We start from the raw sequence: 57,671 nt of genomic DNA on the forward strand, positions 1-57,671 counted from the left end.
TTGCCTTCTGCGGGCCGTCTTCAGCGCCCTTGTAGATGTAAAAATAGGTTCCTTCCGAAGAAATATCATCGGCAAGAGCCTCGCTGACATCAAAAAACAGCGTATCGCGATCACGATCTTCATCTTCCTGCAGACACATGACGCCTGTAAGGGCCGGGCCAACACGGTCTTCAATATGGACAGGGAGCTCAAAGGGGGTTCCGTCGTTATTGAAACTGATAGATCCCTCTCCAGAAGCGGCACCGTCAAAATCAACTTCATCAATGTGTATCCGAACACGGTAATCAGTACGTGAAATAGCAATGTTGTCCGCGGAAAGGGTTTCATCCGTGCCGTTTACGGAGTAATTGATTTCGGTGATATGACTTTCGGTGAAGGGGTCATCGCCGCCGCGAGCTATCTCAAAAAGATAGATGATACCGTCGCCGCGTCCGTCTCCCCGGGTATCCTCAAGATATGCTTCAACAAATTCCGGGTCATTATTTCCCCGTCGATCAAAGGCAACCCACTGGTTGTACTCTTCGGGAGAGTTTGGATCATCTGCACGGTCAATGAGGTCACTCTCACTGTTAATTTTAACATGGGTAAACTCATTGAGACGTTCTGCAGGGAAAAGAGCGGTGTAAATCCCTTCACTTTCGCTTATCTCAAGGGCTTCCAAGGTGGTGCTGTCACTGTCGTTTCCGCGAAAAACCAAGGTTGGTTCTCCAGCTGCAAAGCCCGTTATGGGTTCGGTGAAAGCCAATTGAAAGGTATCCACTTGATTCTCCTGTCGTGGATCGGGTATGCGGTAGAGGGGGAGATTATCTCCATCTTCCACGGCGGGGCCCGTGCGGTCATCCACGGCATCCGTAAGCTCAGTCTTTTCTCCGTCATTGTTGAAAAACACCGTGGCTGATCCCGTGGCATCACCGGAAATGGCATCGGTATCTACCACAATAAGTACTAGCCCCTCTTCTTCTTCAATGGTTATTCGTGCATCATCGTGCTGGATGGTGACATCTTGCCCATCTATTTCGTATGAAATATGGGTGATATGGGTGTGATCAAAGGGATCATTTCCCTCTGCAATTTCAAAAAGGTAGAAGAGCTGGTCTCCCACACCATCACCTTCACTATCGCGGTGATAGGCATAAACATATTCAGGGTCATTATTACCGACACTGCGTATGGGGCGCCAGAGGTTGTATTCTTCGGCGGCATTTGGCTCATCTGCCTGGTCGCGTACAGGGCCTGCGGGGTTTATACGCACAGAATCGTAGGGGAGAACAGTGTGATGATCAAAGATGAAGGTATACACCCCTTCGTTCTCTTCTACACTACTAGTAGTGAGATGTTCTATATTCCCCTCAGTATCTTTAAAAGAGAGATGGGCATGCCCTGCGCTGAGTTCTGCAATGGGTTCGGTAAATTCCAGAACCAAAGTATCCTCTTCGGCATCAGATTCCGGCATAAAATAGGTGGGAAGTACAGCGTCGTCAATGGCAGGCCCTACACGGTCGAGTATGGGCGCATCTAAGGTTATATCCTCACTCTCTACATTATCTCCACTTCCCCATTCGAGAATATAGGAAAACCAAAATGTTGCTCCATCATCATATCCTCCCGTGAGTTCATCGGGATTACTAATAACTATTTCATTTTCTGAGGGACGCACGTCAATGGTGCCACCGTCTAAACGTGGTGCATTTTCAGGCCATGCATATTCAAGATTTTCATAGGAAAGGTCTGTGTTTGAGCCGGGGGAAAATCGGGCGATAATCCGGTCTGCCATACCGTCACCTTCCGTGTCGCGGGCAATGACAGAATCTATGCGCAGGGGATTGCGGAATGCCAGGGGGCGGTGAATAACAACGGAATTGCCCGAAGCATCACTTCCCATAAGCCAAATACGCTCTGCATCCATGCTCTCTGCAAGATCCTTTGAAACGGAAAACTCAAAAACCATCTCATTATCAGATCTTTCTTCCACAGGATCATCTACCCGTTGCCATGTACGCCATGATTCATCAATGGACCAGCGAAGATGATCCACAAGGGTTTCATCTTCCACGGTAATGCGGTAGATCTGACTCTCATTTTCTTCGTCGTATTCTTCTTCGATATTGGTGATGTAAGGATAGATTTCATCTCGTTCAAAACCGTCACAGCTTGCATCTTTTTTGGAGTAATTTCTAACTTGATCTTGAGAATCTCCCGCTGCTCGAAAATCACGCGTAAAATCGAATTTTCCTTTTACGGTACGCAAAATAGAAAGAAAGTCATATCTATAACTGATATTATCATCGGAAACAGAGGGAGCTCGTCCTGCGAGTAAGTCAAAGGCTTCATTAACAGTATTCCAAATATCCTCGCGAGTTTCGATAAATTCTCCATCATCTTCATAAAAATATCTCAGCATACCTCCGTCACCTTGCGTCGATACTGTACCATCGTCTCCAAAGAAGACATCCAACATATGTCTTCTTGATATAGGAAAGTCCAAGATCTCAATGGGCTCCCCTTCAACTGATTTTCGTGATGCATCAATAAATTGCTGAAGAACAACGTATAGATCAGGAATATAGTTGTTATTTCCCATTCCAAATCTAAAACGATCATCATTAAGCATGTTTTCAGCATACGATTGATGGCCAAACACGTTTGCTACGTTACCGATAATACCATTCATTCCTTGGTTGTAGGCAACTATCATGGCTGACAAGCCGAGATATGGGTCAGCCTCTTCTTCTTCGTAGGTTATTTCAATACCTTCTTTCCAGCAAATATCAGTGGCATGAGCAAATACATCATAATTTGCAAATAGAAATAGGCTTGAATAGAGTGCTCCATTTACGGTAGTAGCACTGTTAATACGAGTCATTCCTGAATCAGCGCGGGTATAATACGACATGAATTCATCCATATCAATACCGCTACTGGTAACATCAAGGGCAGAAGAAAGTTGTTCTGTGTACTTAGGAAAGAAATTTGGATAATAGAGGGCCCTGTCTAACCCAGAAGGGGCCTCAACATGAAACGAGGTAAATTCTGTACCATTCAGATGCTCCTCTCTTAAACTTGTTGTTCCCGAAAAGCTTTCCTTAAGGCCAATACCGATCATAACTTGCATATCAATATTTAAATATTCCTGCGCTAGGGCAATTCCTTTCCAATACATATGCTGGGATTTATCTAATTCCAGTTCTGTATTGCTCATAAAAAAGCCTTCTTCTGGAATAGCAAGCTGGAGTTGGGTTTGTCCTAACCACGTATCCATCATACCTGCAGAATACCTACCGCCACGAACCCCTAGACTATCGTAAATCTCAGGACGGTAATCCGGGTCATAAAATTCTGGTAAGTTACTTATGCTATCAAGCTCATCAATGGTGATAGGGTCTTCTGATATCGGGTCATCTGGTGTACCAGGTGACCCCGTTCGTAGTAATAGTTCTTTACTGCCTGAAACAGGCTCCATGTCAGGGGTCGCATTGCCCCAAGGATGAACTAATGATCGTGTGGAATTAGGGGTTAAGCGAGACCCGCCGGTGGGTTGTGCGTTTGTCAAGTAGTATAGATTGACTTCGTTCATGCCATTGTTTTGAGGGTAATTAAGAATCTTGAATTCACCGGAATTTACCCCGTCTGGAGTTCGTTCCCACTCCCAGCCATTATTTAAAAAACGAACGCCCCCAAGAGTCCACGACGAAGGAGTATTATTCGTGATTGACACAGCTCTTCCCGATTGAGCAACTGAGGGTACTACCTCGGCACTACCAAATGATATATACATACACAGTACCACGGAAATACGCCAGAAATTTTCTCGTACAAACGAAGTTGTCTTCCCCACCATACAAACTCCTTATAGGTAGTATCTATTATAGAAAAGGAGGTAAAAGGCTCCTTTATCCCTACCTTTAATATAATGCAAAAAAAATATTTTTCTTGTCTGAGCAGGTAAATTATGATAAAGGGGGAAAAATGCAGGGAACATTTTAAATTTGCAAAGAGTGATATTGTTCTTTCTCGGTATTCTTTTGGAAATATCAGTGGGAGCTTACTTCTGGAGTGTGATGTCGTCCCGTTGTATACACCATGCCTTGCTTTTTTTTAATAAGTGGAATCCTTGTATCTCAGATTTTTGAAAAGCACGGGAAGGAAGAAAATGGAGTATATTGAGCTAATTATCATGGAGACAAAAATAAAGAACCCAAAAGCCCTAATGGGAGGAAAACTGGAGAATATAAGAATAAGGAATCCTGCTCCGACGACCATGGTATTAAAGAGAATAACAGAGCCCTTATTAAACACTGTTTTTCGTAGGGCTCGACGGTTTTCATTACCCCGTTCACGATAATACAGAAACCCAGAGGTGAAGTGTATGGCGTAATCAATACCAATACCCAAACAGGTGTTAATTACAATGACCGTCACCGTGTTTATGGATACCCCAAAAAGGCCCATGAGGGCGTACGTTGTTATTGTAGAGAGTAATATGGGAACGGTTGTAAAAAAACCAATTTTAATTGAACGAAAGAGAAGAATTAAAACAAGGCATACAAAGATAATTGCCAAGGTGAGGGAGGTTACTTGTGTTCGAATTAGAAGGTCCAGCATGGCATTGGTAATGAGTGCCGGTCCCGCAGAGTAGGTCTCCCAGTGGGAGTAGTTGTGGCTAATATGGGCTTCTATATCGTGTGCGAGATGACGATAGTCAAAGTCAGGGTCTTCCATATTGCGGGCAACCACATTCAGGCGGATACGAGTATTATCCGCGTTTATTTGTCCGGAAAGGGCGGTGCGCAGGGTGTCGGGAAGATTGTCTCTATTTTGGAAAAGGACTCGCACGGCAGTTGATGAGAGGGGGTTGTCCGTGAGTTCCCGTGAGGTTTGTTCTACGTAGGGAAGAAGAGAAACCACGGAACCAACGGCGTCTTGCTCATTGATATAGCGGTGTATCTGTTGGAGTTCTTCCCAGGCAGAAAGATCTGTTAAGTTTCCTTCGGTGCGGGAAAGAACCACCGAGAAAAACCGCGTGCCCGAGAAGTGTTCCGAAATAAGTTTGTCCGATTGAACAATAGGGCTCTCTGCGGAAAACATAGAGATTGGATTTGTTTCAAAATAGATTTGACGAAGACCGAAAAAGGCAACACCGACAATGCAGAAGAGGGCGGCTCCATGGAGCGGGCCACTGAATATATAGTGCGTCACTACAGCGTAGAGCTTGCTTGAGGGTTTCCGTATGCGTTCTTTGCGAAATCGAACGGGGTGTTCTTTTTCATAATAGAGAAAAATGGGCAGAAGCAAGAGAGAAAAAAGCAAGGCAAGCATTACGCCGAGCCCGGTGAATATACCGAAGGTTCGTGTCCATGATATTTCTGAGAATATGAAGGAGCTAAAGCCAATAAAGGTTGTTATAGAGGTGAGTATAATGGGACGCAACAGCTCATGATAGGTGTTTTCCAAGGCCCGGTCAAAGGGCAGTTTGAGACGCCATCTTAGACGGGAAAACGTTTTTAGAAGGTGGATGGAGTCTGCCACTCCGATGGGAAAGAGTATTACCGGTATGACCGAGGTAACTACCGAGAGAGGAACTCCCAGCCATCCCATACTGCCAAAGGTCCATACAACGGCAATACAGATAACAAGAAGGGAAATAAATACGTAGAGCTTTCGTTTAAATACCAAGTAGAGAAGAAGGGTTGATATTAAGAGAGAGAGTGGTAATAGTATCGTGAAATCAATTTCCGTACGTTCACTGATAAAAAATGACATGGCCGTACCGCCCGTAATAGATGCGGTGCGATCGGTGCGACCGTCTTCTTGACGAGTTACCTCCACAGCTTTTCTAACAATGGTAGAGCGATCCACTTCAGGGTTCATTTCTAGTACAAGGGAGAATGCTCGTCCATCCTCTGATATAAGAGACCCTGCAAGATCGGGATAGGAGTTAATTCTCTGTAAGAGTTCTTCCTCTGTTTGGGTTGTATCAACAAGGGGTTCTCCAGAAATACGGGGAACAATACCGCCAACCCGCTTAGGGATATGCAGACTGCCAATGTGGGCAACACTGGAAAAGGCAGGAGCATCCGTAATTGAGAGCGTACCGTACTGTTTTCCGAAATGTTCCACCATTTCAATACGTTCATGTAGCGAATAGGGGCTGTCTTCAGGAAAGGTAAGTAAGGCGAGTAAGGTGAACGGGCTGGTAAATTCCTCTTCGAGGCGAACCAGTTGCTGGTACTCTTCCAGGTCTCGGGGGACAGATTTCATGGTGTCATTATCAATCTCGAGACGGGTCAGGCCCACCCCAAAAAAGAGGGTGCCAAGGAAAACGGCACAGGCAATGATGAGGCGATATTTGATAAGATATGCTACAATTTTATGAGTAATAGGCATTCGGTGCTACCTCAATTTGGTCTACGCCATGAAATGAACTTCTAAAATAATTGATGTGCTGCAGGGCAAAAGTAATTATCGTAATTTCAGCAAAAAGGGAGAAAACATAATGTTTCCTCCCGTACGTCATAGATATTGCAGAGCATACACTTAGAATTGAGTAGCCCACAATCCGTGCTTGTTGCAAAATTCCCGTACTTCTTGAATTTCATCTTCAATGGTAAAGGTGGCAACGGCCCGGGGGGTTTCACCACTAACGTAGGCTTCAGTGAAATCATGTCGGTAGACCTTGTCACCCGCAAGAACTTCAATAAAAAGAATATAATGTTCAGCGGTCATGGGATGATCAACATCGCCAACTTTCACGGTTACCTGATTTCCTGAACGTTCTACTACGGGAACGTGTTTCTCATTTCCCGCATCAACGGTTTTGGGAGAAAGTTGTTCCATATCTTGTCCGCAACACACAATCGATGGTTTTCCGTCCCAGAGAGACTCTACGATATTGCCGCAGATAGAACAGTAGTAGATACCTTTTTTTACAATGCTCATACAAAACACTCCTGTTGGTTAAAACTGTGTATGTTACTTTTCCCCGAAAAAGTCTTTAAGACCATCAGAGTCCGGTTTCATGGCTGTGTCACCCTTGTTCCAGTTTGCCGGACACACTTCACCATACTTTTCTGTGTATTGGAGAGCATCAACAATGCGCAATGCCTCGTCAACACTTCTTCCCAAGGGGAGGTCGTTTACAACCTGGTGTCGTACCGTACCTTCTCTGTCAATAAGAAAAAGGCCACGATACGCAATGCCGGCATCTTCAACCAACACATCAAAATCACGGGCAATATCAGCGGTTTTATCCGCTATGATCGGATATTTCACACCGGAAATACCTCCTTCAGCAACAGGGGTATTTAACCACGCGAGGTGACTAAAATGAGAGTCTGTGCTGGCTCCAATAAGCTGAACATCACGTTGTGCAAACTCGTCCAGTTTTTCATTGAAGGCATGAAGTTCCGTGGGACACACAAAGGTAAAGTCAAGTGGGTAAAAGAACAATAGAATATATTTTCCCTGGTATTGGGAAAGGGAAAAATTCTCGATAATTCTATTTTCCTGTACCGCAGTTGTGGTAAACGATGGTGCTTTTTTTCCAACAAGTACACTCATAGAAAACTCCTTTTATAGGGTGTTACACTGGTTACATATTCCTTTTACAGATAATTCGTATTCGAAAACGGTAAAGCCATCAGCAAGATCTTGTTGCGGCCCTGCGTATGAAGGGGTAAAGTCAAAAACCTGTGCACATTTACGGCAGAGAAAATGGCCATGCGGGGATGTGTTGATATCAAAGCGAAGCGATGTTTCATCTACGCCAAGGCTCTGAACGATACCCGATTTTTGAAATTGCTGAATAGTATTGTATACGGTTGTTCGCGAAAGGGTGGGGATTTCCTTTTTGAGGGCAACATACACATCGTCTACTGTAGGGTGGATTCTGTTATGAGCTAAAAAATCATAAATGGCAATCCTTTGGAGAGATGGTTTTATTCCTTTTTCCTGTAGGATGGTTGCCGCAGAATTTTTTGTCATGTAAACACTCCAAATTTGTAATCGTTACAGATAATATATATAAAAAGAAGAGGGCGCGGGAAAAGAAAAAATTATTTACCTTTTTTAAGGTGTTTCTTCGAAGGAAGTTTCTGCGCTTCAGTTCCGATGGTTTCATATACATAGTTTGCTTCAATAATTGCCTTTGGATCTATGTCAGAAACCAGGGCGCAAACGCGGTTGTAGAGAACGCGGTTTGTGATACAGTAGATTATCTTACGATTTTCCTTAGTATATCCTCCTTGGCCGTAGAGGTAGGTAAGGCGGAGGTTCAACTCTTCGATTAAGGCGGAACTTACTTTTTCAGGAATACGTGAAATAATAAAGAGCGACCGTTCGTGGCGTGAACCGTCAATTACAAAGTCAATCGTCTTTGATGAGACATATAAAAGGGCCACGGAAAACATGGCTTTCTCTAAGGAGATCATCCAAACAAGAATAAGGAGGGTGATGCCATTTACGGTGAGAAGAAACGCGCTTATTCGTATGTTAAACCGCTTTGCAAAAACCATGGCCAGCATTTCTATTCCCAAGGCACCGCCTCCCTTAATAACCAAACCAATTCCAGTGCCCAGTATTACTCCGCCATATATAAGAATAAGCACGTCACTATCAGTAACAGCAGAAGCTCCTTGAAAATAAAACATCGCCCCTGTCATGCAGAGAATTCCAAAGGCCGTTTTCAGAATAAACTCTGGGTGAAAATAGAGGAGTGAGTAGGCAGCCATAAGGGTGTTGAGTAAGAGAATGGGGATCCATAGGGAAATATCGGTAATAAATGATATGATAATGGCTAAGGAAAAGACACCACCGCCTACCAGCTCATTTGGCGCAAGAATGAGCTCGATGCTTACTGCTACGGCACATGCACCAAAGGCGATAAAGAGATAGTCCCGAATTATTTTAAGGAGTAGGTCCATTGTTCCCCCGTGGTAAGGTTTCTTCAAATATATCTTGTGGAGCTGTGCGTGCTGATATCGGTTGTGTACTATGAATGAAAAATAAATTTTGACACGGAGAAAAACCTCATATATATTATGTGCGCTTCTTTGGACAGGGGCCCATAACTCAGTTGGTTAGAGTAGCGGACTCATAATCCGTTTGTCCCAGGTTCGAGTCCTGGTGGGCCCACCATCCGTCCGCAATATAAAGAATGCTGTTGCACTTGTTATCTGGAGGCCGTGTGGACACCCAAATTCTGATAGATCTTGAAAACCTTGATAGAGAGATCGCACGGTTACAGAAATCCAAAAAGACGATTCCCCGTGAGCTTACTGAAATGGAATCTGAGCTCAGCGCTCAGAAAAGCGCCTTAGAGGAAGCTGTGGCTCATAGGAAGAATCGTGAGCTTGAGTGCGACCATGTAATTCATAGTATTGATGCAAATATGGAAGCCCTTGCAAAGAGTAACGAAAAATTATCTCAGGTAACACGTGAGCGTGAGTATGATGCGGTGCTCAAGGAGTTGCGTGATCGTAAAAAAATGATCGAAAAAGATCGAAAGCGCCATTCTCGTATATTAAAGGAGTGTGATGCTGCTGTGACAGCCCTTGAGGAAGCACAGGCTACCTTCGATTCACTTTCTGCAGAACTTCAGCCTAAGATTGATGCACACCGTGAACAGCTCAGTTCTATTGACACGGATATCCGTGCCGTGGAAGAGAAGCGTCCAGCCCTTATTGCACAAATACCTGAAGTATTTCGTGTGGTATATGATCGTATTCAGGCAGGGCGAACGAATGGGCGTTCCCTTTCTCATATTACCGTAGATAGTACTTATTGTACCTATTGTTATCAAGTTATTACGCCAAAAGTTGCCCATGATGCGCAAAAATCAGATAGACCTGTGCTGTGTGAAAATTGTGGTTCAATTTTTGTTGTAAAATAATTTGCATTTTTGTGTGGCCCTATGTATATTATGACCGTTGTTTGAAAGAGATAAGTATGCACCCGTAGCTCAACTGGATAGAGTACCTGACTACGAATCAGGCGGTTTGGGGTTCGAATCCCTGCGGGTGTACCATTTATATAAGCCCTGGTTTTCCGGGGCTTTTTGTATATCATGAAAAATACTACATCATTTTTACCTACTACTGCTTCCGAACACCCTCAAGGTGCGGGTACTCCCTTTGATTTTGTTATTATTAGTGGAGATGCCTATGTTGATCACCCTTCGTTCGGCGCAGCTCTTATTGGGCGTGTGGTCCAGTCGTGTGGATATTCCGTTGGTATTATCCCACAGCCCGATTGGCATGACCCACAGTCGTTTCGTGTGTTGGGAAGACCACGGGTCGCCTTTCTCATAAGCGCCGGAAATATGGATTCCATGGTAAGTAATTATACCTCTGCGGGAAAACCGCGTCGTAGGGATAGTTTTTCTCCCGGGGGACGTGGAGGAAGGCGTCCGGATAGAGCCACCTTGGTCTATACTACCATGGCAAAACAGGCATACAAAGGGGTTGCTACAATTATCGGTGGGGTAGAAGCATCTCTTCGTCGTATGGGGCATTATGACTATTGGTCTAATCGGGTGCGTCACTCTATCTTACAGGATGCCAAGGCGGATATGTTGCTCTATGGTATGGCTGAGCCTGCTCTTTTAGAGCTCCTACGTCGCCTTCGTCATGGAGAAGAGTTACGCAGTATTGAGGATTTACGTGGTTCTGTGATAAACCGAGCTGTGGTTCCTGCCCATGCACGGTCCTATATCTCTCTTCCATCATTTTCTTCTATTCGACAGGATCGACACGCTTATGGACGTTCTTTTCTCGTTCAAGCTGAAGAGAATGACCCCTTTCGTGGGCGAGGGCTTATTGAAAAGGACGGTGCGCGGTTTATTATTCAAAACCCTCCTGCCCATCCGCTTACTACGAAAGAGCTTGATGATTTCGCCGAACTTCCGTACACCCGCCGATGGCATCCCATGTATACGCACGCGGGCGGAGTGCCTGCCTTGAAGGAAGTACAGTTTTCTCTCTTAAAAAGTCGTGGCTGCTTTGGGGCATGCAGTTTCTGTGCAATTACCTTTCACCAAGGGCGCTATATCCGCTCACGTTCTGAGGAGTCCCTAGTGCGTGAGGCGTGCCATCTTCGTGACGATCCAGATTTTAAAGGGATTATTCACGATGTGGGTGGTCCAACGGCGAACTTTACGCATCCCTCCTGTGATGGTCAGGAAGAGCGAGGGCTGTGCAAAAAACGACATTGCCTGTACCCCACGCCATGTAAAAAATTGCGTGTTGACCACCGCTCATACCTCTCTCTTCTTCGAAGATTACGCGCACTACCAGGCATAAAACGAGTCTTTATTAGATCGGGTATTCGGTACGATTATCTCTGTGCAGATCCTGACAAAAACTTCTTCTCAGACCTCGTAAAATACCATGTGAGCGGTCGTTTAAAAGTTGCTCCAGAACATTGTGATCCCGAAGTTCTTGCCTGCATGGGCAAACCATCCATCTCTGTTTTTGAAACCTTTCATCGGCAGTATCGTCAGTATACTGCTGCGGCGGGAAAAAAACAGTATCTTGTGCCGTATTTTATCTCCTCTCATCCGGGGGCGACCCTGCATCATGCCATTGCCCTTGCCGAATATATGCGGGATGCCCATCTTCGGGTTGATCAAGTGCAAGATTTTTTACCAACGCCGGCAACCCTTTCAACAACCATGTATTACACCGGGATAGATCCACGTACGGGAAAGTCGGTGTATGTTCCTCGGAACGCACGGGAAAAACGACTTCAACGGGCATTGTTACAGTATTATAAAAAAGAAAATGCACCGCTCGTTCGCGAGGCTCTCAGAAAAGCAGGTCGTCATGATCTCATTGGACGGGGTAAGCGGTGTCTTGTTGGGCGGGGGTAAGGGCTTATCGTCCCTGTTCGATTCGCTGTATTAAGAATTCTGGCATCTCAGCGTCATGCATTTTTTTCTTATAGGCATCAAGATCGTAGGAGAGACGTACATATTCGAGTGATCCAATATCTGTATCAAGGATCACATAACATGCTCTACTGTCTCCATCGCGGGGCTGTCCCACGCTTCCGACATTGACAATGTAGCGAAAATCTTCTTTTTGGTTATAAAAAAATTCTTGATCCTTGTAAATGCGGATATTGTGAGAGTCTCCATTGAGTTCAATAATTCCAGGGACATGGGTGTGGCCGTTAAAACAGAATTTTGTTTTAAAAAAATTGAAATTAAAAAGGGCGTCTTCCACGGAGGAAATATAAAACCACTGGTAGGGGTCGTAGGGGGTTGCATGGACTGCGGTGTAGTTTGCTTTTGTATATGTAAGGGGCAGGCTGTTTAGAAATTCAAGGGAGTCTTGACTGATAACAGTACTGGTCCAGACGATTGCATGGAGTGCATTGGCGTTGAAGTTGAGGTTTGCCGTGGGCGCAAAGACTGCAGAGTCGTGGTTGCCCATAAGAGTGACTTCGCATTGGGATCGTATGGCAGCAACACATTCATTGGGGCGTGGGCCATAGCCTATGACATCACCTAAACAGATGATTGAAGAGATGTTTCTCTGTGTAATGTCATCAAACACACACTGTAGGGCATCAATGTTTGCGTGGATGTCTGATATAAAAGCAGTTTTCATTCACGGTTATCCGGTTTTGAGCATAAAGCTGAACTTACTGTTTCCTATTTTTATTTTATCGCCGTGATGAAGAATTGCTTCTGATACTTTTTTGTCATTTATTTTGAATTTTCCTGTAAACTTGTTTGAGGCACGAAGGATATGTTCTCCCTCTGATGATACACGAAGGGTGGCAATCTTTCCTGCCGATAAAACCCCACCCTCTACGTAGATATCATCGTCATCCGTATTGCCAAGAGTCATGGGGGTTTTGTTTATTTTGTAAACGATCTGTCGTTCTACCTCAATAAGTATTCCCCGATTTTCTGTGGTGTACTGAGAGATATCCTTACTATTCTTTTCTTGCTTGGAATTCTTGTCCGAAGATGAAAAAATAAGTGATTCCTCCTCTTCAGCAGGGGGAGGCTCTTCTGATATGGTTACCACAGGGGCTTCCTCATCATGTGCAGGGGTGCCATCAAGGTGGGCAGGCTCCGGTGTTTCTGGAGCCGGGGAGCTACTGTGCGGGGGAATGAGTTCAATGGTGAAATCTCCCACGGTGAGAGCGAATACGTTCTCTACACGAAGCGTCTCAATTTTTTTTCCGTTCATGTACGTACCGTTTAAGGAGCCGAGGTCATGAACCAAGGGTGCTGAGCCATCTTCTGGAAATTCAAACTTAAGGTGTGTTCGTGATACAGCGAGGTCTTGTATGATAATATCGTTTGTTTTGAGTCGTCCAAGGGTTGCACCATCTTTTGCTGTCTGGTATGTTTTTATGGGGGTTGCTTTGTGTTTAATAATAATATTTAGCATAATATGTGCACCGGTTTCATATTTTTAGTTACGGAGTAGTATATTTAAGAATATAATTAAATTAAAAATCTAAAAGTAAAAACTTGCCATGATGAATAAAAAATGTTTTCTCCTTATGTGTGTCTGTGCGGTAGCAGCTCTTTCCTTTGAAGTACACATGGATATTCCTCCCCGTGAAGTTCTGCTGCGACGGATGGATTCTCTTGAAATATCAATTCAACGGAAGCGTCGCCAAGGCGAGTCTGTGTATGATACACAGCGGGAGATGGAGCGGGTTCGTTGGGCCTTGGATCAATATATTTCTCAAAGTTTACGTGCGGAAGAGGAGACTGCTGATACGGAGTCCTCTGGCAACAGCGCAGGAAGGCGCATTTTACTTTTTTTGCGCAGACAAGTGCTTTGGATATTCTAATCCTTATTACCGGTGGAGTTGCAGCCCTATCAATACTCTCTGTTCTTTTAGTATATGGCGGTAATCGCTTAGCCCGAAAAAAGCAGGGTGGAAAGCGGTCTGCGTCGTATAAGGCTCCTGCGAAAAAAACTCTTTCGAGATCTACCGCACCTTCTCCGCTGGAGAAAAAAAACATGGGGGAGGGAGTGGCCCCCGCTGCTTCTTCCTCACCGCCTCCGGTAGAGTCTTTTAGTGATATCTGCGCACGTATGGAGCAGGTGTTACGGAAAAACCAAGAGGATTCCTCCGAAAGCCAGCGGAGAGAGACTCCTCTTCCCAGGGCTTCCTCCACCTCTGAAGGCGTATCCCTGTCTTCGACAGAGCAAGAGAGCTGTGATACAAGGAGTGAACAGAAAGAAAAAGAGGATACCTTCGTAGAGGGGCCTTCCATTAATGCTGATTTATCCGTTGTTCGGGAGGAAGAGCAGAAAGAAAAGGAGCATGAAGATTCCCCTTATGTCGCAGATACGACGTTCTGGAAAGAGAAGCGTTCTCCCATGTCGCCCCTTTATGCGCGCATACTGAAGAAGCATGAAGCTGGAAGCAGCGAGCGTGAGATTGCTCGGGAGCTCTCTTTGAGTATCGACCAGGTTCGCTTAATTCTTTCTTTGGCGAAAAAGTAACCCATGGCTATACCGGATGTATCAGGGGTATTGCAGGGTGCTCCTCGGTATCACGGGGGGGTTACCTTGGCGGCGCGGGGAAATCGTGATGGTTATTTCTATGTGTCACTTCCCGCAGGGGGTGCAGCGCGTATTCCCGTTGCTCGGGGTAGCCTTACCGCAACGGGGGTGTTTATTGCGGAGGATAATCTTCCCTTTTTAGAGCGGGTGCCCGGGGAGTCAAACTCTGACTTGTCAGTATTGCAGTTACTTGGCCGTCATTTTGAGTCAGATACAGAACGCGTTGTTGCCATGAAAACCGTGATACACGATCTTTCTGTGATGTTAGAAGAGTCTGGAGAAGTACTTCCCCGTGAACTTCTTTCTGAGGCGGAGCAATTACGATCTGCTCTTTCGTACTCCCAGTCATCCTCTGAACTTACTCGACAGTTTGAGTTGTTTTTTCCACGCTTGATTTCCTATGCCGTGAGTATCGGTGGATTTGAAAAAACGGTTCTGAATGCCTTGTTGAAACAAGTTGGTCCACAGCAGGTATACGAAGGGGGACTGGAAAGTGATGTTTCCTTGGTAACGGCTATCGTTACCACTATCACAGCGCGGTTTCCCTCCTTGCGGGGGCATATTACCCGTAAACATATTGCTACATCGGGAGGGGCCTTTCTCTCACTTTCTAATCAATTTCCTCAGTTGCAGAGTCGGGGAGAGATGGCCGCACATATACAGGCGTATTTGGTGCAGTCTACGCCTGTACTACTTTCCTGTATACATCCGCACCACGTGGCTGACACGTTGATTCAACATGAAATACCCTTTTCTCCGTGTTTTTTTACACTTCTTGAAAAAGCCCTTGTTCCCTACGCTGGGGAGGAAAAACCACACTGTTGCGCTGAGGCCCTCTGTACTCTTTTTGAGTATTCCCGAAGTGATCTCGATGAGGCACGACTGGAACAGGTTCTACAGCGGGCGGTCTCATCCCTGTTTACCCATCGTAGCTTAGAAGAGGCCTTTCACGATTTACACAATTGTCCCCCCCTCACATCGACTGCTCGTGAGAGTATTGTTCTTTCACAGGGCTTGGAGTTTTTTCAACAATGTATCGATTCGTTTCTCCATGGTGCTCACGGGGTGTTTCCGCAGCAACTTCTCCATACCTTGGGGTATTATGATAGTGGGTTGTTGAAAAATGAGCCCAGTGAGGCCCCTCCGAGCATTGGAGTGTTTCTTCGAGCTCTGCAGCCTCCCATGGTGAGTGATACCTACGAGGAGTTTCATCGTGAGCGTGTCTTGTTTCAAGAGTGGCTCAGTGGTTTCTATCTCTTTACTCGTCGATATGAGCCGTGCACAGGAGAGTGCGCCTGGCGGTTTCTTTTGCCACCCTTGAAAAACAACGGATTTGGTATTACCCTGTTGCGTCGGCGTGAAAAGGGGGGAAGCGGGACATCCCGTGAGGGTGTGCTCTCCTTTGAAACAGAACATGTGCGTATGGGGCGTGTTGCTGGAGAGGTTTTTTATACCACGCGCTGTGTTACAGCGGTTGTCCTACGTACTGCTGAACTTGCAACATATCGACTCTTGAGACAGCGTATCGCATTGTTATCCCGAAAACTGGAACTCCTCTGCGGAGCAGTGGTGCCTGTGCACGTAAAAAACTGGGAAGAGTCGCACGAGGATGTATCCGGACATACGGAGTATTCGGTGCGGGTATGAGAGAGCAGAGAAAAAAGGCTGCAGCCATACAGTACACAGATGAGATGGAGGCTCCACGCCTTGTTGCACGTGGTGATGCTGAGGTGGCAGAACGTATTATTGCTCGTGCCCAAGAGGCTGGAGTTCCTGTGTATAAAGCCCCCCTTGTGGCAGAAGCTCTCGGATCTCTTGCCCTCCAAGAAGAGATTCCTGTTGAATTATATCAGGCTGTTGCTGAAGTATTGGCATATGTGTATACTGTTAAAAAGGAGAGTGGCGAATGAAGAGTGCCCTAGCTGTGTTTTGTGTAGCGATGCATTTGTATGCAACCCCGTTGTTACTGTTGGTGGGATCTTCCCGTCCCGGCGGAGATATTCATACAGCAGAGATCAATCGCGGTCTTCGCAATATCTTTGATATGAGTAGTGAGGTGACCCTCCTATCAGAACATTCTTCCTCTCTTTTGAAGCGTCAGTTTTATCACAATGGTAAATTTCGCATGGACGAAGGTCTTTTTTCCTTTACTCGCCAAGAGATTCAGAATGAAGGGTATATTCTCCTTGCCGTGGTAGAAGAGTTTTCCCTGGAGCCGACACGACGGATTGCCTTTTCGCCTGTGGTACGCCATGAGGGGGTCTATTCTATTCGCTATGTGTTGTACGATATTGCCGTGGGAAAACCGGTTTTTGCAACAACCGTGACAAGTTCAGTAAGTGAGGTGTCCCGTATTCTTCTTCCGTGGAAAGATGCCACATATCGTGCCCGACCATCGGCGCAGCAACGGCAACAGTACCACACAGAGATGGTACGAGAAAACCTGCATCAGGCAGAGCAACTTTTAGTGCCGCGTTTGGAGTTGTGAAGAAAACGATTTTTGTGCAGTATTGATTTTTTTGTATCATGAATATATAATAACGTATATTAGCGGGAGCAGTTTTTATGCAATTCCGTCTTGCTTCATGCGTTGGAGGTACTGCTTGGCAAAACACCGGACATACAAGAATGTCTTTGATGATCCTGCCGAATTCGGCAAGCTGAATGAACTTGTTCTTTCAGCCATACAGGATTTTACAGACTATCGGCAGGGGAATCTTACGTATGGTGAGATTATCTATGTACTGGAGTGCATCCTCGACTCCCTGCGCGAAACATCGGAAAAAGAGGCGTTGAAAACCAAAATTACAAAGCGCTTTGGTGAGGCACCTTCCTTTTCACTATTACTTGCCTCCCATGCCCGTCTTGTGGAAACCCTCCTCAAAAAAAGATTATTACTACAGAGGATGAGCTGTACGTGATGTACGGAGAGGAGTAGGTATGCTTGCAAAGGGTTCAAATGAAATAACCGCATCCTTTCCTTCAACTATGGAATATGTACCCATTGTCCGAGAATTTGTTGCTGATTCATTACGACAGTATGGATTTACGGATAAGTTTTCCTACCGAATGGAAATAATGGTTGATGAACTTGTGGTCAATGCGGTGCAGTATGGAAGTCTATCGCAGAAGTCACGGGTGGATTTGGCTGTTGCTGTGCTCACTGATCATGTTTCGCTGGTTGTGAAAGATGAGGGGGGTACCCCCGAGAGCATTAGTGAAATGCAGGAGAGCCTGCTTCATTCTGCCACGGGGTGTGAGACAAGATCTTCCCGCCTTGGTCTTGAGATTGTAAAAATGCTCGCTGAGTCTGTAGAAGTATCTTCTGAGGGTGAGACCGTTACGAAAGTTCGTGTGCAAAGGAAAGGGGGGAACTGTGAGTCTCCTGCGGTATGAATTAAGTGATGAATATGATGATATTAGCTTTCTCCATCTTCCCGGAGATTTTAATGCCGCTTCTATGGAAGAGTTGACCGGTGTGATGCAGTCCCTTTTTGCAGCAGGTCGCCCCTTTGTTGTGGTTGATTTGGCTGAAGCAGAGAGTTTACGCGGGGCAGTTATTGGCGAGCTTATGGAGTGGCGTCGAAAGTTTATTGCGGAAATCGACGGGGAATTCTGTTTTTGTGGCGCCTCTCAGAGTGTGGAGCGTGAAATTCGTGAACTTGATGTGGATAAACTATTTCGATTGTTTCCCGACCGCCGTTCTGCTGTGAACTACTTCTTCTGGGAGTTTAAAGGCCAGGTTGATACGGTTATTTTATCTATCCCCGGCTCCCTTGACTTAGTGCCCGCCACACGGAAATTTATTCGTAAGGTTTGTGAGGCAAAGGCATATTCTGGTCGTGAATCATTTCAAATAGAAACTATTGTGGACGAACTTTGCAATAACGCGATTGAACACGGCGCAAGCGGAGGTGGTAAAAGTATTGAGCTTGCTGTTGCGGTTGGACGTAAAAAGGTTGATATCAATATTTCCAATGGCGTTGATGTGGGCGAACGAAACTATTCTGATATTGTGTCTAATATGGAGCGATATGTAGAATCTCCTAATACGGATGTTTGCGAGTCACGGGGCAGAGGGCTTGCTCTTGTAAAGATGTTATCCAGTGAGTTTGACATAGATGGGTCTGAAAACGGGACCTGTGTACATGTTACTAAAATAAGAGAGGAACGATAAATGCAAAGCAAAATCGAATTGGTTTATGAGGATATTGATGGAGTTGATTCCAGTAAGCTTATTTTATTACAAGGCGATTTAGATGCAACCAATGTGGAGACAGTGGTAGAAAATGTTTTTGGCCTCATCGATGAAGGCTTTGTAAACATTATTGCTGATTTCAAGGAGCTGCGATACGTAAATAGTACAGGCTTAGGAATTCTCCTGCATTTTAGCAAAACAGCAAAGGAACGGGGTGGATCATTTAAGGTTTGTTCTGTGAATGAAAACGTGTACGAGATTATCGATATTATAGGTGCAACGACGCTGCTTGATATTTACAACACCCGCGAAGAAGCAATTAATTCTTATAAGGAGTAACCCCTATGATATTCCTAAGAAGGGTTTTACTGTTCTTACCGATTCTGATTATTATCTTTTTTATTCTGAAGGCCCTCGATGTAGAATTTCTTGATTTTGACCGTGGAGAGCCCTTTGTGACAATTGGGCGAAGTACCTACACAGAGCAAGATTTGGAAAGCGTGGCTCGTGTAAAGCGGTTGTTCCCCATAAAAAAAGAGTCCCTGCGCTTTCCCGGAGAACGGGATACGGTTACCTCTCTCATAGAAACGGTCTTGTTCTATGATGAGGCGCGGCAGTATCGTAACAGCTTAAAGGGTACGGCCCGATGGGATCTGTTTCAGACCTTTTGGAAAGGGCGAACTTTTTTCCTTGATATTCTGGTTCGAAATAATGGTTTTAGTGATGAAGAAATAGAGGCGCATTTTGAGGAGAATCGGGACTACTTTCTTGCCTTGGACGAGCGCTTGGGGGCTGATACCTTAGCAGCACTTCGTCCTGCCGTGGCAGACTCACTCTTTCTGAAACACCACAAACCAACCCAGGAGTTTATCGATCGGATAGAGGGCGATAAATCTGATTCTGAAATTCGTGATATCTGGTTAGAAAGTTTTCGGGTTAACCGGAACGGATTCTTCTTGAATCTTTTTTATGAAAAAGAGTTCGGTAGATCGGTTCCTTCTGATCTTAGCTCTATTGTTGGACCAAATGAAATTGTTACAGAACGTGAGATTGATGAGTTACTCACGTGGTTGCCGCAATATAGTTTTGACGAAGAAGAGCAGTATAATTATGCGCAGTTTATTCTCGCGTGGAAGCTCTTTGGCAACGAGGCTGAGCGACGTGGGTATACACGGAGTAGGGAGTATCGTCGATCCTTTGAATGGTTTAAAAAATATAGTGTCGTTCATCACTATATGAATGAAGTTCTCGATGAACGAGTGGAGCCCTTTGGGTCACTTTTAGATGAGCATTTTATCTTTGCCTATTGGGACCGTCATGGGCAACCCTTGAATGAGTACGATACTGTGGTATACGAGCAGTTACGTTCGCAATACCGCGAGAAAATGAATGACATATCTATCTCCCGTCATATTAACGAAAAGCGTGAAAACACGCGTATCGACTTTATGAATTCTTCAGATGGAGATGAGTGGAATCTTGATGCGGCTCAAATGTTTACCCGCGCTGACTCGCTTCTATCCCAGGGGAATGCCTCGAAGGCACGAGAGCTTTTTACAACCCTGCGTGATACCTATCTCTATACAGATCATGGGTTGATGGCCCTTACTAAACTTGCAGAAATAGAGAAAAAAGAGGGGCGTTTTCGAAGAGCCATAGATGCCTTCCGTGATTATATAATCTTTTCCGGTGATGAGGGTGATTTCTGTAGTGAATATTTTATGATCGCCATGATCTACGGTGATCATTTACATCGCTATGAACAAGCGGCTGCGAATTATGGATGGATTCTGGAAAACTCTGAGCGTTGTAATATGGCCGGAGATGCGGAATTTATGTATCTTCACCTTGGAGAGCCAATTCCGGGCATCCAGGAGTTGAAAGAGCGTGCCTTGCGTCAAGGACAGGATGTTCGATAAATCGAAGGCGACCGGATCTTCTTCCGGTCGCCTGTTTTATACCCTCCCTCTTTCTACATAAGGAGTCTCTATGCAGGTTTGTGGAACACCGTATCGAACCGTGTGGCTTGATCCGGAAGATCAGCGTTGTCTCAGGGTGATTAACCAAAGCCTACTTCCCCATCGTTTTGAAACACTCGCCTTGTATACTCCTCATGATGTTGCTCGTGTTATTTCAGAGATGCATATTCGCGGGGCCGGGTGTATTGGGGTAACGGCAGCCTACGGCATGTATCTTGGAGCATGTACCGCTCCTCAAGATTCGTATCACGATTATTTACATGAGGTTGGAGCATTGCTTACGGAAACGCGTCCGACAGCGGTAAATCTATCGTGGGCGGTACAGCGAATGTTGCGAGTCGCATTGTCGGCTCATTCCCTGCAGATGCTGCAGGATCGTACCCGTGATGAGGCCCAGAAGATTGCCGATGAAGATGTCGCTCACTGCCGTGCTATTGGAGAGTATGGCCTTCCCCTTATCGAAGAAATATATGCGCGTACTCAAAAGCCGGTGGAAATCTTGACTCACTGCAATGCCGGATGGCTTGCCTTTGTTGACCATGGCTCAGCCACAGCGCCCATCTATGCGGCACACCGCCGGGGAATTCCCGTGCATGTGTGGGTCGATGTGACGGGACCACGTAATCAAGGCAGCCGTTTAACTGCATGGGAGCTTCTTCAAGAAGGAGTACCCCATACGATTATTGCTGATAATACGGGGGGGTATCTATTTCAGCATAATGCTATTGATATGGTAATTACCGGAGCCGATTGTGTAACACGCCAAGGAGATGCTGCAAATAAGATCGGTACATATTTGAAAGCCCTGGCGGCTCGTGAACATTCTGTTCCCTTTTATGTCGCCCTTCCTTCATCTACCTTTGATTTTTCCCGCACCGATGGTCTTACGGAAATACCCATAGAAAAACGTGGATCCCATGAAGTAACCTATGCATATGGTGAGAATGATGAGGGTGTTTTTTCGCGAGTCCGTATTGCTCCTGCGGAGAGCCCCGCTGCCAATTGGGGCTTTGATGTTACCCCGGCCCGCTTTATTACCGAGCTTATAACAGAACGGGGACGTTGCGTTCCCACGTGGGAAAATATTCGTACCCTCTTTCCCGAGGCGTCCAGTGCGGGATGAAGGATATTGTAAGTATCAGTGTGAGCTTACGGAGGAAGAGATCCTTCTTCCCACTGATCCTACCCCCTTTTTTCAAGTTCGCCGTGCTCTCTGGAAGTATGGGTATATTGGTCAGTACGATGATGGTATTGGTTTTGGAAATCTGAGTTTTCGCTCTGCCCCTGCTTCTTTTTTTATCTCAGCCACGGCAACAGGTGGGAAAGATCGTCTCTCTGAGGATGATATTGTTGAAGTTATGGAGTGTGATCCCTACCGAAACAGGGTAAGGGCCCGCGGCAAAGCAAGCCCATCTTCTGAAGCGATGACTCATTGGGCTATCTATGAAAAATGTCCTGCATGTTTTGCTGTGATTCACGTACATAGTGCGGATCTATTTTCATATCTTAGAAAAAAATCCTATCCTGCTACGGGAGCTGCGGTTTCCTATGGAACCCCCGCCATGGCAGAAAATATTTCTGCCGTTGTAGACCAATCCCGTGAGGGAGGTGTGTTTTATACCCCCGGTCATTCTGAGGGGGTGTTTGCTTATGGGAGAGATCTTCTCTCTACGTTTCAGAAATTAAAACATCTTCGTATGGAGTGCTGTAATGAGTAAAATCGGTATTATTGGTGGAAGTGGTTTGGACAATCCTGATATCTTACGTAATGCCCAAGATGTAACGGTTGAGACCCCCTATGGTGCTCCGAGTTCTCCCCTGAAGTGTGGAGAAATAGGAGGGGTGCCCGTTGTTCTCATTGGACGACATGGTCGTGAGCATACGATCCCTCCTTCCCAGGTGAACTATCGGGCAAATATTGCTGCCTTACAGGCGGAAGGATGTACCCACATTCTTGCCACTACGGCTGTGGGCTCACTCCGTGAAGAGATCCGTCGGGGTGATTTGGTTATTATTGATCAATGTATTGATTTTACAAAGCAGCGGGCCATGACCTTTTTTGATACCTTTTCCCCTCATGATCCACGTCATACCCCCATGGCAGACCCCTTTGATAGTACCTTGCGAAAAGCCATGATCGATGTTTGTGACACCCATTCCTTTTCCTATCATCCACGGGGAACCGTCGTTACCATTGAGGGGCCTCGCTTTTCTACCCGTGCGGAGTCTCATATGTTTCGTGCATGGGGGGCAGATATTATTAATATGTCCATTGCCACAGAAGCAGCTTTGGCCGCAGAAGCTGAGGTTCCCTACGCAGCAGTTGCCATGACAACCGATTATGATTGTTGGAAAGAAGATGAAGAGCCGGTGAGTTGGGAGGCAATTCTTGCAGTATTTAAAGCAAATGCAGAACGAGTGACGACCCTTTTACAGAAAGTGATTGCCCAGATTGGATAGAAATACCCCCTATGTGGAACAGGCCTATCGTCTTTGTGAGAAAGAGCAAAAGGAAACATGCGGCCACGATTCTGCACAGCGGTACCTTGCAAATCACGCATCCCGGTTTCATCGTATTCAAAATGTATGCCGAGAACTTTTTCCGCATAGAGATACGCCCCTTCTTGATATTGGACGGAGTGGTCTTACTGCTGAACTGGCACAATATTATGAAAATATGACAACCTTGGGGTTTCCCCTTACGCACGATAGGGGAGGGCATCGCGAGATTGAATCCCTCACACTGCCCCATATCGAGTATGATTTACGAAAATGTGAAGATCCAGAAACGTGGCCCGTAGAGAAACGTGACTCCTTTGCGGGCATTGTTTGCAGTGAGGTGCTTGAACACCTTCCAATTGCTCCTGAATATTTCCTGTTGTTTCTGGCGACACTCTTGAAACCGGGAGGACTCCTTCTTCTTACAACACCCAATCGGGCTGATATTCGAAGCAGAATACGATTGCTCATGGGGCGAAATCCTGAAGGCGTAATTCGCTTGTATTCAGATAACCCGGGGCATTTTCGTGAGTATACACGAAAGGAACTCATCCATATGGGAAATCGGGCGCTTTTGCACCCCCGAAGAGTTGTGTCGTGTAATTTTACTCCCTTGCGCGGTGATATCTTTGCTCCTGTGCGGATATTTCCTCCATTTAAGGATTCCCTTATTGCTCTCTATGAAAAGAAAGATGTCCGTAGATAGATCTGGTGTAAATGGTGCTTTTTTTTCCGTTGACCGGAATGTATATTTCTGAAAATTTAACCTTTTTACTCTTGTAAAAATATGCAGAAAAAGATGATCTCATCTTTTTTTTGCCCGAACATTAAAAATAAGCGAGGTCCTTTGTGGTTAAAGGCTATGTAATACTCGAAGACGGAACTGTCTATAAGGGGAAGTCCTTCGGGGCAGAGGGAGAAGCCCTGGGAGAAGTTGTATTTAATACGAGCTTGACCGGTTATCAGGAAATTATTACGGATCCTTCCTATAATCGTCAAGCCGTTGTTATGACCTATCCGCAAATAGGAAATTATGGGGTAAATAGGGAAGATGTTGAGTCTGACCGAGTGCATGTTGAAGGGCTTATTGTACGGGAGGCCTGTGCATACCCGTCTAATTTTACCGCAGTAATGTCTCTTGGAGAGTATTTACGACAAGAGGGCGTTGTGGGGATAGAGAAGGTTGATACGCGGAGTTTAACACGACATATTCGAGAAGCTGGTTCTATGAAGGCTGTGCTATATGCAGGTACAAAAGAGCCTGACGTGGCCGCCCTTGCCAAAAAGGCGCATGAGTGGGAAGGGTTAAGTGGGGTTGATTCAGTACGTGAGGTTACCTGCTCAGAGCCCTATGTATTTACTGGAACCCCCGAACGACCAGTTCCACAGGATGGAAAATACAATGTTGTGGCCATTGACTACGGAGTGAAAAGCAATATTCTACGTATGTTAAGCCGGGCTGGATGCCGAGTGACTGTGGTTCCTGCGCAGACAACGGCAACGGAAATTCTTGCCATGAATCCCCATGGAGTGTTTCTTTCAAATGGCCCCGGAGATCCCTCTGCTGTAACGTACGCACACACCACCATTCGAGAATTAATTGGGACGGTGCCTCTCTTTGGAATTTGTCTTGGACATCAATTATTGACGATCGCTTACGGGGGAGCGGCGTATAAATTGAAGTTCGGTCATCACGGCGGAAATCATCCGATACAAAACAGAACCACCGGTTCTGTAGAGATAACAGCTCAAAATCACTGTTACTGCACGGATATGAACAGCCTGTCTCACACCACTGTTGAAGAGACCCACGTAAATCTTAATGATGAGACCTGTGCTGGAATTAGGGATCGCAAAAACCGTGTCTTGGCAGTACAATATCACCCTGAAGCTTCCCCGGGGCCCCATGATTCGGCGTATCTTTTCCGTGAGTTCATAGACATGATTAACGATTATATTTCAGAAAAAAATAAGGGGTTTACAGAATGCCAAAGCGTACGGATATACACAAAATAATGATAATCGGAAGTGGCCCCATTGTGATTGGGCAAGCCTGCGAATTTGATTATTCTGGTGCACAGGCTTGTAAGGCCTTAAAGCAGGAAGGGTATGAGGTAATTTTGGTTAACTCAAACCCGGCGACAATTATGACAGATCCTGATATGGCTGATAAAACCTATATTGAGCCGGTTACTCCTGCCTGTGTTGAAAAAATAATTAAGAAAGAGCGCCCCGATGCACTCCTGCCTACCCTTGGGGGGCAGACCGGGCTGAACACAGCCATGGCCTGTGCTGAACGGGGCGTTTTGGATCGATATGACGTCGAGCTGATTGGGGCAGATATTGATGTCATTCGCCGTGCTGAAGATCGGAGTGAATTTAAGGCAGCCATGGAGCGTATTGGTCTTGATATGCCCAAATCTGCCTTTGCCTATAACCTTGATGAGGCGTGGGAGATTGCTGAAAAGTTCGGGTTTCCCTGTATTGTTCGTCCCAGTTTTACCATGGGTGGTACCGGTGGTGGTATTGTCAATAACAAAGAAGAGTTTGAAACGGTTGTTGCAAGTGGCTTGCGTAACTCTCCCATCAGTGAAGTACTGATTGATGAATCCATCCTTGGGTGGAAAGAGTATGAGCTTGAAGTGATGCGGGATGCCCATGATAATGTGGTTATCGTTTGTTCCATTGAAAATATTGATCCCATGGGTATTCACACAGGAGATTCTATCACGGTAGCTCCGGCCCAAACCTTGACAGATAGACAGTATCAACACATGCGGGATGCTGCCTTGGCAATTATTCGTGAGATTGGGGTGGAAACCGGTGGATCCAATGTGCAATTTGCCGTGAATCCGGAAAACGGTCGACTTATTGTTATTGAGATGAACCCTCGTGTGAGTAGGAGTTCCGCCTTGGCATCAAAAGCAACGGGCTTTCCCATTGCCAAGTTTGCTGCCATGCTCTCCGTGGGCTACACCCTTGATGAAATACAGAATGATATTACACGGGAAACGCCGGCCTGTTTTGAACCATCCATCGATTATGTGGTAACCAAGGCACCTCGTTTTGCCTTTGAGAAATTTCCTGAAGCCGATGCAAGCCTTGGGGTACAAATGAAAGCGGTGGGGGAAACCATGGCCATCGGTCGTACCTTTAAAGAGTCCTTACAAAAGGCACTTCGCGGCTTAGAAACAGGCCATGTTGGGTTTGAAGCGGCATCCATGCACGCGCTTTCCCCCGAGGATATTCGCCTGGCCCTGAAGCGACTCGATGCAGATAGAATCTTCTATATTCGTGCTGCCCTTGATGCAAAGATATCCGTTGAAGAAATATATGAAATTACCATGGTTGATCCATGGTTTCTGCGTAATATGGCTGACATTGTTACCTTTGAAGAGAAGATACAGCCTTCTGTGCTAGATGCATCAGTGGAAACGCAGAAAGAGATGATCATGGAAGCCAAGCAGATGGGCTTTTCTGATACCCAATTGGCACGGATGTTCCAATTTTCCGACGAAGCAGCCTTTCGTGCCTACCGAAAAGATCTCGGTATTTCTGCAGTGTATAAACTTGTTGACACCTGTGCGGCTGAGTTTGAGGCGTATACCCCCTACTACTACTCAACCTACGAAGAAGAAAACGAGGGCTCACGCAGTAACCGAAAGAAAATTGTCATTCTCGGGGGTGGGCCAAACCGTATTGGACAGGGGATTGAGTTTGATTATTGTTGTTGTCAAGCATCCTATGCCATGGAAGAGTTGGGGTATGAATCAATCATGGTTAATTCAAATCCTGAGACTGTCTCTACGGATTATGACACCTCGGATAAACTCTATTTTGAGCCCCTTACCTTTGAAGATGTAATGAATATTATTGATGCTGAAGAACCGGACGGCGTTGTGGTGCAGTTTGGTGGGCAGACTCCGCTCAATCTTGCAGCACGGCTGAAAGAGGCTGGTACCCCTATTATCGGTACTTCTGTTGAGTCTATTGACCGTGCCGAAGATCGTGACGGCTTTGGTAATTTATGCAAAAAACTCGGGGTGCGTCAGCCGCCGAACGGCATGGCGGAAACGCCTGAGGAAGCAGCGGAAATTGCTGGACGAATTGGGTTTCCTGTGTTGCTTCGTCCCTCCTTTGTTCTTGGTGGACGGGGTATGCGTATTGTATACTCCTTTGAAGAGCTTGAGCAGTTTATTCATGAAGCAAAACGGGCAGGGGAAGATCGTCCCGTACTGATTGATAAATTTGTGGGAGACTCCATTGAGATTGATGTCGATGCCGTATCTGATGGTACGGACTGTATTGTGTGTGGTGTCATGGAACATATTGAGGAAGCGGGGGTTCATTCCGGTGATTCTGCCTGTGTTCTTCCTCCCCATACGCTTTCCCGAAAAATTGTGGCTGAAATATCCCAGATTACCAAAAATATTGCACGGGAACTTTCTGTGGTGGGGTTACTGAATATTCAGTTTGCCGTAGACGGAAATGATGTGTACATTCTTGAAGTAAACCCACGAGCTTCGCGGACTGTTCCCTTTGTGAGCAAAGCCACGGGAGTTCCCTGGGCAAAAATTGCAGCGAAGGTTATGACAGGAATTCCCCTGGCAAATCTTCCTGAAGCGGTGAATCCTCCCATGGATTATTTTGCTGTGAAAGAGGCGGTTCTTCCTTTTAATAAATTTCCTGGAGCGGAAATTATACTTGGCCCTGAGATGAAGTCTACGGGGGAAGTAATGGGAATTGACCGGGATTTTGGCAGTGCGTACGCCAAGGCTCAGGAGGCTGCATATAATGAGCTTCCCGCCAGTGGAAAAGTCTTTATTTCTGTACGGGACAGTATGCGTCGAAATATTACATTCATGGTGAAAAAACTCTATGAATTGGGCTTTTCTATTTATGCAACAGAGGGAACTGCTAAGGCACTCCTGAGCAGTGCAGTGCCCACCATGGAAGTTGCAAAGATTGGTGAGGGAAAACCGGATGTGGTTGATCTTATTAAGGCAAATACCTTTGACTTGGTAATTAATATTCCGGAAGGACAAAAGGCATTGAAAGATTCCAAGCCAATTCGCAGTGCTGCTGTGACCCATGGGGTAACCTATGTTACCACTATTGAAGGTGCTCAGGCGGCGGTTGCAGGGATGGATTCCCTTGATAAGAAAGACTATACGGTAAAACCAATTCAAGAGTATGGACGAGCCTATAAGCGTATCATGGAAGGATTGGGTAAGCCGAGCTTACAGGATAGTCTTTTCGACTAAGGCTTGTCTCTCCAGACTCTATAAAGGACATCCGTGCGGGTGTCCTTTCTTTTATAAGCCAAGAGAACGATCATCAAGAACCCGGTCTTCTATTTCTTTTTTCAGTGCAACCGATGATGCTGAAAGGAGATAGTCAAAGCGCTCATCCGGTGCGGAAATATCAATGGAAAATATGATTTGCGTTTCGGGATACGTCCATTTCGCATAGCCCCGTGTGATGATTCGTTTATAGTATTCAGAGGCGTTGTATCGCAAATTCCATCGTTCTTGACTAATATAGTTATCTGTTCGAGCAAACATGTTTCGTGGATCTATTCCTTTGAATACCGGTTGCCTTCTTCCATATCTCCGTTTCAGAAGCGTGTAAATATCATTGACAAAAGTGAGTGTTTGTGTCCGAATTTCCCGATAGTACTCATCCACGGATATAAAGACATTAAAGTTGAAATCGTACTCTGCCAAATGTGAGAAATCAAAGTGTACGGTGGCTTGAAAAAATTGGTCTTCGTAGAAATAAAAGTTAGTTACTGCGGTATATCCACCAATCTCCTGATTTCGTTGGAACACCTCTATTTCAGGAGTGTTTGGAAAGAGGGGTGTTTCCGTATTTTCCCAGCCTTCTCCCAGGGCAGTGGCAGAAATCTCATCCGGACCGGTTCCCCACTCAAATTCTTGAAACCCCTGAGGCGCTTGGGCCCAGAGAAGAATGGGGATACAGAGGAGGAATATAGTTATTTTCATGGTGATACATCTCCTTTATACCCGTATCGGCATTATTCAGAAGCTTCTGTATGATTTCCCATAAGAAAGGTAACCCCCCCGGCAAGAGAGCAGAGTATTGCTACAATGGATGCTAAGAGCTCCATAATTGTTGCAGAGGAGGGAAAGCCTGCTGCCATGAAGAGCTTACCACCAAATACTTCCTTAACTCCAAAGGGGAGGGGGACCACCATAACGAGTGATATAATGGGGATAATAATAAAAAAGTAGGGAAGTCGATCATGGCTATACATTCCCAGCGCCGCAGCACACAGGATGTGTACCACAATACGGAGTGTTTGAATCGAAAAAGAGTATATTGCAACTTTGCCGAGTATGGAACGCTCACCTCGGTTTTTCCGATTGATAAAGGTTGTTTCGAGGAGCGAGTGAATCTTATCGGCATAGGGGAGCCATTTCAGTTTTTTGATACTGCCTTTTGTTTTTTCTTGCAGCCGTCGTGACAGAAGTGTTGCAAAAATAACGGCAAAGATTGTTGAAAAGAGGAATAGAACCGCCATGGCTGAATACGGTGGTAATCCTCGTTGAATATTGCTTACCAAGAGGATTGTTCCTCCCATGAGAGCAAATATATTTATTACTACCAGGCCGAAAAATCTATCGAGAAACGTAGAGGCAAAGGCGTGGGTTCCTGAATCTCCTCCTAAATGTAGAGCTGTTACTTTATAGGCATCGCCTCCTACCACGCCGAACATGAAATTATAGAAAAATAAGCCCGTCGTATATATTTGCAATGCCTTGAGTGGGGAGATTTCTATGTTCTTCATCTTGAGAAGTTCACGCCACTGTTGCGAGCCCAGTATCATGCTACACCCAAAGACCCCCACGGCTCCTAAAAAAAAGCCCCGATGTGCTTCCGTAATTTCTTGCACGATCGTATCCCACCCCACGGTATATACAATATAGAGAATAACCGTCAGGGTAATGGCGAGTTTGAACAGAAAGAACAGTCCGTTTTTCATGGATACCTTTCAGATAAAGAGTCGCCGCACGGGCTTTGGGTAAAATATATAAGGAGGGGCAGTAAGATGTTAAAAATAGTTCTCACTCGTGGCAGCCCATGGATGAAATGGTTTATGTATCCTGTGCAGAAATTGGTGCGGGAGAGAAATATTGTAAAAATATTGTAATCGAATTGTAAAACTATTGTATATTTCCTCTCTGAATTTTATAAGGAGCCCTTGTGATACGTCATATGATCCTCTTGTTCTCTCTCCTATCGTTACTTTCCACTGTATCTGTCTTTGCTGGTGATGGGGAGAATCTCTCCTCCGAAACAGCTATGGAAACCCTTCCTGAAGCGGCAGCTGAACATGATTTTATGAATGAATTAGAAGGTATTACCCCCTTCACCGAAGCAATACTCGCGCTTCCCATGGTCTTTTTTATTGTGGGCGGTCTTGCCATATTCCTGTTGGGAATGAACTACATGTCTTCGGGGCTCCAAACGATTGCAGGGTCACGACTGCGCAGTATCATTGCGACCTTGACCAATAATCGGTTTTCCGCGGTTCTTGTGGGGTTTGTTGTCACGGTTATTGTGCAATCAAGTAGTATTACCACGGTAATGACCGTCGGGTTTGTGAATAGCGGGCTCATGGTCTTACGTCAAGCCCTTGGTATTATATTCGGTTCGAATATTGGTACCACCCTCACCGGATGGATTATTGCCCTGAATGTGGGGCGCTTTGGTCTTCCTATTCTGGGGATTGCGACCTTTTTCTATCTGTTTTCAAAGCGAGACAGCATAAAATATACGGCCCTTGCCTTTTTAGGGATTGGGATGGTCTTTTTCGGGTTGCAACTCATGACCCATGGGTTTCGTCCCTTTGCAAACTCGCGGGAATTTGAAGCGCTCTTTCTTATTTTTAACACTGATACCTATTTGAGCATGCTTATGTGTGTACTTCTCGGTGCATTCCTCACGGTATCTGTCCAATCGTCCTCAGCCACCATGGGGATCACCATTGCCCTTTCTGTAACGGGGGCAATTCCCTTTGAGACAGCGGCAGCCCTCGTGTTGGGAGAAAATATCGGAACAACCATTACGGCCTTTCTTGCCTCTCTTACCACAGGGGCAAATGCGAAGCGGGCCGCCTATGGACACATTATCTTTAATGTGGTGGGGGTTCTGTGGATTACCAGTATATTCCCCTTTTATATCTCATTTATTGAAAGTCTCTTTGAACGATTCAGCGACACCCTGCAGCTGGTGTATGGAAATGGTGATACGGGGGGAGCAATTGCAGTGAAAATTGCCATGGTGCATACCGTTTTTAATACGGTGAATACCCTGGTGTTTATTCCTCTTCTTGGCCCTCTTGAACGACTCTTATTTAAGCTTGTCCCGCAAGATGAAGAGCAGGGGTTTCATATTACGGAACTTCAAACGTTAAAAATGCATGAATCTCCCACCCTTGCCCTTGCAGAAACAAGTATGGAAATTCGCGGAGTGGCAGAGCAGGTTTCCCGTGCCGGAGCAGCCTTGGAGACATATCTAACAGAACGAGATTCTGCGCGGGAGAAAGCAAAAAATACGGTTTTTGAAATTGAAGAGAAGGTCGATTTATATCAAAAAGAACTCTCTGATTTTCTGGTGGAGCAGCTCTCTACAAAAGAACTCTCCCATGATGTGGTACAGGCGATTCAGAACCAATTTCGTGTTATTGACGATTATGAGAGTATTAGTGATTATTATGTGACGGCCCTGAAGCGGCTTATTAAAATAGAAAAGAAAAAGTTATTTCTTGATGAAGATGAGCGTGAAGAGATTTTACGTCTTCATCGTCGGGTCGGTTCTGTGCTTGATTCTCTGCGTACCTATTCGTGTCATGAAGGGTGCGAGAAGAAGGGCGAATTATTGGCAGAGCTTGAGAATATTCGCTACATGATTAAGGACATTCGTAAGAATAACCTCAATGCCTTGAAAAATAGAAACCGTGATGAGAATGTCTTTATCTCACTTACCTTTGCGGATATTCTTACGGCGTATAAAAAGATCAACAACCACTTTCTTAGTATTCTTGAATTGGCAGAATAAGGTATTCCCCCGGAAGCGTCTCTTCTGGGGGGCGATCGAATAGCTAAGATCCCCGTTTCAATACGTAAAAAAATATAGCGAATCTACCTCGCTCCCCGTCTTTTGACTGGGAGCGTCTCACTGTTTCATGTAGCAGAGCCAGAAAGCCCAAGAGATGCATTCCCCTTAGAACACTGGAAAGAGTTGCAAGAAAAAATGATGCCCTCGTGTTTCCACAAGGCGGCGGCAGAGCGTAAAACTGGAGCCTCGTCGAGCACGAGAAGGGGTCAGAGCGTAAAACTGGAGCCTCGTCGAGCAACGAGCCCTGAGTGTCTATATTAAGTGAGACAATATTCTATATTAATTTTATTACCTATCGGGGCAGAAAAACAGGAGATCAAAAGTGGAAAGAAAGAATTATGAGAGATCATCGACATCGTCTGGTGTTGCTGGGAAAACGAGTAAGTCAACGGAAGTGCTTCCGGACAGCTCCCGAAAAACGAAGCGTCCTTCTAAGACAGTGGCCTATAAGTTATCAGTATTATCTGCAATAGCGAAACTAAAGAAGGATGACCCCACGCAAATCGGTGCGTACCTGCGTTCAGAGGGGCTTTTTTCAAAAACAGTTGAAAGGTGGCAACAAGAGCAGGAACAAGGTCTTTTAAATAAGCATCGTGCGGGAAATTATTACGAAACGAGATAGAAAACTTGAAAAAAGAAGGAGGGAAAGAAAAAAAGCGAGACAGTTGCGTAAAAAGAATATTTTAAGGGTTACCCCAGCGGGCTGAAGGTCCGTATAGACTAATTAAGGAATGAGGGTCGATCTTTGGATTTCCGCTGAACCAGTACAGTTCATTGATTATTAAAATGATAAGCGAAAGTGATGATATTACTCGTGGAATGGCTTGGGATACCTCAATAAATATTAAAGAAGTGTATGATGTTTTTGATGCTTTGGGTGTTGAAAATCCTGAGAAACTTTTGAGAATGTGTTTGCACGAACTGGAAAATTCAGGGTTAATCTATACGCTCTCTGATGCCTCTACTGCAATGGGTTATGATACTTTTGGTCCGACCAATGAGTTCTTTTATCAAACAGATGAATTTTGTCAAAATTGGACACCATCAAAAGATGCGCTCGAACTAATAAAGATTGCAGATGAAATGCCAAATAGGACTTGCGATAATAGTGTTGCTTGTAAAAAATTAAATTGGCCTATTCGCCGTATGAATTCAGCTCTAAAATTCTTAGAATCAGGATATGCCATCGAAGAACTATCCAATTATGCAGGTATGTCACAATTTTTTGATATAAGCTATACATTAACAGATGAAGCAGATTTTTTATTGGAAAATGAAGTATAAAAAAGAATTAACAAATGCCTTGGCGATGAGTCACACCACTAAGGTGACCTGCCCTATTACACAAAAAATGTCACATGTTCTACCTGAAGGGGGTCAGGTCAGAGCGTGCAATCTCATTAACTCTCCCAATAATTTCTTACACACTTAATAATGGAGCATGTCCTGGAGGACACACTCCATAATTTTAGTCAGCAAGGACCAGTTCTTCAAAGGAAACAAGGGCCTTTCGCACCCCTACGGTAACCCCTGTGGTCGCAATGGTAGCATCTTCACCTGCCGGATCCTCCAGGGTATCAATCCCCTCAATACCCAGACCAACAAATGTCTCCAGAAATTCATCCTGTCTGAAGGTGCGGTCCCGTTCACGCGCCCGCTGGATATAGATTGTGTTTATGGTGTGGGTGGTATCCATACCAAAGACAAACTCTATGGCGCCAAATTCTCCGCGCTGGGTCACCGCCTGAGTATATCCGATAACCACACCGTCGCGATTAAGCATTTCGTAGTACTGATACTCCTCACGCTGTCCGGGAAGTATCTCTTCTCCCGTTCGCTCCTCAATACGATCCCGCTTTTCCGCAGAAAGGGGGAGTGCCACGGTGCGATAATCCCGTGCATCGGGAAAGAGGCGGGACATGGTGCGTTCCGGGTTTCGCCAGACGCAGACATAGACCTGTTCAGCCGTAAGGGGCTTAGCGAACAGTAGAAAAAGAACGATAGAGCTGCAATACCATACTGTGGGTATCTTCGTGATATGTTTCATATTCATATCCTCCGCGAAAGGTTAAGGTTCGTATGGGCAGGGAAATTCCCGTATAGATGCTTCCCCCCTTTTCATCATGGGGAAGAAAGGCCGCCTGTCCTGCCGTTTCAATAGTCAGCCGTGGCAAAAGAGCGTACTCTGCATTGGCAAAAACATGCTGCTCCCAGGATGCGTCATATCTCTTGACCACCCCTTCAAAACGAACAAGCCCCCGACCATAATAGAGGGTATTGTCAAGTCCTATGGCGGTCTGTTCCTCCTCATGGACATGGCCCATTCCGTGGCCGTGAGCGCTGACGGCAACCGTCCCGTGGGAGAGGGAGAGTCCCACCACAAGATCTCCCGTGATGAAGGGGGTGATTCCCACACGGGCGGTAAGAAGCCCGGGGCCGGGAAACTCTTCAATATCCGCCATGCCGTATCCCTGGGTCAGGGCGATGCCGTAGTCTGCCATGCCAATAACCCCATCAAGGAGAATGCCGTTATCCGCCGTATTAAGGCGACTACCCCGGTAGGGCGACGCATAGGGCATTCGTTCGGGACTCCAATCGGTGAGAAGCCCCCAGGGGAGGGGCACCCTTCCCACCGAGACGTTCCATTTTCCCATGGGGCCCTTTATCTGGCCATAGGCTTGATGGAGCATAAACTCAGAGAGATTATTATGGAGCTCCGCCTGGGCAAAGAAAATAAAACGATCACCCCGGCTGTCCGAAATCACTTTCCGCAGGGATCCCCCCAGGGCGTTTATTTCCCCGGTGAGATCCTCATCACTTTCCCACCGTCCCCGCAAATCCTCTTCAAGATCAATAAAGAGGGTCCCAAAGGAGAGGGACACTGCACAGAGGAGGAGGGTGATACTATGAAATAATTTTACCGTCTTCAAGGGATACCACCTTTCCGCACCGTTTGGCCAGCTCTGTATTATGGGTTACCATAATAACGGCGATACCCCCTGAATTGAGATCTTCAAAGAGCTCTATGACCGCTTCGGCATTTTTTGTGTCAAGATTTCCCGTCGGTTCATCGGCAAGGATAACCTTCGGATCGTTTACGAGACTTCTGGCCACTGCCACCCGCTGCATTTCTCCACCGGAAAGCTCCCGGGGAAGATGCTTCATGCGATGCCCAAGGCCAACCCGTCGGAGTATTTCCGCAATTTCCTCTTCCTCTTTTTTATGATGCGAAAAGAGGAGGGGCAGGGCAACATTCTGCTGTACTGTGAGGGTGGGAATAAGAAAAAACTGCTGGAAGACAAAGCCGATGGTGGAGCGGCGGATCTCTCCGAGGACGGCCTCACTGCCCGCCTCCACTTCCTGATTTTCCACAAAGACCCGTCCCGCCGTGGGGTGATCCATACAGCCGGCCACATTGAGCAGGGTAGTTTTCCCGGAGCCCGATGGGCCGCAAATAGCTGTGTATTCACCGGCGGCAATGGAGAGGCTGATTCCATCAAGGGCGTGTACTTCCTCAATTCCCCGTTTGTATATTTTGGTAACCCCGTCAAGGGTGATAATATTACTCATTTCTCAAGACCTCCATGGGAACAATAGACGACGCTTTCAGGGCCGGATAGAGGGCGCATAACAGCCCCGTTGACACAGACAGAACAAGGGAGAGCAGGACAATGTCAAGGCCCGGCGATACGATGGATCCGGCGGGAACATAGGCCACCAGAAGGGTGCGCAGAAAGGATCCCGCAATGGGAGTTATGACAAGTCCAAGAATGATTCCCGCCAGGGCTCCTGCCAGGCAGATAAGCAGGGTCTCAGCCGTAATAAGCTTCAGAATATCAGATCTGCGTGCTCCCACACATTTCAGATAGGCTATTTCACGTTTGCGCTCCATTACTGCCATGAGCATGGTGTTGATAATGCCGAAGACAGAAACACCGAAGGCAACCCCCACCATGACAAACATGATGGTGCGTGTGGCGGCAAAAAAACCAAGGATACCATCGCTGAGCTCCTTGGCACCAAGGACGTAATATCCTTCAGGGAGTTGTCCGCGCAGTTCAAGGCTTATCTCCTGCAGGCGGTCGATATCATGCAACTTCAAGGCGATTGCAGAAAGACGTCCTTCACGGTTAATCATTTTCTGAGCTGTCTCCAGGGGCAGAAAAAAGATACCATCATCCTGGGAGTAACTTCGTTCAAGGATCCCCGTGACGGTGAACACCATGTCAAAGGGTTCTGAATAGATTTGATCTCCCACGGAGACATTTTCAATTTGCGCCATGTCTGCCCCAAGAATAACGGATTTTTCATCCTCAAACCATCCACCTTCTTCAAGGGTCCAGTCGGGACGAAGCCCATGTATGGCGTCGGTGATGCCCATGAAAATATCTGTCCGGGAGCCATCGGGGAGGGTTTCGGCAAAGAGCTTGAAGGGGAGTATGGCCGATACTCCCTCGGTCTCTTCCACCATGGGGATAATCTCTTCCTCCACATAGAGGGGGCTTAATCCGCCTTGAGCTATGACAGAGGAGGCCTCAATGGGACATCCCTCCTTTGTGAGATAGAGGTGGACCCCCGTATTTTCCACAAGATCCCGCTGGACCGATTCCTGATAGCCCCGGTCAACGGAGAGTACCACCACAAGGGTGGCCGCCGCCACCATGACGCTGAGCGCCGTCAGAAAGGCGCGCATGGTGCTGCGGCGGATGTTGTTGAGGGCAAGATGAAGAATATTCATGACTGCCCTCCCCGGAGGAGTTCAAGGCCCGTGGCGGTGAGTACGGTCTGACCAGAACCGGCATGTATCTGTGCGGTCACACGCAGGCGCTGTCCCGGCTGCATGCGGGGCGCCTTCGTATCACCTTCCATATACACCGTAACAGCCTGTCCGCGTTCGGTATAGGTAAAATCACACCGGGAGGAACACAGGGCCGACATGGTTCCTTCCAGCACCACGGTCTCACCGTGAAATTCGGCGGGGTTTTCGAGTATTTCCGCCAGGGGAGTAGCTTGTACATCCTCATCGGCGGGAGTTCCCGTTGTTTTTGAATCGGAGCAGGCCCCAAGAATAACGGCGATACACATCAGAGTAAATACGAGAATTTGGTTTTTCATTTTTCGTTCCTTTTTAAAGTTTTTGGGTAGATAATACAGCAAATGCATTTGCATTTGTGGTGTTACTTTAAAAAAGAGGTATCAACAGAGGAGACGTACGGTTTTGAGCTTTCGCGTGGAGGCGAATTCCTTTGCACACTTCGCTTCGGAAGAGATGGAGCGAAATAGGGGGGGCATTTTCAAAATAGATACGGGTATGATTCCCGCTTCTGTATGCGTATGAACGGATATTTCAAATGTGGGAATAGAAGACACGGTGATGAGTGGCTGTTGGTGTGTCTCATGAAACGCGCAATTTTTGCAGTGCTCTCCATCAGTGCAAGTATCACAACAGTTGAGAGGATTCTCCTCGTGATGCGTATCTACACAGGAGAGGTCTTCCATATTGTGCACATGCAGGCAGTGCTCCGGGGAAAGGCCGAAGAGTCCTGCTGAAAGCAGGAGTACGAAGAGTATTGTTCTGTGCAGTACGACGTGCTTCATATCTATCTCCTTCTATAAAGATATACTTTTGTTTGGGTGAATGCAAAAAAATAGTATTCCCTAACTCTTTTCTCCGCAGGAGCGAGAGTAGCCGCACAGGTTCTGAAGCTTATAGCCCAAGTCGTTTTGAGAAAAAGGGGAGACCGTAATGTTTCGAAAAATAGCGGAGGGCATAGCTCTTCAAAAGAGGGTGAAGAGCCTATGCTTGTGGGCGTTTAATGGACGGGGGAGTTCTGTGCTGGAAACCACCTTCGGGTCCCATTGGCAATTTTCACCAGGGTCAGCATGAGGGGTACTTCCACCAAAATCCCCACCACCGTGGCAAGGGCGGCACCGGATTGCAGACCAAAAAGGGATATGGCCACGGCCACGGCAAGTTCAAAGAAATTGCTGGCACCGATAAGCCCCGCCGGGGCGGCGATAGTGTGGGGGAGTTTCCATACCCATGCCCAGCCATAGGCAACAAAAAATATACAGAAGGTTTGAATAATAAGCGGTACGGCAATAAGCACGATATGCAGGGGATTATTCAAAATAACCTCACCCTGAAATGAAAAGAGAATAATCAGGGTCAAAAGAAGGCCGATAATGGGAATACGGTCAAATTTTTTCAAAAAAACCTTTTCAAAATAATCTGCACCTTTTTTTTGTATGACAATCTTGCGTGAGGCATAGCCTGCAGAGAGCGGTACAAGAATAAAAAGCATAACCGACAGAAGGAGTGTGTCATAGGGGACAAGGACGTCACTTACCCCGAGAAGAATCATCACAATGGGTGCAAAGGCCACAAGGAGTATCAGATTATTAATAGAGACCTGTACCAGGGTGTAGGCGGGGTTTCCCTTTGTCAGATGACTCCAGACAAACACCATGGCCGTGCAGGGGGCTGCTCCAAGAAGCACCGCTCCGGCAATATACTCTGTGGCAAGATCATCGGGGATAAGCCCGCCAAAGATCACACGGAGAAAAAGCCAGGCAAAAAAGAACATTGTGAAGGGTTTGATGAGCCAGTTGGTGGAACAGGTTACAATAAGCCCCCTTGGCATTTTCAGGGCGTTTACCACGCTGGCAAAGTCAATTTTCAGCATCATAGGGTAAATCATCATCCAGATAAGCACCGCAACGGGAATCGATACCTGCGCATATTCCCATTGACTGAGTGTCTCCGGTATGAGGGGGAAAAACTGCCCGAGAAATACACCGGCCACAATGCATATGATCACCCAAAGGGTAAGATAGCGTTCAAAAAATCCAAGGGGACTGTTGTTTTGTGTACTCATTGGTTCTCCTTAGGGCATTTTTTGAGAAATATCTGTTTTTGATGAATCAGGAAGAATGCCCGTAATGGCCGTGGTAATAATCAAAAATACCGTGGATCCTGCCAGGGCAGCACTGACCCCACCCCACTGAAAAAGTATTCCCGATAAGAATGTTCCCGTGAGGCGGCCCCCCGCATTTGCCATATAGTAAAACCCCACATTTGTTGCGGCGGTATCTCCATGGGCAAAGGCAAGGACAAGGTAGGAATGTACACTTGAGTTTACCGCAAAGGCTGCGCCGAAGAGAAACAGTCCGGCGATGATGATTATCTCAGGATGTGGTACGGTATGGAAGAGGAGCGTAATTGCCCCCATAACAGCGGTAAGAATACAGGAGATTGTCATGGTGGTTGTTTTTCCGGGAGCCCTTTTTGTTTTTCTTCCCAAGAGAGCGGGGGCTCCGGCCTGAACACCTCCATAGATAATTACCCAGACTGCCATGAAAGTGCCCACCTGACTATGGGTCCACCCCAAGGTGCGGGAGAAATAGATTGGTATGGCTACGACAAACCATATATCACGGGCGGCAAAGAGAAATACCCGGGCTGCTGAGAGAATTTTGATGTTTTTCTGCTGTCTAAAGAGTCCCTGAAATGGTTTCGGCTGCGCAGGGGCACCAATTCTGGGGGGGAGAAACAAAAGAGATCCCCCCAGGGATACAAGGATAAGCAGCGCCAGAATAATCAGGGCGTTGGAGAAGCCGAAATACTGCAGGAGAAATCCCCCCACAAAAAAACCGGCCCCTTTTACGGCATTTTTTGACCCCGTAAGAACGGCGACCCACTTAAAAAGCAGGGCATTCTTCTGCTGGGGGATCAGGTATTTTATGGCGGTTTTGGAACTCATTTTTGTCAAATCCTTTGCAATGCCTGAGAGGGACTGCATGGTCATAACAAAGGGTATTGCAACAGCGGCAGGCCAGTCATGATTCAAAAAACTGAGCCCAATGAGAGCAACCGGCTGAATGGACAAGCCCCAGATTAATGGAGCCTTCAGTCCGTATTTTTGCCCAAACCACCCGCCAAAAAGGTTGGTAAGCATTCCAAAGAATTCATAGAGAAGAAAGAGGAATGCCAGGGTCACCGGAGAATATCCAAGACGGTGAAAATAGAGGAGGATAAGCATTCTGATGGCACCATCAGTAAGCATGAAAGACCAGTATGCTCCGGTGACAACGGCGTAGGATTTTATACTGTTCATAGGGCCTGTGCCACTTTCCTGCAAAGGTCTGACATACGGTGTACATACCCTGTCTCATTATCATACCACGCAAGAATTTTTACCTGGCGCTTGTCAACCACCATGGTGGATTGTGCATCAATAATGGCAGATCTGGTGTCGTTGGTATAATCCACAGATACAAGGGGGCGTTCTTCATATCCCAGAATACCCGCAAGGGTTGTGGTGGAAGCTTCCTTAAAAAGGGCATTTACTTCCTCTGCCGTTGTGTCCCGTTCCACTTCAAAAACACAATCTGTAAGGGATGCGTTGAGGAGGGGAACCCGAACGGCCAGGCCGTTTAATTTTCCCGTAAGTTCAGGATAAATCATGGTAATGGCCGTGGCAGAACCGGTGGTGGTTGGTATTAAGGAGGAGCCGCATGCCCGTGCCCGGCGAAGATCCTTGTGGGGGGCATCAACAATGCGCTGTGTGTTTGTAATATTGTGAATTGTGGTGATACTGCCGTGTGCAATGCCGATATTTTCCTGCAGTACCTTCACCACAGGAGCAAGGCAGTTTGTTGTGCATGATGCGGCGGTGAGAAGTTTTTTGTCGGGCCTATAGAGTGAATCGTTTACACCGTATACGATATTACAGGCTCCTTTTTTGACGGGGGCTGATACAATAACCGTATCGGCTCCGTTTTTGAAATATGGTACAAGCTCCTCTTCCTTCCGAAAGGCACCGCTGCACTCCACCACGATATCAATATCGGGAAGGGGGACAGCGGCGGGAGTTTTTTCCTGTGTATGTAGAATTTCCCTGTTGGCAATACAGAGGGACTTTTCTGTATGTGTTACGGGAACATCCCAGGTTCCGTGAATGGAGTCAAAGGTAAGAAGATGTGCAAGGCCGGCCGTATCCCCCATGGGTTCGTTTATTGCGACAATCTCGAAGGATGGGTCTCCATGGGCCGCACGAAAAAAGAGGCGTCCCATTCTTCCAAATCCATTAATCAGTACTCGTTTTTTCATAGATATTTCCTTTTTTACAGTGTTACGAACAGGCGACTTTCTTCACCATGGCTCTGTCTTGTCCTATCTGAGGCTCCTTTTCAAGGGTCGAAGCGACCCATATGAGTACGGGATGGGCTTTCATGGGTTCAGGGATATGATAGAGCATCCACCGCCCCTTTTTTTCTCCTTGCACAAGACCTGTTTCCATGAGGAGAGCCATGTGATTTGATACGGTTGCTCCGGAAACATTGAGCATTGCTCGGATATGGTAGGCACAGAGGGGCTCTTCTGTGAGTAAGGCCCCGAGAATCCGCAGGCGGTTTTTATCAGAAAGAGCTTTAAACAGGGTTGCACAGGTATCCATGGTAGTCACACTTTCATAGTTATCTAAATAGCTAACTATAATATAAAAAGGGAAAAAGAGAGGGGGGATGGCTTTTTTATTTTTACACAATTCTAATATTTACGAACCTTGGTTGTTCAGTGCATACAAAGAGAGGAGTACTCAGAACGTTCTTTGGACAAGTAGTATGACAAGACAAGGTGATATGAGAACGGGTTCCCCGTGGGGAACCCGTGAAAAAAAAGTTTCGGTAGGTGTTCTCTTTGGTTTGGTGGGAGGGGTATAACAAGGAGAACTGTGTACCGAAACTTTATGTACCGGTAATATATACCCACAACATCAACTATTTGTTCTTTTTCGTAAAAATAAGAGGATAAGTGTAGACATGAGGTCCACACGCTATGAGGAGTGTTGGAGCTTTCGAAATTCTCCCATAACCTGTGCAATATTAATCGGTTTTGGGAACACGGCGTTGATCCCGGCTTCAGTAGATACTTCTTCAATTATTTCTGTTGTTGAAGCTGATATGCCAATAATAGGTGTGGGGCTACTGCCCTTTTGTTGTTCGATATGGCGTATTTTTTTTGCCGCTTCAAGACCAGACATGCGTGGCATTTGTATATCCATGAGGACAAGGTCAAAGGACGATTTTTCAAAGAGACTCACCGCTTCAGCACCATCCATGGCTATTTCTGTGCTGATATTATTCTTTTCCAGAAAATGCTTAATATAAATCTGGTTGACCCGGTTGTCTTCGGCAAGGAGCACATGTATACTTTTTTCAAGGAGGGGGGTGTCCTGCAGTGCCCTTGGTATTTCTGAGGCCTTTTCCTTTGATGGGGATTCTGTTTTTTTCTGCTCTACCCTACACGGAAGGGTAAGGGAAAAGCAGCTGCCTTCTCCCTCCGTACTTGTAACAGTGATAGTGCCCTGGAGTACCTGTGCAAGCTGCTGTGAGATGGCTAAGCCGAGCCCTGTGCCTTGATGCTCCTTTGTGTAATGAGTATCAACCTGCTCAAAAACTTCAAATATGGTAGTAAGATGTTCCTCTTTTATGCCGATGCCCGTATCTATGACGTTAAAACAGAGTCCTTCTGAAGTGGGTGTGCAGTGGAGGGTAACAGTTCCGCGGGGCGTGTATTTAATGGCGTTAGAGATAAGATTAATTAAGATTTGTCTCAGTTTCAGGGCATCTGAATAGATGCAAAGGGGAAGATCGGCAGAAAGATCATGACACAGGGTCAGGGATTTATCTTCAGGAATGGTTTGCTTCATTGTGTAGAAAAGGGATTCGAGAAAGGGACGAAGAAGAAAGAACTTTTCTTTTCGTGTGTATTTATTCGATTCAATTTTTGAGTAGTAGAGAATATTATTCACCATGGCAAGAAGATTTTTCGAAGAGTCAAGTATGTGTAGTACGTTCTCCCGTACATACGAGGGAGGATTCTGGGACAGCATCATTTGACTCATACCAATCACACCACTAATGGGTGTTTTTATCTCGTGGGACATATTGGCAAGAAACTCAGCCTTAATATTGCGAGATTTTTCCGCCTGTTCTTTTTCAGCTGCAAGTTGGGAATTCATGGAGCGAATTCGTTCTAGCCCACGAAAGAGTACCTCTAAATAGATCAGGGAGAAGAGTGGAAAAACAATATTGGAGATAATGCCGTTGATAAGCATATCCTGTTCCATGGGGGACGTTGCATTTGCGTAGGCGGTAAGTATGGAGGTTAGAGAGATTGCTGTTTTTATCCCGAGGGCTGTGTATGTAACAACCCGCGTGGTAACGAGGGGAAAGAAGAATATAAAGAAGATTGATATGTTATTGAGTGAATTCGGTAAGCGATCAAAAGTAAGTATGGTTGTGCGGATACTAAGAAAAAGCAGTAAATACCCCCCGATAAGAATGATCGGTGTATTAAAGCGGCTTTTTCTAAATTTTCCCACCATAGAAACTCCCGTGACAAGGTTCTGCTCTAAATATACATATATAATAGGGAATAGTCTGGCCTTTTCATGAATAATTTTGAAGTGTTGATAATAAATGGTGTCTTTTGACTCCTCTGTTTCAGCGGGTTTCTTCTTTTGTTGTTTTGTATAGGGGGGTTTGGTTTATTTGAGTGTTGATACGTTCATCAACGGTAAAAGAGAAAAAAAGAAGAAAAAAACAACGGAAGAGTAAAATCAGTGTATATTGTGAGTATGAAAAGTTGTTATTGGTGGGAAACAACCTTTTTGGTGGGAGGGATGGCCACTCAGAAGCATGGGTGGCCATTACTTTAGTATATGAGGGGTATGGATGGTTTCGGTATTTGAATATTTAGATTACCGCAAATTTCTCAAAGAGTTTTATGAGGAATCAAAAAAGTCGAACCCCTATTTTTCGTATCGCTATATTGGCAAACGTCTTGAGGTTGATCCAGGATATTTAGTCAAGGTGTTTCAAGGAAAGTATCATTTAACCTTGGAAAAGACACCTCTTGTACGGCGTCTCTGCGGCTTTTCTGCCAAAGAGGAAGCATATTTTTCCACACTTATTCAATTTAATAAAGCAAAAAATGATCAGGATGTTAAAGTATACTTTGAGAAACTTCTTTCCTATAAAGAAGTGGGGGCCACCAGCATTGTGCCAAACCAGTATCGGTTTTATACGCGGTGGTACTATTCTGCAATACGGGGGCTTCTCGGGTACTATGAGTTTGACGGTGACTATGCGAAATTGGGTAAAATGTTAAGCCCGTGTATTTCTGCTCGAGAGGCAAAAGAAGGGGTAGAGCTTCTTCTTGAACTTGGTTTTCTGGAGCAGGATGAAGCGGGGGTGTATCGCTTGCGTGATGCTAATATTACCACGGGCGAAGAGTGGCGATCTATTGCTGTACGTGAATTTCAGCAGGAGACCATTGCCTTGGCTGGAGAGTCCTTAACTCGCCATGATAAAAAAGATCGGGATATCTCAACCCTTACGGTAGCTCTTTCCCGCGGAGAGCTTGATGTTGTGCGGGATATTATTCGTGAATTTCGTTCTTCAGTGGTTCAGTATGTAGACTCCGTTGAGTCTCCCGACTCTGTATATCAGTTAAACATTCAGCTTATACCTATGACAGAGCAGGGAGGGAAGTAATGCGGCATATTTTTGGGGTATGTATACTACTGCTTTTGATATCCTGTTCTCTTGATATGGCCGGGGGGAATACCTCGGAAACAACAAACGGTAGAGTTGCCGTAGTAGATGCTGGGGGAGACCCCGTGGCTCATGCAGAGGTGGCCTTGCGAAGAAGTTCTTACACTCCGATTTCGGATCCTCAGGGGCATCAGGTCATCCGTGCCAAAACCAACGAAAGAGGCTTTGCCGATTTTGCAGAAATTCTTCCCGGTGAATACACTCTCACCTCACGAAGTGACGCGGGAGATCGGGGGCTGCGTTCTTCCATCCTCTTTACGGTGGAAGAGGAGGCGCAAGCCGTTGTTCGTCTTGATCGTCCCGGAAGTCTCTATTTGGATATATCTTCGGACTATGTAGACGACTCCGGGGTTGTGTATATTGCGGGGACTTCCTATGCGGAAAGAGTTCAGTCTTCTCGCGATGGCGCAGTACGAACGGTTCGTTTTGACTCTCTTCCTTCGGGAGTTCTTCCTCCGCTCTGGTATAGCTCTGAACAGGCTGAAACACCACAGCTTCTTCTTCGTGGAGTGGAAATTATGCCTGACGAAGAAACCGCCTTGTTTCTTGACACGGTGGATGCAATCCGCCCCCTGTGGGAGTTCTCCTTTACCTCACGGGTGAGTAGAGATGTTATTGCGGGATTTTCCGGTGACTCCGCTGAATTTGCTCAAAATATACGCACAAAATTACACCGTGCTGAAGATGTTTTTAATATGGATCAGCTTTTTGACGGAGAGTTTCGTTTTATCTTAGATACGGTGCTACTCTTTACTGAAGGTAGTACTTTTGATACCCTTGGGCATGGCTCTGACTACTTTATTGACTATCATCTGGAAGATCCTGGAGTACGTACGGTAGATCGTTTGATTGCCCTGCGGGGCATTGTTTCCTATGGAGATTCTCCAGATAGATTCTTTTCTGAGGAGTTTATCGAGGGGAGTATTTCCTTGTTAGCGCAGCTTCGGGGGGCCTATCCCCTTTCGTCAGAGAATATTTCGAAGGAGAAAAATCGCGTATACAGCAATGTTGAGTTTTATCATGATGAGACCACGTACGTTGATGCACCTTTTTCAGCAAACAGATGGCATGAGGTGAATTTTTACGGAATAAACAGTAACGGTGCCCGTGTGGGAGGAGAGCGTGATTTTCTCACGCGAGCTATTCCTGAACGAGTCTCTCTTACGGTGCGACGAAATGGTGATGGGACTCCGATCTCAGGGGCAACTGTGGAAGTTTTTCCTCTTCGCTATCTCGATGGGGTATTGGAAAACCGTGTGGTTTTTTCTGGAGAGTCAAATTCGGATGGAGTGGTATCCTTTTCCGGAGATGTTTATACAGAAGACGGTGAAATTGCGTATACGAATTTGTTTTTACGCTGCACCGTTGATGATCAGGTTTTTCTTCGTGTGCTTCCTCTATCCCATGCGCTTACCCAATATTTGCAGGAAGGAAGTAGCGATTTTACGAGCACAATCTTTCTTGATATTCCCCTTGAATAAAATGAGGGGCATCCCTGCTTCCTGAAAAAAATATATATTCTACCCCATGCTCCCATAGCTCAGGAGGATAGAGCACAGGTTTCCTAAACCTGGTGTCGCGTGTTCGAATCGCGCTGGGAGCACCATTGTTTCTGGTGTTTCATAGGTGCGCCGGCAAAATCCCCACTTATACATCTCTACTCGGCTAAGATCAAACCAGCACTCTCATGGCAACCGAGAGATGGTTTGACCCTGATTGGACAGCGTGAAGAAGGTGGAGTACACCCTTGAAGATTTGTCTTGAGACAAGGCTTAAAAATCACATGTATTACCCTTACTTTTTCTCTGTGTGAGAGAGGTAGGAGTTAAGGGATTCTTTCTTGGTATCGATGTCGTCTTGGTGGTCAGCATAATCATGGGCAACTTTCTTAAAGGCATCTTCCACCGTAGAGAAAATATCAATAATGGTGGGGTCAAAATGATCTCCCCGTTCATCATAGATAATCGCTGCAGCAAGTTCATGGGACATGGGTTCTTTGTATACGCGACGACTAATTAAGGCATCATAGACATCTGCCAAGGCCATGAGACGTGCACTGAGCGGGATGGATTCTCCCGCTATCTTGAGCGGGTAGCCATTGCCGTTCCAGCGTTCATGGTGATAACGGGCAATTTCTTTGGCTATTTGCAGAAATGGAAGGCGAACTCCCAAGGAATCTTCTGCATTCTTTATGGCGCGAAACCCAAGTTCTGCATGGGTTTTCATTACCTTAAACTCATCATCGGTAAATCGTCCCGGTTTAAGAAGAATCTTGTCAGGAATTCCAACTTTCCCTATGTCGTGCAGGGGGGCCGTTTTATAGAGTGTTTCAATGTATTGATCTGTGAGGAGATCTGTATAATACCCCTGGCTCCGCAAGGATTCAGCCAATATTTTAATATAGAGCTGCGTTCGTCGAATATGATTGCCAGTTTCACTATCCCGAGTTTCTGCCAAAGAAGCCATGGCAAGGATGGCAACATCTTGCACTGCCACAATTTCCTCTGTTCGTTGTTCTACCAACTGTCCTAATTCAGCATTTTTTTCTTTCATAGTATCGGCGTTTTTTTTCAATAAAAGATGATTGGCAATGCGGGCTCGTAACCGAGGGGGACTGATTGGTTTGGTAATATAATCCGCTGCGCCAAGGTCAAAGCCAAGTTTTTCAGACTCAATATCTGTGGAGGCTGTTACAAAAATGATCGGTATGTGTTCTGTATGAGGGAGATTTTTTAAGTACACACATACCTCATATCCATCCATATCGGGCATCATAACATCTACGAGTATGATATCTGGTTGGGGGTGGTTTTGCGCAATTTCAACCGCTTTTTTTCCTTCGCGTACAGCAATTACTCGATAGGTGTCTTTTAAGGTGGAGCGAAGGCTGGCTAAATTCTGTGGTGAATCGTCAATCAATAAGACTGTCTGTGTGGGTACTGCTTCTTTCATGGAGTATCTCCCGAATAGATTGTTTGAAAACACTCAAGGGCTTCGGAAAAAGAGAATGACGTGATATACTCATCCACTTTGTGGGGTAGCTTTGGGTACTGTTTCAGTAAATATGTTTTATATGTATCCCAGATATCGAGAACTTCGGCATCGCTATTTTCTAAAAGGTCAATCATGGTTTGGAGCACGGCGTTCGGATCTTCCGGGGTCATCCCTGTCTCTTCCTCGGCATGCTCTTGTTGATATGCTTTTATGCAGCCAAGAACCTCTCGGAGCTCCTCCTGTATTGCCCGGGCTTTTTGTAGATTGCGAGGAGAGCCTTGTTCCTCGCGTGATACCTGTTCAAGTTCCGCAGCCAGACGTGCAAGCTGTTCTGCTCCGATAAGATCGGCATTTGATTTGAGAGTATGGGCAAGGCGGACATACGTATTTTGGTCTCCATCATGGAATGCACGACTGTATTCAGAGAAAAAATCCCCGTGCGATGTCACAAAAAGTGAGAGTTGTTTGTTGTACATCTCACTATCATTATCGGTGCGTTGCAGAGCTGTTTTCCAATTAAGGCAGGTAAGAAGTGAGAAATTTTGCTTCCGGGAAGAGGGCGGCTTGGGTGCCATACTTTTTTTCGATGGTTCTTCTGATTGAGGCAACCACGTTGCCAGGACCTCGTAAAAAGAGTTGATATCTATGGGTTTTACCACATGGGCATCCATGCCTGCCTCTTTCGATTTTGCAATGTCTTCGTTTCGGCCGTTGGCTGTCATGGCAATAATGGGGAGTGCTGCTCCACGACGAAGCTTACGGATATGCCGTGTCGCTGTATAGCCATCCATCACCGGCATTTGGCAATCCATGAGAATACAGTCAAAGTGGATATCTTGATTCTGTATAAACTCAACAGCCTCTTCCCCGTTGCAAAGGGTAACTGTCTCTATATCAGCACGGTGCAGTATATCTTCTGCTAATTCCTGATTCATTCGATTGTCTTCAACCAATAAGACGCGAGAGCCAGAAAAGGAAACCTCTTTGAGGGCAATACCGCGTTCATCTTCCGGAGAGTACCTGTGCTGTATTGTGGTAAAGGACTCAGCGAGCATGTCAAATACCTGTGACGGTATACATGGCTTGGTCATCACCCCTGAAAGGTGCACTCCTTTCTGCTCTGCAGTACGGGCAGCATCTGAGGCTTGCATTCCTGTCACTAAATACACGCACGGTGGCCGGGAAAGGGGGAGTTTTTGAATCTCCTTGGCGAGGGTTAGGCCGTCCATGTCGGGCATTCTCCAATCAAGAAATACTGCGGGAATACGCATGTTAATCTGTATGGCGTCAAGAAGAGTCTGAAGGGCTTCCCTGGAGGAATACACAGGGGTTGCATCCATACCGAAATTCGTAAGAATTTCGGTCATTACCTTTGCAGAAACGCGGTTGTCATCCACTACCAGACAGGGCATATCCTGTAAAAAAGCAGCATCTATGGTGGAACGTAAGGGGGCTGATCCATCGGCAATGGGGAGTGCAAGGGTAAAGAAAAAGGTCGTTCCCTGATCTTTTTTACTGCTAACCTCGAGAATTCCCCCCATAAGCTGTATAAGATTATAGGCAATGCTTAAGCCAAGGCCGGTACCGCCTCGTGAGTTGTGTTCATTTGTTTTTGCTTGTGCAAAGGGTGCAAAGACGGAGGCGCACTCTTCTTGGGTCATACCGATGCCGCTATCGGTAATTTCAAAATAGAGGGTGCTCTTTGTTTCTTCAGAGCCTACTTGTCGTATGGTGAGAACTATTTCACCGGTATCGGTATATTTTACGGCATTGCCACAGAGGTTGAGTAATACTTGTTCTATGCGTGTGGGGTCCCCAATCATCTTCTCATGGATGTTCATATCGTGAAGAATAAGAAATTGAATGTCTTTTTGCTGGCATTGTACGGTCATAATGCGGGCAACATTTTGTAATATTGGCTGCAGGGAAAAGGGGCGTTTGTCTATGGAGAATTGCCCGGACTCTAATTTAGATACATCCAAAAGGTCATTGATGATTTTCAGGAGATTTTTTCCCGCGTGATAAATATTTAGAATGTACTGTTTTTCTCGGGCATCTAAGTCGCCTTGTAAGGCTAATTGGGACATGCCGATAACGGAGTTCATGGGCGTACGAATCTCATGACTCATGTTTGCAAGGAACTCACTTTTAACGGCATTAGCCATTTCTGCTTCCAAGGCAAGGTCGGTAACATGGACAGTCTGAGCGTCCAATTCGGCCATGGTTTTTTCCAACTGTTGTGTCCGTTCCGTTACGCGTCTTTCCAAGTCGTCTTTCTGTGCCTGTACTTCCTTGTTTTGTTCTTGGATTCGTGCAACAAGGGTATTGAAGCCTTGCACAAGAGCATTTATTTCACGGCCCGGTACGGAAATGTCACGGACCGGGGAGAGTTGTTCTACCCGGTCCATCATTTTTACCCGCTGAATAAACTGGGAAAGGGGGGATTCGATAAGGCGTCGGGTTAGGAGCCAAAGAAGTGCCTGGACCCCTGCCATGGAAAGAAGAATAAAGAGACCAGAAATGCCCAAAGACCGCAGGAGTTCCTGTTGAATAACTCGATGTGGGGTATACAGATGTATTGATACGGAAGGGGGAGGCTCATTTTCACCGGGGAGTGCATTATGCACATGGAGATAGGATGTTTCTTCCGTGGGGGGATTTCCTGCATGAAAGGTATGGTACGCACTGTGAATTTCAATGTATGAAACTGGGGTTTGTTCCGCAATATATGCGGTGGATGAGCTGATAAATTCATCAATAAATGACTTGTGTTCAGCCATGTGAGGATGGGTGTAGCTGGAAATGGCTTCCTCATACATGGGGAGCATCGTGTGCATCTGTTGCTCCATGTTAGCGCGAAATTGATTTTCAACACGGGGCTTCTGCACCAGATATTGCACGGTGACGAGTGCCATAAAGAGGAGTGACAGAGCACAAAGGGTCTGTTGTAACAAAATACGGTGCAGAGGTGGTTTTTGCAACAGTGTATCTCTTGATAAATAGATGATTTTATGAGTGTAGCATACTTGATGTTACCATGCCATGAAAAAATGCAGGCATGGTAAGAATCTCTCCTGGTTTTTTGAAGGTTTTCTTGACTATCAGGTTGTGCATGCCTCCTACGGAGAGTGACGGAAACATGCCGTACCGGAGAAAACTTGTCATCATATGTCACATGAAAGGTGTATATTACGGTGAGTATGGTTTAATGTACAAGGGCAGAGATGAAAGTGGCAGTGATTGGAAGCCGATCCTTTTCTACGTACGAAATTATGGCAAAACATCTGAGTACCTATGCTATTTCCGAGATTGTTTCAGGGGGAGCACGGGGGGCAGACACTCTGGCAGAGCAGTATGCTGCGTGCAAAAATATTCCCCTCAAACGGTTTCTTCCCGACTGGAGGCGGTATGGAAGGGCTGCGGGTATTCGGCGAAACTGTGATATTATCAACTATGCTGATCAGGTAATCGCCTTTTGGGATGGTAACTCCCGTGGCACCAAACACAGTATCACCTATGCGCAGGGACAGGGAAAAAAGATCTTCATTGTACGCGTTGGCGGGAAGGTGCTTCCGGAGCCCATACCGAAAGAATCTTATGAGCACTCAAAAGAAAGAGGATGTAATGAGTATGTATGAAAGAATTATGTCGCGATGTACGCCGGGAGAGCCCTGTTGCCCCGAGGCACTGAAAGATCTCTTTTCCGGGTTTGAGCCGATTGTCGCTGTTTCCGAAGATGATTTTTCAGCTTTTTTGCAGTTTCATACAGATATTGTGTGCCTTGACATGAATACTCTTGCCCCGGCTGATCTCCATGGGGGACCCTGGGGAGTGTTTACCGTGGTGGAAGTATCTTCTGCGGCAACCCTAGAGGAGTATACCAGACTCATAGATACGGTACAGCAGCACTCCTCCGTACAGAGTCAGCTTTCCGCGGTGTTTTGCACTGAAAACGCCCCCCGTGTACGGGGTGTGCTGTTTCGTGGGCGGGTAAGAACGCCTTAGTAGGCATTGAGACGGGACTGTTTTGAAAAGAGGGTCTTTAGAATTATTTTTATATCCATGAAAAGTGACCAGTTTTCCAAATAATAGAGATCGAACTCAACCCGTTTATGAATGTGTGAATGGGTTTTTACATGTCCCCGATAGCCATTTACCTGAGCCCATCCGGTGATACCCGGTTTTATAAAGTGTCGCCGCATGTAGTCAGATACCTGACTTCGGAAATTATCCGTATCTGCCAGCATGTGGGGGCGCGGCCCCACAAGGCTCATATCACCCTTGAGCACATTTAATAATTGGGGCAGTTCATCCAGATTTGTTTTGCGCATCAGTAAGCCGAGGGCGGTTTTTCGTTGTTCCCGTTCTTCGTCGCTTTCATCGCCGGGGCTGTTTTTTTGCCGCATGGAACGAAATTTATAACAGGCAAAGTCCCTGTTTTTATAGCCCGTTCGTGTTTGGGTAAACAGGATGGGCCCGGAAGAGGTTGCCTTGATGCTTATGGAAAGAACGATGAGGAGCGGTGAGAGTAGGATCATTCCCAGAAGGGCCCCGAAAATATCCATACCTCGTTTCATACATTGATTATGCAGGCTGTCCAGGGGGAGGTCACGCAGGGTGAGCAGGGGCATGGTTCCAATGTAATTGACTTGCACGGGAATGTCGTACCAGCGTGAAAAGTCCGTGGTGAAATGAACACGAATTCCCGTATCCTCCGCAGCGGTAATGAGGTTTCGTACGGCGTCCTTGTATTTGAGGGGGGTGGCTATGATAATCTCATCGATGCAGTGTTCTGTAAAAATCGTTTCGGCGTTGGTAAAGTTACCTAAGATATGGGAGCCGCTCCGTTCATGGTCGATAAAGCCTATACAGGTTCTGCCAAGTTGGGGGTAGAGGGAGAGTTCCTCGGCAATTTTTTCTCCCAGAGGGCCTGCACCCACGACGACAACGTTGATACCGCGATGACTTGTGCGGGTGATACGACGCAGTATTCCGTTTATTCCTCCCCGGACGAGAAAAGAAAGGGTTGCTTGCAGAAGGGCAAAGAGGCTGATTTGGAGGCGCGAGTAGGGGATATCCTTCACAAGAAATGCGCCCGACCAGAGAAGTAGCCAAAAAAGAATAAGGAGCTTTATGGTTTTTGAGAGACGAAAGCGGAGCCCCGGTTGAAAGGACGGAGCGTAATATCGCAGGTGGGTTGTTACGGCAATCCACACGAGGAGGGAGTAGGCTAAAAAGAGTTTCTCCGCCGTGGTGAAAGAGCATGCCCCAAATCGGAAATAGATAGAAAAAAAGAACGTAAAACCGAGCAATAGTATGTCGGCACTTTTATATGCATAGCGGTATGCATGCAGAATTGTTTTCACTGGATACTCCTCAACATTGCTTATGGTGATGTTTTTGCTACGGTTATGTGCGTCGCAGCAAGATGAAGAAAATAGTATATGTATCCACAGAAGAGATAAAAAAAGAGCCCTTTTTTATGAGAAAAACATATTTTACGCGGCATATATTCACATGGGTAGGAGTTGTACCGTGAAACATTCTTTTTTGATTGTCCTTTTGAGTCTTACTTCCCTCTTTGCCTATACCGACCGATCTCTCGCTGAGGAGGTTGCAGTTGAGGTAAGCGGAGCCCTGGTGACTCCCGGTACGTATCGGGTGGCACCAAATCAGCGTATTATTGATGTTATTAAAATGGCCGGTGGCGGAGAATTACCTCCCCTGGAACTGGTTGATTGCAGAGCCGTATCTGTGGTAGACTCGGAAGGGCGTATGGAACAGGTTGATCTCTTACGCTACATAAATACGGGAGATCTTGCCCATAATCCCTACGTAGAGGGGGGGCAGAGTATTCGCATCGGTTTTGCCACAGAGCGGGTGTATATCTCAGGAGATATTCAGGGAGGTCTTGTGGGAGATGTGCCGGTTCGGTCCGGTGAAACCGCACGGGAGCTGCTCGAACTGTATACGCTCAACCCTACGGCAGACACCACCACCGTACTCTTTGAGCGGGTGGGAGATCCCCCGCGGGAGTTATCTCTTGCTGAGTTGGGGGATGTGGCCCTTCAGAATCTTGACGGGATTACGGTTTTTCCTCATATGGAACGAACAGAGGTACACCGAGTTGAATTGGGAGGAGAAGTGTTGCGCCCCGGGGTATATGCCATAACCCATGGAGAAACCACGGCGCGGGAGCTTCTTGCTCGGGGTGGTGGTGCCGCTTCTCTCGGGGATACCAGCCGTGCCTGGGTGTTGCGACGGGAAAAAATAAAATCTCTGCCCAAGGAGTCGCTCCTGGCGGGTATGGAGAATCTTCGCCGGGAAGTAACATATAGTATGTCCAACGCCATGCATTCCGGGGATTATGCAATTATTCCCTTACGAGAGTATGGCCATGTGCCTCTTGAAGATGGAGATCTGCTGTACATACCACGCCGTGAAAAGAAGGTTTATCTAAGTGGGAGCGTAAAGCGTCCCGGGGCATACCCCTACACCGACGGAAAGAGTGTTGATCATTATGTAGAACTTGCCGGAGGATTTCGCCAGAATGCAGACCCGAATGGGGTGTATGTGGTAGAGACCTATGGAGACCATCATCGTATTCTTACGGAAGATGCCCTGCGAGCAGGTACCATGGTGGTTGTGCCCGAATTTGACCGAGAAGGACGGACCCGATTTGTTCTGGAAATTGTTCGTACCAGTGCAACTATTCTCACCTCACTCATTACGGTAGGCACCTTTGTCTACAACGTATCAAACTAGGCAGAAGGGGGATACCTATGGAACTTCATGAATATTGGCATCTCATTGTGCGTCGGCGAATGATTCTCATTCTCTCAACAATTCTCTGTACGGCCGTGGGCCTTACCTATATTTACTATGCCACTCCCGTATATGAGGCAGCGGGGAAGGTCTTAATTACGGATGCCCCCGCAGAGATTGGTCTTGGAGGCTCTGCTCGGTCCAGAGACCTCATGCTCTCTGCCATCGGCTCTCGTTCAGACCCCCTTATGACACAGATTGAAATAATGCAGACCCGTCCTCTTCTGGATGAAGTAATTGAAAAGCTGCACTTAGTTGACGATTCTGGGCAGGCCCTTACTGCTCGGGCGCTTCGATCGCGGTTCTCCTTTTCGGTTCAGCCCAACACAAATGTGATTCGCTTATCCTGTCGTCACCCTGAACCAGAGGTGGCAGCGGTACTTATCAATACCTTGGCCGATGCGTATATTCGGGTAAATGGAGAGATGAATCGTCAGCGTGCCCGGGCGGCAAAGGAGTTTATTGAGGAACAATTGCATACACAAAAGATGATTCTCGATTCTACAGAAGCAGCCTTAGTTGCATACAAGGGAGATATCGGTTCTATTAGCCCTGATCAGGAAACCCAGTTGCGCATTGGTGGTATTGCCCAGCTAGAAACCGATTTAATGCGTTTGGAAAGCAAACGTATTGGTGCTCGGGCAGAGCGACGTGATCTTCAGGAAAAACTGGAACAACCCGGTGCCCGTAACAGTTCTCTCTTTTCGCACTGGCGCTCGGCCCTGGAGCGGGTGAACACGGAGATTGCAAGCATTGAAGCCCAGAAGGGAAGTCTTGAGGCAAAAATTGCCGCGCGACGGCGGGAGCTCTCCAGTCTTCCTGCACAGGAAATTAAGTATGCAAACCTCCTGCGTGATCGGGAGATTCAGAAGAATCACTACGTCCAGCTCTTAAGCCAGTATGAAGACTTCCGTATTCAGGAAGCCGCTAATATTTCGACGGTAAAGGTGGTTGAACCAGCCATTGCACCGGATTTCCCCGTTGAGCCAAATAAAAAGAAACTGGTGGTTCTTGCCGTTCTCGGCGGGCTTATGGTTGGCTTCGGACTTGCTCTAATTCGTGAATACCTCGATGATACGCCCCGTTCCCTTGAGGAGATCCGGGAGCTTCTGCCCTATGACTTTCTCGGTGCCGTGCCGTATATGAAAAAACATACACCGCTGTACTCCTGCAGCAGTGACCAGGCCTTTGCCGCTGAGTCAATTCGTTTGGTGCAGACAAATCTCAAATTTTCCGGGGTTCTCTCCGATGAACACAATATGCTCATGGTGACAAGCTCGCAACCGGGAGAAGGAAAGACGACAACCACCATTAATCTTGGTGTTACCTATGCCGAGCTGGGAAAAAAATGTGTTGTCGTAAATCTCGATCTCCGTCGTCCCGCCTTTCATACAATTCTGGGACGCACCTTTGAAAAAGGGCTTACGGATTATCTGGTGGGAGATGCCTCCGTGGAGGATATTGTCTATACCCATGATGTAGAACACCTGCATATTATTCCCTCGGGTACCACACCGCCAAATCCCTCAGTACTCCTGGCAAATAGTCATATGAACGATCTTATGGACCGCTTGCGAGCAGAGTATGACATGGTGCTCTTTGACACTCCCCCGGTGACCATGGTTGCCGAAACCCTTTCCCTTGCCCCCTCCATGAACGGCATTGTGCTGGTGGTGGATTCGGAACACTCCTCTGTTCGTATGCTGAAGCAGATGTCTGCTGTCTTAGATGGGAAGAACCTTTCGATTCTCGGCTTTATGGTAAATAAGGCGGAGCGGGGAAAACGGAATGGCTATTATAGCAGCTACACGCAGGAGTCATGAGCATGAAAGAGGCGGGGGATGGTTCTATCTATCTCCCGGGCAATAGAGGAAAACACCCGTCTATACACTCGGGGAGATTTTCCATAGGGGTCTTGAATCTCTCGTCGGAGGCTTGTGCGCCCAAAGCCGCGTAAGAGAACGGTTCGTTCGTGTACCCTAGGATAGTAGAGATGGATATGCTCTGTATGCTGCCGTTCCATACAGAAGATCCATTCTGCCGTGGCAAGAATTTCGGCGGAGATGGGGCGTGATCGATGTGTTGCAAGGGGTGCTCCAAACCGTTGTGCTGCCTCGTGAGCTTCGGGCGGGCTTTTTTGTCTTGTAACCCCGCCGTGCCCATGGATGTTACCGGGATGTGCGGGTAGTGGTGGTGACAATAGGCTTCTGCAAAGGCACTTCGACAGAGATTTCCTGTACAAATAAATATGTACTGCATTTGAGTTCCCCTAGAGAAAAAAGAGTAGATAGACCGTCCATTGTGGCAGGGTTGAAAAACCCTCTTTCAGAGAGCTTCCCCGAGGGGGAGCATACCCCGCTTTACGGCCTATTTGCACCCGGTGCTTTCGCGGAGGCTCTTCAAAATATATCCTTTCCACGGAATGGTCCACCCCTTCTGCACCGTAGATTCGATATGCTCCGTAATTTTTTTGAATACCCAGATTATGCCGATACTCCAGGCCCAGACGGAATTTTCTGCTTCCGCCGTGAATACGTACCACGGGGCCACCAAAGCTGTGGTGTTTTCCCTCTGCAGAGTAGAAGAGGTGGAGCAGCCCCTCATGTTCATCCGTTCCGTCATGGTAGGTGTAGATCCCCGAGGTATCCCCCTGTCGGTCTCGTTCGGTTAGCTGGTACCCCAGGCTGATTCCACCGGAAACGTGGAGCCATGAGCGCAGATCTCGTCCATAGAGGTAGGTAAAGAAGGCTGTGCCGAAGATTTGGAGATCCATATGATGGGTCTCTTCACCGGTGAAGGAATTACGGCGGGTTTCCGTATCATCGGGAACAAGGCTGTAGCGTCCCGTAATGGCCATGGTGTGGCGATCACGAAGCA

General features: G+C 46.5%; 52 protein-coding genes, 3 tRNA genes and 1 pseudogene (1 of these 56 running past the window's edge). 30 read left to right on the forward strand and 26 right to left on the reverse strand.

The genetic code is table 11. The features are described 5' to 3' along the window. The 6 genes from CALK_RS07765 to CALK_RS12570 all read right to left on the reverse strand — a co-directional run. Window positions 1-3,715, reverse strand: a 3,715-nt coding sequence (locus tag CALK_RS07765) for a hypothetical protein (protein WP_204365304.1), incomplete at its 3' end; no start/stop codon positions are given. 380 nt (window positions 3,716-4,095) lie between these two features. Continuing rightward, window positions 4,096-6,384, reverse strand: a complete 2,289-nt coding sequence (locus CALK_RS07770; RefSeq protein ID WP_022637130.1) for an efflux RND transporter permease subunit — start codon at window positions 6,382-6,384, stop codon at window positions 4,096-4,098. Between the two features lie 150 nt (window positions 6,385-6,534). Next, window positions 6,535-6,936 carry a desulfoferrodoxin family protein gene (locus tag CALK_RS07775; protein WP_022637131.1) on the reverse strand — a complete coding sequence of 134 codons (402 nt, stop codon included), beginning with the start codon at window positions 6,934-6,936 and terminating at the stop codon, window positions 6,535-6,537. 33 nt (window positions 6,937-6,969) lie between these two features. Next, window positions 6,970-7,557: a peroxiredoxin gene (locus CALK_RS07780; RefSeq protein ID WP_022637132.1), complete on the reverse strand. Its 588-nt coding sequence runs from the start codon at window positions 7,555-7,557 to the stop codon at window positions 6,970-6,972. Window positions 7,558-7,569: 12 nt separating this feature from the next. Next, window positions 7,570-7,980 carry a Fur family transcriptional regulator gene (locus CALK_RS07785; RefSeq protein WP_022637133.1) on the reverse strand — a complete coding sequence of 137 codons (411 nt, stop codon included), beginning with the start codon at window positions 7,978-7,980 and terminating at the stop codon, window positions 7,570-7,572. Between the two features lie 71 nt (window positions 7,981-8,051). Further along, window positions 8,052-8,918, reverse strand: a complete 867-nt coding sequence (locus CALK_RS12570) for a YitT family protein (protein ID WP_022637134.1) — start codon at window positions 8,916-8,918, stop codon at window positions 8,052-8,054. A gap of 137 nt (window positions 8,919-9,055) precedes the next feature. Between CALK_RS12570 and CALK_RS07795 the strand changes: the two genes are divergently transcribed. The 4 genes from CALK_RS07795 (at window position 9,056) to CALK_RS07810 (ending at window position 11,863) form a co-directional block, all read left to right on the forward strand. Beyond that, window positions 9,056-9,132, forward strand: a tRNA-Ile gene (locus CALK_RS07795). Between the two features lie 49 nt (window positions 9,133-9,181). Further along, entirely contained in the window at window positions 9,182-9,886 is a 705-nt protein-coding gene (locus CALK_RS07800; RefSeq protein WP_022637135.1) for a zinc ribbon domain-containing protein, read from the forward strand. Window positions 9,887-9,944: 58 nt separating this feature from the next. Beyond that, window positions 9,945-10,021: transfer RNA gene (locus tag CALK_RS07805), tRNA-Arg, on the forward strand. 39 nt (window positions 10,022-10,060) lie between these two features. Then, on the forward strand, window positions 10,061-11,863 hold the full coding sequence (locus CALK_RS07810) for a YgiQ family radical SAM protein (protein ID WP_022637136.1): 1,803 nt from the start codon (window positions 10,061-10,063) through the stop codon (window positions 11,861-11,863). Between the two features lie 4 nt (window positions 11,864-11,867). Here CALK_RS07810 and CALK_RS07815 read toward each other — a convergent pair whose 3' ends face one another. Both CALK_RS07815 and CALK_RS12245 read right to left on the reverse strand, forming a co-directional pair. Beyond that, entirely contained in the window at window positions 11,868-12,605 is a 738-nt protein-coding gene (locus CALK_RS07815) for a metallophosphoesterase family protein (RefSeq protein WP_022637137.1), read from the reverse strand. Between the two features lie 6 nt (window positions 12,606-12,611). Next, window positions 12,612-13,400: an FHA domain-containing protein gene (locus tag CALK_RS12245; RefSeq protein ID WP_022637138.1), complete on the reverse strand. Its 789-nt coding sequence runs from the start codon at window positions 13,398-13,400 to the stop codon at window positions 12,612-12,614. Between the two features lie 91 nt (window positions 13,401-13,491). Here CALK_RS12245 and CALK_RS07825 point away from each other — a divergent pair, with 91 nt between their 5' ends. The 16 genes from CALK_RS07825 (at window position 13,492) to carB (ending at window position 28,474) form a co-directional block, all read left to right on the forward strand. After that, the gene (locus CALK_RS07825) at window positions 13,492-13,812 is read left to right on the forward strand and encodes a hypothetical protein (RefSeq protein ID WP_162146719.1); all 321 of its coding nucleotides are present in this window, start codon (window positions 13,492-13,494) and stop codon (window positions 13,810-13,812) included. Continuing rightward, a complete protein-coding gene (locus CALK_RS07830; protein ID WP_022637140.1) occupies window positions 13,800-14,474 on the forward strand; it encodes a hypothetical protein in 675 nt (224 codons plus the stop codon). Before CALK_RS07825 ends, CALK_RS07830 begins: the two co-directional genes overlap by 13 nt. Before the next feature lie 3 nt (window positions 14,475-14,477). Next, a complete protein-coding gene (locus CALK_RS07835; RefSeq protein ID WP_022637141.1) occupies window positions 14,478-16,181 on the forward strand; it encodes a hypothetical protein in 1,704 nt (567 codons plus the stop codon). Beyond that, window positions 16,178-16,444, forward strand: coding sequence for an EscU/YscU/HrcU family type III secretion system export apparatus switch protein (locus tag CALK_RS07840; RefSeq protein ID WP_022637142.1), 267 nt, complete (start codon window positions 16,178-16,180; stop codon window positions 16,442-16,444). The genes CALK_RS07835 and CALK_RS07840 overlap by 4 nt, the downstream gene beginning before the upstream one ends. Then, window positions 16,441-17,022, forward strand: coding sequence for a hypothetical protein (locus tag CALK_RS07845; RefSeq protein ID WP_022637143.1), 582 nt, complete (start codon window positions 16,441-16,443; stop codon window positions 17,020-17,022). Before CALK_RS07840 ends, CALK_RS07845 begins: the two co-directional genes overlap by 4 nt. A gap of 115 nt (window positions 17,023-17,137) precedes the next feature. Further along, on the forward strand, window positions 17,138-17,455 hold the full coding sequence (locus CALK_RS07850) for a hypothetical protein (protein ID WP_022637144.1): 318 nt from the start codon (window positions 17,138-17,140) through the stop codon (window positions 17,453-17,455). 19 nt (window positions 17,456-17,474) lie between these two features. Continuing rightward, window positions 17,475-17,930 carry an ATP-binding protein gene (locus CALK_RS07855; protein ID WP_022637145.1) on the forward strand — a complete coding sequence of 152 codons (456 nt, stop codon included), beginning with the start codon at window positions 17,475-17,477 and terminating at the stop codon, window positions 17,928-17,930. After that, a complete protein-coding gene (locus tag CALK_RS07860; protein ID WP_022637146.1) occupies window positions 17,911-18,711 on the forward strand; it encodes an ATP-binding protein in 801 nt (266 codons plus the stop codon). Before CALK_RS07855 ends, CALK_RS07860 begins: the two co-directional genes overlap by 20 nt. Further along, the gene (locus CALK_RS07865; protein WP_022637147.1) at window positions 18,712-19,071 is read left to right on the forward strand and encodes an STAS domain-containing protein; all 360 of its coding nucleotides are present in this window, start codon (window positions 18,712-18,714) and stop codon (window positions 19,069-19,071) included. A 5-nt stretch (window positions 19,072-19,076) separates the two neighbouring features. After that, window positions 19,077-20,651 carry a tetratricopeptide repeat protein gene (locus CALK_RS07870; protein ID WP_022637148.1) on the forward strand — a complete coding sequence of 525 codons (1,575 nt, stop codon included), beginning with the start codon at window positions 19,077-19,079 and terminating at the stop codon, window positions 20,649-20,651. 70 nt (window positions 20,652-20,721) lie between these two features. Then, window positions 20,722-21,834 carry an S-methyl-5-thioribose-1-phosphate isomerase gene (gene mtnA / locus CALK_RS07875; protein WP_022637149.1) on the forward strand — a complete coding sequence of 371 codons (1,113 nt, stop codon included), beginning with the start codon at window positions 20,722-20,724 and terminating at the stop codon, window positions 21,832-21,834. Beyond that, window positions 21,824-22,429 carry a class II aldolase/adducin family protein gene (locus tag CALK_RS07880; protein WP_022637150.1) on the forward strand — a complete coding sequence of 202 codons (606 nt, stop codon included), beginning with the start codon at window positions 21,824-21,826 and terminating at the stop codon, window positions 22,427-22,429. Before mtnA ends, CALK_RS07880 begins: the two co-directional genes overlap by 11 nt. Further along, complete coding sequence (gene mtnP / locus CALK_RS07885) at window positions 22,422-23,171, forward strand: S-methyl-5'-thioadenosine phosphorylase (RefSeq protein ID WP_022637151.1); 750 nt, start codon at window positions 22,422-22,424, stop codon at window positions 23,169-23,171. Before CALK_RS07880 ends, mtnP begins: the two co-directional genes overlap by 8 nt. Further along, a complete protein-coding gene (locus tag CALK_RS12250; RefSeq protein ID WP_022637152.1) occupies window positions 23,164-23,916 on the forward strand; it encodes a methyltransferase domain-containing protein in 753 nt (250 codons plus the stop codon). The genes mtnP and CALK_RS12250 overlap by 8 nt, the downstream gene beginning before the upstream one ends. A gap of 143 nt (window positions 23,917-24,059) precedes the next feature. Further along, a complete protein-coding gene (gene carA / locus CALK_RS07895) occupies window positions 24,060-25,226 on the forward strand; it encodes a glutamine-hydrolyzing carbamoyl-phosphate synthase small subunit (RefSeq protein WP_022637153.1) in 1,167 nt (388 codons plus the stop codon). Next, on the forward strand, window positions 25,196-28,474 hold the full coding sequence (gene carB, locus CALK_RS07900) for a carbamoyl-phosphate synthase large subunit (RefSeq protein ID WP_022637154.1): 3,279 nt from the start codon (window positions 25,196-25,198) through the stop codon (window positions 28,472-28,474). The genes carA and carB overlap by 31 nt, the downstream gene beginning before the upstream one ends. A gap of 51 nt (window positions 28,475-28,525) precedes the next feature. Here carB and CALK_RS07905 read toward each other — a convergent pair whose 3' ends face one another. Both CALK_RS07905 and CALK_RS07910 read right to left on the reverse strand, forming a co-directional pair. Next, the gene (locus CALK_RS07905) at window positions 28,526-29,215 is read right to left on the reverse strand and encodes a hypothetical protein (protein ID WP_022637155.1); all 690 of its coding nucleotides are present in this window, start codon (window positions 29,213-29,215) and stop codon (window positions 28,526-28,528) included. A gap of 32 nt (window positions 29,216-29,247) precedes the next feature. Continuing rightward, on the reverse strand, window positions 29,248-30,216 hold the full coding sequence (locus CALK_RS07910; RefSeq protein WP_022637156.1) for a lysylphosphatidylglycerol synthase transmembrane domain-containing protein: 969 nt from the start codon (window positions 30,214-30,216) through the stop codon (window positions 29,248-29,250). 221 nt (window positions 30,217-30,437) lie between these two features. Here CALK_RS07910 and CALK_RS07915 point away from each other — a divergent pair, with 221 nt between their 5' ends. The 3 genes from CALK_RS07915 (at window position 30,438) to CALK_RS07925 (ending at window position 33,638) form a co-directional block, all read left to right on the forward strand. Beyond that, window positions 30,438-32,294, forward strand: a complete 1,857-nt coding sequence (locus CALK_RS07915) for a Na/Pi cotransporter family protein (RefSeq protein ID WP_022637157.1) — start codon at window positions 30,438-30,440, stop codon at window positions 32,292-32,294. A gap of 382 nt (window positions 32,295-32,676) precedes the next feature. After that, window positions 32,677-32,976 carry a hypothetical protein gene (locus tag CALK_RS07920; protein WP_022637158.1) on the forward strand — a complete coding sequence of 100 codons (300 nt, stop codon included), beginning with the start codon at window positions 32,677-32,679 and terminating at the stop codon, window positions 32,974-32,976. A gap of 164 nt (window positions 32,977-33,140) precedes the next feature. After that, complete coding sequence (locus CALK_RS07925) at window positions 33,141-33,638, forward strand: hypothetical protein (RefSeq protein ID WP_022637159.1); 498 nt, start codon at window positions 33,141-33,143, stop codon at window positions 33,636-33,638. 184 nt (window positions 33,639-33,822) lie between these two features. Here CALK_RS07925 and CALK_RS07930 read toward each other — a convergent pair whose 3' ends face one another. The 11 genes from CALK_RS07930 to CALK_RS07980 all read right to left on the reverse strand — a co-directional run bounded on the left by CALK_RS07930 (window position 33,823) and on the right by CALK_RS07980 (window position 43,744). Next, entirely contained in the window at window positions 33,823-34,401 is a 579-nt protein-coding gene (locus CALK_RS07930) for a hypothetical protein (RefSeq protein ID WP_155851832.1), read from the reverse strand. Beyond that, a complete protein-coding gene (locus CALK_RS07935) occupies window positions 34,331-35,284 on the reverse strand; it encodes a hypothetical protein (protein ID WP_022637161.1) in 954 nt (317 codons plus the stop codon). Before CALK_RS07935 ends, CALK_RS07930 begins: the two co-directional genes overlap by 71 nt. Next, entirely contained in the window at window positions 35,259-35,924 is a 666-nt protein-coding gene (locus CALK_RS07940; RefSeq protein ID WP_022637162.1) for an ABC transporter ATP-binding protein, read from the reverse strand. The genes CALK_RS07935 and CALK_RS07940 overlap by 26 nt, the downstream gene beginning before the upstream one ends. Continuing rightward, window positions 35,917-37,092 carry an ABC transporter permease gene (locus CALK_RS07945; protein WP_022637163.1) on the reverse strand — a complete coding sequence of 392 codons (1,176 nt, stop codon included), beginning with the start codon at window positions 37,090-37,092 and terminating at the stop codon, window positions 35,917-35,919. The genes CALK_RS07940 and CALK_RS07945 overlap by 8 nt, the downstream gene beginning before the upstream one ends. Beyond that, entirely contained in the window at window positions 37,089-37,469 is a 381-nt protein-coding gene (locus tag CALK_RS07950; RefSeq protein WP_022637164.1) for a hypothetical protein, read from the reverse strand. Before CALK_RS07950 ends, CALK_RS07945 begins: the two co-directional genes overlap by 4 nt. Window positions 37,470-37,550: 81 nt before the next feature. After that, complete coding sequence (locus tag CALK_RS07955; RefSeq protein WP_022637165.1) at window positions 37,551-37,952, reverse strand: hypothetical protein; 402 nt, start codon at window positions 37,950-37,952, stop codon at window positions 37,551-37,553. A gap of 215 nt (window positions 37,953-38,167) precedes the next feature. Further along, complete coding sequence (gene arsB / locus CALK_RS07960) at window positions 38,168-39,232, reverse strand: ACR3 family arsenite efflux transporter (RefSeq protein ID WP_022637166.1); 1,065 nt, start codon at window positions 39,230-39,232, stop codon at window positions 38,168-38,170. A gap of 9 nt (window positions 39,233-39,241) precedes the next feature. Next, window positions 39,242-40,471 carry an organoarsenical effux MFS transporter ArsJ gene (gene arsJ / locus CALK_RS07965; RefSeq protein ID WP_022637167.1) on the reverse strand — a complete coding sequence of 410 codons (1,230 nt, stop codon included), beginning with the start codon at window positions 40,469-40,471 and terminating at the stop codon, window positions 39,242-39,244. Further along, on the reverse strand, window positions 40,468-41,466 hold the full coding sequence (locus CALK_RS07970) for an ArsJ-associated glyceraldehyde-3-phosphate dehydrogenase (RefSeq protein ID WP_022637168.1): 999 nt from the start codon (window positions 41,464-41,466) through the stop codon (window positions 40,468-40,470). Before CALK_RS07970 ends, arsJ begins: the two co-directional genes overlap by 4 nt. A 22-nt stretch (window positions 41,467-41,488) precedes the next feature. After that, complete coding sequence (locus CALK_RS07975; protein WP_155851833.1) at window positions 41,489-41,812, reverse strand: ArsR/SmtB family transcription factor; 324 nt, start codon at window positions 41,810-41,812, stop codon at window positions 41,489-41,491. A 378-nt stretch (window positions 41,813-42,190) separates the two neighbouring features. Next, a complete protein-coding gene (locus tag CALK_RS07980) occupies window positions 42,191-43,744 on the reverse strand; it encodes a hybrid sensor histidine kinase/response regulator (protein WP_022637170.1) in 1,554 nt (517 codons plus the stop codon). 349 nt (window positions 43,745-44,093) lie between these two features. On the opposite strand from CALK_RS07980, the gene CALK_RS07990 reads away from it, so the two are divergent. The 3 genes from CALK_RS07990 to CALK_RS08000 all read left to right on the forward strand — a co-directional run bounded on the left by CALK_RS07990 (window position 44,094) and on the right by CALK_RS08000 (window position 46,581). Then, the gene (locus CALK_RS07990) at window positions 44,094-44,915 is read left to right on the forward strand and encodes a TIGR02147 family protein (RefSeq protein WP_022637172.1); all 822 of its coding nucleotides are present in this window, start codon (window positions 44,094-44,096) and stop codon (window positions 44,913-44,915) included. Next, window positions 44,915-46,456, forward strand: a complete 1,542-nt coding sequence (locus CALK_RS07995; RefSeq protein WP_022637173.1) for a carboxypeptidase-like regulatory domain-containing protein — start codon at window positions 44,915-44,917, stop codon at window positions 46,454-46,456. The genes CALK_RS07990 and CALK_RS07995 overlap by 1 nt, the downstream gene beginning before the upstream one ends. A gap of 48 nt (window positions 46,457-46,504) precedes the next feature. After that, a tRNA-Arg gene (locus CALK_RS08000) sits at window positions 46,505-46,581 on the forward strand. A gap of 188 nt (window positions 46,582-46,769) precedes the next feature. On the opposite strand, the gene CALK_RS08005 is transcribed toward CALK_RS08000, so the two are convergent. Both CALK_RS08005 and CALK_RS08010 read right to left on the reverse strand, forming a co-directional pair. Further along, window positions 46,770-47,927: an HD-GYP domain-containing protein gene (locus CALK_RS08005; RefSeq protein WP_022637174.1), complete on the reverse strand. Its 1,158-nt coding sequence runs from the start codon at window positions 47,925-47,927 to the stop codon at window positions 46,770-46,772. Further along, window positions 47,924-50,950 carry a response regulator gene (locus tag CALK_RS08010; protein ID WP_022637175.1) on the reverse strand — a complete coding sequence of 1,009 codons (3,027 nt, stop codon included), beginning with the start codon at window positions 50,948-50,950 and terminating at the stop codon, window positions 47,924-47,926. The genes CALK_RS08005 and CALK_RS08010 overlap by 4 nt, the downstream gene beginning before the upstream one ends. 243 nt (window positions 50,951-51,193) lie before the next feature. On the opposite strand from CALK_RS08010, the gene CALK_RS08015 reads away from it, so the two are divergent. Then, window positions 51,194-51,607 carry a DUF2493 domain-containing protein gene (locus CALK_RS08015; protein ID WP_022637176.1) on the forward strand — a complete coding sequence of 138 codons (414 nt, stop codon included), beginning with the start codon at window positions 51,194-51,196 and terminating at the stop codon, window positions 51,605-51,607. Beyond that, window positions 51,594-51,974 carry a hypothetical protein gene (locus CALK_RS08020; protein WP_034637415.1) on the forward strand — a complete coding sequence of 127 codons (381 nt, stop codon included), beginning with the start codon at window positions 51,594-51,596 and terminating at the stop codon, window positions 51,972-51,974. Before CALK_RS08015 ends, CALK_RS08020 begins: the two co-directional genes overlap by 14 nt. Here CALK_RS08020 and CALK_RS08025 read toward each other — a convergent pair. Beyond that, complete coding sequence (locus CALK_RS08025; RefSeq protein WP_022637178.1) at window positions 51,971-53,335, reverse strand: exopolysaccharide biosynthesis polyprenyl glycosylphosphotransferase; 1,365 nt, start codon at window positions 53,333-53,335, stop codon at window positions 51,971-51,973. The genes CALK_RS08020 and CALK_RS08025 overlap by 4 nt on opposite strands. A gap of 169 nt (window positions 53,336-53,504) precedes the next feature. Between CALK_RS08025 and CALK_RS08030 the strand changes: the two genes are divergently transcribed. Then, window positions 53,505-54,734 (forward strand): SLBB domain-containing protein, encoded by a 1,230-nt coding sequence (locus tag CALK_RS08030; RefSeq protein WP_022637179.1) that lies wholly within the window; start codon window positions 53,505-53,507, stop codon window positions 54,732-54,734. Between the two features lie 17 nt (window positions 54,735-54,751). Continuing rightward, a complete protein-coding gene (locus tag CALK_RS08035; RefSeq protein ID WP_022637180.1) occupies window positions 54,752-56,617 on the forward strand; it encodes a GumC family protein in 1,866 nt (621 codons plus the stop codon). Here CALK_RS08035 and CALK_RS08040 read toward each other — a convergent pair. Both CALK_RS08040 and CALK_RS08045 read right to left on the reverse strand, forming a co-directional pair. After that, window positions 56,599-57,053: pseudogene (locus CALK_RS08040) on the reverse strand (arsenate reductase/protein-tyrosine-phosphatase family protein). The gene CALK_RS08035 and the pseudogene CALK_RS08040 sit on opposite strands and share 19 nt — an antisense overlap. Window positions 57,054-57,063: 10 nt before the next feature. Next, window positions 57,064-57,671, reverse strand: the 3' portion of a protein-coding gene (locus CALK_RS08045; protein ID WP_022637182.1) for a hypothetical protein. The gene runs 154 nt beyond the window's last position; the window shows 608 of its 762 coding nt (coding positions 155-762); the start codon falls outside the window, past its right edge; it ends in the stop codon at window positions 57,064-57,066.

It is taken from the genome of Chitinivibrio alkaliphilus ACht1, from assembly GCF_000474745.1.
Classification (GTDB): domain Bacteria; phylum Fibrobacterota; class Chitinivibrionia; order Chitinivibrionales; family Chitinivibrionaceae; genus Chitinivibrio; species Chitinivibrio alkaliphilus.

Coding starts and splice junctions, on each gene's coding strand:
- CALK_RS07945 (WP_022637163.1), bottom strand. CDS start 37,092: ATGAATATTCTTCATCTTGCCCTCAACAACATCCGCCGCAGCACCATG.
- CALK_RS07990 (WP_022637172.1), top strand. CDS start 44,094: ATGGTTTCGGTATTTGAATATTTAGATTACCGCAAATTTCTCAAAGAG.
- CALK_RS07940 (WP_022637162.1), bottom strand. CDS start 35,924: ATGAGTAATATTATCACCCTTGACGGGGTTACCAAAATATACAAACGG.
- CALK_RS07835 (WP_022637141.1), top strand. CDS start 14,478: ATGGCTATACCGGATGTATCAGGGGTATTGCAGGGTGCTCCTCGGTAT.
- CALK_RS07970 (WP_022637168.1), bottom strand. CDS start 41,466: ATGAAAAAACGAGTACTGATTAATGGATTTGGAAGAATGGGACGCCTC.
- CALK_RS07995 (WP_022637173.1), top strand. CDS start 44,915: ATGCGGCATATTTTTGGGGTATGTATACTACTGCTTTTGATATCCTGT.
- CALK_RS08015 (WP_022637176.1), top strand. CDS start 51,194: ATGAAAGTGGCAGTGATTGGAAGCCGATCCTTTTCTACGTACGAAATT.
- CALK_RS07845 (WP_022637143.1), top strand. CDS start 16,441: ATGAAGAGTGCCCTAGCTGTGTTTTGTGTAGCGATGCATTTGTATGCA.
- CALK_RS07955 (WP_022637165.1), bottom strand. CDS start 37,952: ATGAAGCACGTCGTACTGCACAGAACAATACTCTTCGTACTCCTGCTT.
- CALK_RS07865 (WP_022637147.1), top strand. CDS start 18,712: ATGCAAAGCAAAATCGAATTGGTTTATGAGGATATTGATGGAGTTGAT.
- CALK_RS08035 (WP_022637180.1), top strand. CDS start 54,752: ATGGAACTTCATGAATATTGGCATCTCATTGTGCGTCGGCGAATGATT.
- CALK_RS12245 (WP_022637138.1), bottom strand. CDS start 13,400: ATGCTAAATATTATTATTAAACACAAAGCAACCCCCATAAAAACATAC.
- mtnA (WP_022637149.1), top strand. CDS start 20,722: ATGCAGGTTTGTGGAACACCGTATCGAACCGTGTGGCTTGATCCGGAA.
- CALK_RS07785 (WP_022637133.1), bottom strand. CDS start 7,980: ATGACAAAAAATTCTGCGGCAACCATCCTACAGGAAAAAGGAATAAAA.
- CALK_RS07780 (WP_022637132.1), bottom strand. CDS start 7,557: ATGAGTGTACTTGTTGGAAAAAAAGCACCATCGTTTACCACAACTGCG.
- CALK_RS07870 (WP_022637148.1), top strand. CDS start 19,077: ATGATATTCCTAAGAAGGGTTTTACTGTTCTTACCGATTCTGATTATT.
- CALK_RS07815 (WP_022637137.1), bottom strand. CDS start 12,605: ATGAAAACTGCTTTTATATCAGACATCCACGCAAACATTGATGCCCTA.
- CALK_RS07810 (WP_022637136.1), top strand. CDS start 10,061: ATGAAAAATACTACATCATTTTTACCTACTACTGCTTCCGAACACCCT.
- mtnP (WP_022637151.1), top strand. CDS start 22,422: ATGAGTAAAATCGGTATTATTGGTGGAAGTGGTTTGGACAATCCTGAT.
- CALK_RS07975 (WP_155851833.1), bottom strand. CDS start 41,812: ATGGATACCTGTGCAACCCTGTTTAAAGCTCTTTCTGATAAAAACCGC.
- CALK_RS07855 (WP_022637145.1), top strand. CDS start 17,475: ATGCTTGCAAAGGGTTCAAATGAAATAACCGCATCCTTTCCTTCAACT.
- CALK_RS12570 (WP_022637134.1), bottom strand. CDS start 8,918: ATGGACCTACTCCTTAAAATAATTCGGGACTATCTCTTTATCGCCTTT.
- carB (WP_022637154.1), top strand. CDS start 25,196: ATGCCAAAGCGTACGGATATACACAAAATAATGATAATCGGAAGTGGC.
- CALK_RS07910 (WP_022637156.1), bottom strand. CDS start 30,216: ATGAAAAACGGACTGTTCTTTCTGTTCAAACTCGCCATTACCCTGACG.
- arsJ (WP_022637167.1), bottom strand. CDS start 40,471: ATGAACAGTATAAAATCCTACGCCGTTGTCACCGGAGCATACTGGTCT.
- CALK_RS07825 (WP_162146719.1), top strand. CDS start 13,492: ATGAATAAAAAATGTTTTCTCCTTATGTGTGTCTGTGCGGTAGCAGCT.
- CALK_RS07930 (WP_155851832.1), bottom strand. CDS start 34,401: ATGAAACATATCACGAAGATACCCACAGTATGGTATTGCAGCTCTATC.
- CALK_RS08005 (WP_022637174.1), bottom strand. CDS start 47,927: ATGAAAGAAGCAGTACCCACACAGACAGTCTTATTGATTGACGATTCA.
- arsB (WP_022637166.1), bottom strand. CDS start 39,232: ATGAGTACACAAAACAACAGTCCCCTTGGATTTTTTGAACGCTATCTT.
- CALK_RS07925 (WP_022637159.1), top strand. CDS start 33,141: ATGATAAGCGAAAGTGATGATATTACTCGTGGAATGGCTTGGGATACC.
- CALK_RS07950 (WP_022637164.1), bottom strand. CDS start 37,469: ATGAAAAACCAAATTCTCGTATTTACTCTGATGTGTATCGCCGTTATT.
- CALK_RS07905 (WP_022637155.1), bottom strand. CDS start 29,215: ATGAAAATAACTATATTCCTCCTCTGTATCCCCATTCTTCTCTGGGCC.
- CALK_RS07840 (WP_022637142.1), top strand. CDS start 16,178: ATGAGAGAGCAGAGAAAAAAGGCTGCAGCCATACAGTACACAGATGAG.
- CALK_RS07770 (WP_022637130.1), bottom strand. CDS start 6,384: ATGCCTATTACTCATAAAATTGTAGCATATCTTATCAAATATCGCCTC.
- CALK_RS07980 (WP_022637170.1), bottom strand. CDS start 43,744: ATGGTGGGAAAATTTAGAAAAAGCCGCTTTAATACACCGATCATTCTT.
- CALK_RS08020 (WP_034637415.1), top strand. CDS start 51,594: ATGAGTATGTATGAAAGAATTATGTCGCGATGTACGCCGGGAGAGCCC.
- CALK_RS07775 (WP_022637131.1), bottom strand. CDS start 6,936: ATGAGCATTGTAAAAAAAGGTATCTACTACTGTTCTATCTGCGGCAAT.